The sequence below is a fragment of the Prochlorococcus marinus str. MIT 9515 genome, assembly GCF_000015665.1.
GTDB classification, from domain to species: domain Bacteria; phylum Cyanobacteriota; class Cyanobacteriia; order PCC-6307; family Cyanobiaceae; genus Prochlorococcus_A; species Prochlorococcus_A marinus_P.
On sequence record NC_008817.1, the window covers coordinates 1546892 to 1604562 of the forward strand.

Sequence of the window (57671 nt, forward strand, 5' to 3'; positions counted from 1 at the left end):
CACAATTTACTAAAAGTCTATTTACATCCTTAGCAATAGGAAATTGAGAAGAACTAATAAAATAGCCCTCTGGGAGTATTAGTTTTTTAGTAGAAAAATATTGCAATGATTATCCTGTATTTCTCATCCCTGCCGCGATTCCGTTAATTGTTAAAAGTGCGCCCCTTAAAAGTTCACTACGACTATAAGCTCTTTCAGATTCATTTCTTTCATTTAAAAACTCACTAATTGGAGGTTGTCTTGTTTGATCTCTCAGTCTTCTTAAAAGTGAAACCTGCAAAAATCCCAAAGGAATTATCGTTTTATTTCTTAAGTTTACAGATAATCGCAAGTCTCTATCAGATTCCAAAAGCTTATTTTTACCTGTTATTTCGAGAACTAAAGATTTAGTAAGATTATATTCTTTAGAGATAACATCAAAAATATCACCAAATGACTTTGCATTTTCTTTACTTCCAAGTGTATCTACATAATATTTCGCGACTTCTAGATCAACTTTAGATAATGTCATTTCTACTTTAGAAATAAGCATCCTAAAAAAAGGCCATCTTTGATGAAGTACTCTTAGTAATTCAATTTGTTCAGGATCTGATTTTAATTCAACTGATAACGCAGTACCCACTCCAAACCAACTTGGCAAAAGAAATCTACTCTGTGTCCATCCAAAAACCCATGGTATTGCTCTTAAACTTGATAAATCCTTTGCACCTTTTTTTCTTCTTGCAGGTCTACTGGATATCTGCAATTTACTAATTTCTTCGATGGGAGTTACCTCTTGAAAAAAAGTGAGTAAGTTAGGATTCTCATGCACTAATTTTCTATATTGAATTCTCGAAGTTTCTGCCAACCTAGTCATTAAATCGTTCCATTCTGGCGTTGCATCAAGTCTATTAATGACTAAGCTATTTTGAATAACTGCTGTTGTGACTGTTTCCAAATTATATAAAGCCAATTCAGGAAGACTATATTTAGACGCTAAAACTTCTCCTTGTTCTGTAATTTTTATTCTGCCTTTGAGCGTACCGCTAGGCTGGGCTAATATCGCTTGATAAGCAGGACCTCCCCCTCTTCCTACTGAACCTCCTCTGCCATGAAATAGCCTTAAAAGTATATTGTTTTTGCTTGAAAGATTTTGAAGGGCAATTTGAGCTCTATGTATTTCCCAATTACTAGATAAGAAACCTGAATCTTTATTACTATCAGAATAACCCAACATTAACTCTTGAATCGGTTTAAACCTTTCTCCAACTTTTGGTAATAATGATCTATAAAAATCTAATTGAAATAATTGCTCCATTACTTCAGGAGCTCTTTTCAGATCCTCAACAGTTTCAAAAAGAGGGACAACAAGCAATTTCGACTTTTGGGAACTTTGATCGATAAGTCCCATTTCCTTTGCTAAAAGAAGTACTTCAAGCAAATCAGATGCACTATGACTCATTGAAATGACATATGAATGACAAATACGGCTACCAAATTCTTCCTGCAATCTTTTAACCATTTTAAAAACTGAGAAAGTTTCTTCAGTACTTTTTGTCCAGCTAACTTCAGCTGGAATTAAAGGCCGTTTTGTATTTAATTCATCTTTGAGCCATTCTATTCTCTCTATTTCAGGCATTTGATCATATTTTTTAGGCAACTCAAGATAATTAGTTAATTCTTGTATTGCATCACTATGTCTAGTACTCTCCTGACGTATATCCAAACTTGCTAAAGAAAAACCAAAAATATGTACTTGAGTTAATAATTTACTTACTGCTTCACATGTTAAATCAGTACTATTAAGACTATTTTTAATTAATTCCAAATCATAAGTAAATTCGTCAACAGATCTGTAATGTAATTTTTCAACTAATTCAATATTTTTATTATCTGATTCTCGTTCTAAAGAAAATTTCCAACCGGCTTCTGCAAGTAAATTATTCCTTTCTTTAGTTAATCTTAATTTTTCTAAAATATAACTCAATTTCAATCTATATGGCTCTGATCTATATCTTGTAGCCCTTGCTTCATAAATTTCCGGAAACTGCACTCTATCTGTCTCTAAAGATTCAAGAAGGGATGAGCTGACTTGGCTCCATTGCATTGAAACACTTAATTGATCTCTAAGATTAGAGGTTGCGCTAATATATCTTTCCAACATTAATTTTCTTTGGTAACAAGCAGTCCTCCAAGTTATTTCTGGAGTAACTGATGGATTCCCATCCCTATCAGAACCAACCCATGATCCAAATGTACAAAAAGATTCAGTTGGCATCTGTACGTCTGGGTAATTTTCAGTAAGAGCTGAAGAAATTCTCCCTCTTAACTGAGGCATCGCATTAAAGAGAACTTGTTGAAAATAATGTAAAGCATAATCAACTTCATCTATTACAGATGGTTTGAACTGATGCAACTCATCAGTTCTCCACCATAATCTAATCTCTTCTTTTAATTGTATTTTGAGTGATTTAATATCTTCAACGGTTAAAAATTTTTCAACCTGTATTTTTTGAAGCAAATTAGCTACTCTAGTTTGCTTATGCCTAATTGTATGTCTAACTATCTCTGTAGGATGAGCCGTAAAAACTAAGCGAATATCCATTTCTTGCAATAGTTCCTCTAATTTGCCTGGTGGAACATTTAATTTTCTAAGCCTGTAGAATAACTCCCTAAATGTTACTGGAGCATTTTGCCTAGCTAAAGCAGGTGCGAAAGGATCCAGATTATCATGGGATTTTTGATTGTTTTTATTAGTAAAGCTTTGAATATATCTATCTTCCTCAACTCTTTGTTCCAAAATATTAACTAGCTGGAAATATAATGAAAAAGCTCTTGCGGCTGAAATCGATTCAGCTAAATCCATGGAGTTCACAATATCAACTATTTCGTTCTTAAAAGTTCTGGAAATATCTTCTTCCACTTGATTACAATAACTTAATTCTTTAAGCTTCATTAAGCGATTTGCTTGATCATTTGGGCATTCTTCCCTTAATACAGACTCCCACAAATCCTCTATCAATAAACGATTTTTATCTAAAGGATCATTATTACTTATCAGATCCACATTATGATTTTTTAATTGTTTCATAGATTCCATATAGTTATTATGTCATAGGTGAATATCTTGGGATCAAATATTTCTTTCAAAGTTTAAATACTTTTTTGTTCAGTTTTTATCATTTCTCTAATAGTATATTTCATAATATCCTCAATAGATAATCCTTCTCTATATTGCTTAATCCAATTCATAGATTGATTTCCTTCATCAAGAACTTTATAGATAGGTTTCAAAAGATGAACCATATCAAATTTTTCTGCAGTTAGAGATAACTCCACTAATAAATCTCTTATCCATTCTCTACAAATCACTTTCTTCCCATCTCTCCAATGAATTAATTCAGCGTCTAAACTGTTTTGTGCAGCTTTTATTTCATTTTGATCGCATATTTTTGTTAATTGATCCATAGAAAACTGACTAGTAATTAACGGATCTAAAGTCGTCATATTTTCAAATAGATGAATAACTCTAAGTTCAAGTAAGGCCGTTATTGCCAACAATAAATCAATATCTGAAACATAATCACAAATCCTTAATTCCAAACGGTCTAAAACATGGGGTCTTTGAGGACCATTTGGGCGAATAGAAGACCAAAAATGTCTAATATTATGCATTTTTCCCTTCTTAATATTTTCATCAATCCATTGTATATAGTTTTCATGATTATTAAAAAATGGCACTTTGTTTGGTGTTTTAGGGAATTGGATCCATCTCTGTGAATGATTATTAGTAATTTTATTATTCAAAAAAGGAGAGCTTGCACTTATTGATAAATACAAAGAAGCCTCACACCTAACAAGTCTAATAGCAGCAAAAAGTTTATCTAAATTATCAATACCTAAATTTATATGAACACTTGAAGTAGCAATTGATATGCCATAGTTATCTTGAATAAATTGATGATAAACATTATTTTTATCAGAACGTTGAAACTTACTATCATGTTTAAAACACAATGTAGATGAAGGAATTATGGTCAAATCTCTATTACTTAACCATTGCCTTAAATGCTTTCTAGGCTCTAATAAGTTTTGATAACTGACTTTATAATCTTTTTCTGGATTTGTAATATATTCGACATTTCTGTTATCCGGCTCTTTGACAAAATTCGAAAATGTTTTTTCTATCTCATCAGAAACTCCAATATGATTATTTTTAGAACCAGTAAAGAGTTCGACTTCAAAGCCTTTATACAAATTATAATTATGCATTTATCTATCCAAACAAGCCAATGACATCAATATTCCTTTAGCTTTATTGATGGTCTCTTGATATTCGTTCACAGGAGATGAATCTGCGACTATCCCAGCGCCAGCTTGAACAGAAACTGTATATTCCCCTTCATTCGAGGGTTTAACAATCATTGTTCTTATCGTTATTGCAGTATTTAGTGCACCATTTATATCTATAGATCCATAAACACCAGCATATGGCCCTCTAGCATCTTTTTCAAAATTCTTAATTAGCTGCATAGCTCTTATTTTTGGTGCCCCAGTTACTGTACCAGCAGGAAAACATGCTTTAAACAAATCCCAAACTCCTTTATTCTTTTTCAAAACACCCTCAACTTCGCTTACTATGTGCATAACATGTGAATACTTTTCGATTATCATCAAATCTTTAACCTCTACCGTACCCGTTTCGCATACTCTTCCTAAATCATTTCTTCCAAGATCAATAAGCATTACATGTTCAGATATCTCTTTTGGATCACTTAATAACTCTTCCTCAAACTTCAGATCTTGTTCTGCATCTTTACCTTTTGGTCTAGTCCCAGCTATAGGTCGAAGGCTAGCAACAATTTGATTGTTTTTATTCTTCTCTGCTTTAACCATTACTTCAGGACTAGAACCTATGAGATACCATGTTCCAAAATCAAAGAATGCCATATAAGGAGAAGGATTAACCATCCTTAAACTCCTATATAGATTGAAGGGATCACTTTTAACCTTCGCTTGAAATTTTTGACTTATAACAATCTGAAAAATATCACCTTTTTTAATATATTCTTTTGCAGAAACGACTGCATCTTCAAATTCTTTTTTATTCCAATTACTTGAAATTTCAATATTCAAGTCTCTACTTTCATTCCAATTTAGAACCTCTGTTTCTTTAAGTGGAAGTCTCATTAAATCCCGAATTGTATCAATTTTTAAAATAGAATCTTTATAAATTCTCTCAATATTAGATGCAGATGCGCTAGCGGTATCAGCATAGACTACTGCAGTTATACATCTTTTCATTTGATCAAATATTACTAATTGATCAAAAAACATCCAAGAACCATAGGGTATTTCTTTCTCCTCTAACTCATTAATAGGAACATTAGGTTCTACATAATTAATTAATTCATAGCCCCAAGAACCATATAACTGTCCAATGTAAGGTAAATTTTCTAAACTATAAGACTTATATTCTTCTGTCCAAGTTTTTAATAAATCAAAAGGATCTTCATTGTATATTGTACTTTTTCCACAACTCCAAGTTTTAATAGTTTTTTTACCATGACAAACAGCTTCCCACAGAGGATTAACAGCTACGATGCTCCATCTGCCAACATTTTCTCCACCTTCAACCGATTCAAGAAAGACACCATGTGAATTTTCATTTGAAAGTTTCAGCCATGTTGATAATGGGGTCTCTAAATCTGCAGGCCAAGTTTTGATAAGAGGTATAAAATTTTTACCTTCTTTATAAGCCTTATAAAAAATATCTTTTTGAGAACTGCTCATACTAATAATTTCAGCCCAAATTATAATTATATTTGTCTTTCATATCAACTTTCGAAAATTTATTCAAAAGTTTTTTTAGTTGTAAATTTTAAACCTGCAGGATTTGGATTCTCTCCTATTCTTCTTGGATTATGGCCAACTTTTTCTCTGCCCTCATTAACTTTTTCGGGGAATACTCCATCTTTTGGATGTAAGAATTCAATATCTCCCCCAGGGAAAATTCTATAAATCTTAAATGCTTCAATCCTAGGTTTAAAACCCCTCAATTGAGTACCTAGAGCTAAACATTGTTCCTTTCTGGCAAAGTACATTAAATTATCTCCCTCATGCATAACAGCAGCCCCACCAGTTGGTAATTCAAATGCTTGTTCCTTTGAGCTATTCCACGAAATTGCATATTTCTCCTCAGTTTCGGCAGAGTTTAGTAACCCGCCAGTACTGCCAATATGCTTTGGAAATTGACCAACTAAAGTTTCAGTCATCCTAGTTTTGAAGTTATTTCTTATAAGAAACTAGCATTCATATTTTACAAATTTCTTAATTATTAAAAAAGTTTCTACATTATTTAATAAATGAAAAAAGATATGATCAGTTATAAATCACTTGAATCCGAAGTAGGAAAAAATACTGTCAGCCCAGTGTCCCTTCTCTGAGTAACATGGCCTCCTAGACTCGCCAGTAATTTTTGTGTGGCAATCTGACTTAATTGTAAACTTCCTGTCTGAGGATTCCAATTTAGTACTGGACCGATATCTGAACTTATTTCTTTATTATCAATTTGGTTAATACCTATATCAAATTTTTTTACTTTTAATTGAAGCTTTAATTTTTGTCCCGCTGGGCGTAACTCTAAGATTAAACTGCTACCTTCTCTTAATCCTCTTGTGTTTCTGTCGATTAGTCCTCTTAACATTAATTCTAGTTTTTCTGAATCACTCAAAATTTCAGGAAGTTGTTTAGGTATGTCAATTTCCAGTGAAATTCCTCGTCGTTTCAATTGTTTACTCCAAACAGGTACCAATTTATATAAGATTTCCCCTAAATTTATTCTTGCCAATTGATTTGGGAGGGATTCATTATTACTGACAAGTTCCGCAGCATTGAAAATAAGACCAAATCTATCAATTTGCTCATTACACTCATTATCAATTTGAATTAAACGGTTTCTCATTGATTCGTCCATATTATATTTTCTAAGAGTAGAGCTTATTAAAGTCCTTATTGTTGCTAAAGGAGTTCTGACTTCATGAGAAATAACTTGTAATAACTTTGCCTCTGTTAATTGATGCTTTTCATCATCATTTTTAACTGCACTCTGAACACTTAATTTAGGAATTAGGTTTGCCAACTTAGAAGATAAATTAGGCCAAAAATTTTTTTCAAATTCATCATTGATATTAAGATGTCCTAAATTTTTAATTTCATTACGAAAATTAAGCGCCTCCTCAAAATTTTCTTGATTCAATTTCGCATCAATCAACTCAATTACAGTTTTGAGACTCTTTTCATCACATCTCATAAGTAAATTTCTTTTGTTTTTTTCTCCTGCAATTGTTAAAAGACATTGAAAATTTTTTGTAAGAATTATTAAAAAAGGCTCGAAACCATCCTTTTCATTTAAAGTTAGGACTTTGTAATTACGATTAAATTTACTGCTATCTTCTTTGACTTTTCTAGAATGATCTAATGGCAAAAACCCGGCATTATCCATTTGAAAATATGGAAAACCCTCGGGAGACCATAACCAGCCTTTCATTTTACTTAGGCATTTTTTTTCTGTTAGAGCTGGCAAAGGAGAGGCTACCCAAATCCCTCCTTCTTGAGCTGAATGAGAAAGGAAGTTTTCTTGAATAACCGCTAAAGAGGCCCACCAAATCCGCCTAGAAGTCTCATCATCAACATATGTAGTATGTAATCCTTGCAAAAGTAAATCTTGAATTTTCTTTATAGTTATTTGAGATTTCATTTATTTCGTAGTGATCTAGAGCGATTTAATGTAGATAATGCCAAGCCAATGCATATAAAATTAATCAATAAAGAAGTCCTACCATAACTCATGAAAGGTAGCGGTATTCCTGTTACTGGGCCTAATCCAATAGTCATGAATAAGTTAATAATAATTTGAAATAAGAATGTTGAAGCTATACCAATAACTATTAATGACTCAAAATTAGTTCTCGCATTTTTTGATATCTTTACGAGTTGACTAATCAAAATAAAAAATAAAAAAAGAACCAGTATGCACCCTAAAAAGCCTAATTCCTCTCCTAAAGCACTAAATATAAAATCGGTATGTTGTTCAGGTATAAATTGTAAATTTGTCAGTTTACCATTTAATAAACCAGTACCAAAAAGTCCTCCGGAACCAATTGCTATTTTACTTTGTATTAAATGATATCCCCCACCTAATGGATCCCTATTGGGATCTAAGAACAAAATTAATCTATCTTTTTGATAATCTTTTAAGCCGAATTCCCACATAATAGGTGTCAACTTAACAACTAATGAATGTAGGGCTAATGTAAAAATAGAGAAGCTAATTTTATTTTGAGAAGACCTATAAGCTAAATAACCCATAAAAGGAATCCAAAAAATAAGCAAGTTTGGAGAAACGAAATAGAATACTGATGTTAAAAGACAAAATCCTAAAATGAGTATCCACTCTATGGGCATCTTGGACCAATAAAGCATTACAAAAGTCAATACTATTAAAACCAAAGAAGTTCCTAAATCAGGTTGAAAAAATATTAACAACCAAGGAACAACCACTATAAAAAAAGGAAATAGTAGATCTTTTATAGAAGAAATAGATTTTTTTTCTAGCACTAAAGCAAGAATTAAAATCGTACTCAATTTAGCGACTTCCGATGGTTGAAAAGAAAAAATGCCTAAGCTAAGCCATCTTTGAGCTCCATAAATTGAGAGCCCAAAAAAATAAATCAAAAGTAATGAAATTAAAGAACAAAAATAAAACGGGATCAAATATTTTCTAATTCTTTCAATTGGTATGTATGAAATCAAAATCGCTAAAAAATAGCCAAATAAGCCTGTGAAAAGATGATTTAAAAAATCTGATTGTAAAAATTCTATTTGTACACTTTTTATTAAAATACTTGAAATGAAAACCAATACTAAAGGTATTAGAACTAAAGGTGAAAAAAAATTTTTTCGATCAAATTTATCTTTCTTTTGAAAAAATCTCTTATTCTGTAGCAAAGAAATTTCGTTGATCATTTATTGCTAATTAATAAATGTTTTTTTAATTAATAGAGCCAACTCTTTAAATCTAATAGAACTTTCTTTATCTGGTTCACTGATTGAAATTGGAATCCCTTTATTACTCTCATTAACAAGTGTTATTTCAATAGGAATTTGAGCAAGTAATGGCAAATTATTTTCTCCAGCTAAGATTTTTCCACCTCCTTTACCAAAAATTTCATATTTTTTATTGGGCATATCAGGAGGAATAAATACAGACATATTTTCTACAACACCCAATAATGGGACGCCAAGTTGCTTAAACATTGCTAAACCTCTTCTTGCATCTTGCAAAGATACTTGTTGAGGCGTTGTCACAACAATTGCGCCTGAAATAGGGACAGACTGAGATAGAGATATCTGAGCATCTCCTGTCCCTGGAGGTAAATCAATCACCAAAAAGTCAAGATTACTCCATTCAACTTGATAAAGGAATTGTTTTATTATGCTATTTAACATTGGTCCTCGCCATATCACTGGTTGTCCTTCTTCTATCAAAAACCCCATTGAGACTAATGAAATTCCAAACTTATTAATGGGTATTAATCTTGAATCATTACCGCTACCATCTGTCACTGTTGGATTTTCTTCAGTAACTCCAAGCATTGCAGGAGTATTAGGCCCATAAATATCAGCATCTAACAAACCTGTTTTAAGTCCTAATTTAGCTAATGAGCATGCAATATTAACTGCTATCGTACTTTTCCCAACACCTCCTTTACCGCTACTAATAGCAATAATATGTTTTATTCCTTTTATGTTCTTTAACTCAGGAACATTACTTTCACTTTTGGAATTTGATTGAGAAAGGTTGTTATCTATTTCTATTTGTACGTCATTAATATCCTCGAATTGAAGAAGATTATTTCTTACTTCTTTTACTATTCTATCTCTCTGTGAATTTGCGAAGGAGGGTAATGATAGAGTGATTATTATTCTAGGTATAACTACTCTAACGTTTTTAATCCAAGCTAATTCAATGAGATTTTTCTTCGATCCAGAATCCAGAATCTTTGATAAAGCATTATTCGCATCTTCGACTGTAGTCATCAAAATTTTTAAATGATTTTATAGGTTAGTCGACTTGTTAAAAGATTAAGAACTATGTCGAACTATCAAATAATAAGAAATTACTCCCCCTTAAAGGAAATTATAAAGGGAAACGACTAATTAACCAAAAATTTAATTCTTCAATCTCAAGTTAAATAAATGTCTAAAGAACCCCCTAATAATTCAAGAGAAAAGACTAAGAATCTCTTACTAAAATTACAAGATAATATTTGCAAAAACCTGGAAAATATTGATGGGAAAGCAAAATTCACTGAGGAATCTTGGCTTAGAGAAGAAGGTGGAGGAGGGAGATCTAGAGTTTTAAAAAATGGCTCGATTTTTGAGCAGGCTGGAGTCAATTTCTCAGAGGTATATGGTAAAGAGCTTCCTCAGTCAATCATCTCACAAAGACCAGAAGCTAAAGGTCACGAATGGTTTGCCACCGGCACATCAATGGTATTGCATCCTAAAAATCCTTTCATACCCACAGTTCATCTTAATTATCGTTATTTCGAGGCAGGACCAGTTTGGTGGTTTGGTGGAGGTGCCGATCTGACTCCATATTACCCTTATTTATCTGATGTGAGACATTTTCATAAAGAGCATAGTAATGCCTGTGAAAAAGTTAATAAAAAACTTCACCTGGTATTCAAGCCATGGTGTGATGAATATTTCTTTTTGAAACACAGAAATGAATCAAGAGGAATTGGAGGTATCTTTTATGACTATCAAGATGGTTCCGGTAATATCTATAAAGGCAGCAACAAAGATGGCAATGCCTACAAAGAATCTAATAATATTGGCGAGTTAAACTTAAATTGGAATAATTTATTTGCATTAGCAGAAAATTGTGGAGAAGCATTTTTAAGTTCATATCAACCGATAATTGAAAAAAGAGTCAGCCAAAACTACACAAAAGAAGAGAGAGAATTTCAACTTTATAGAAGAGGACGATACGTTGAATTTAATTTAGTTTGGGACAGAGGAACAATTTTTGGATTACAAACAAATGGTAGAACTGAATCTATATTAATGTCATTGCCACCCCTAGCTAGATGGGAATATGGTTATAAAGCCAAGCAAGGATCTAGAGAAGATTTACTCACTAAAATTTTTACAAGGCCTCAAGATTGGCAAAATGATAAGGTTTTAGAAGAATTTTGTTTAGAAAATAATATTTTTGATTAAATATTCTCAAAATTCTGAAGTAATTTTTACTAGATAGGTGTTTTAAACAAAGAACCATCACTTTTTAATTTGAGCCTATCACTCAGTTCATTTTCAAGAGATATTAATTCATCTCTATGAGCTCTTAATCTCATTGAGGTCATATCTTCATTGTTATCATTACTTATTAATCTTAATTCAAATTTTTCTTCCCTAGCTGACTTCTTAAAGTAGATCATTCCTGATAAAGGGCCTCCAATAAAACCTAATAGGATAGGCCACCATCCTAAAGTTGGGAAGATTTGAATAATTACTAACCCTAGAGCACAAGATCCAAAGCCACCAAGCAAACTTAAAAAGATTGCCAATAATTTACTAGATACAACCTGTCCCTTAAAGATTAAAATTCTTTGTTCAAAATTTCCACCAGACTGTTTCCAGCCTCTTAAATTAAGCCATTCATACATTACTTTTAACACTTCTAATGGTTTTTGAGATGAAGTTATTTCAACTACTGTTGTTCTATCTTTACTAGAGGCTCTTAGAAAAAAAAATAAACCTATCCCAAGAAGAATCGTAAGTAATAATGTTGAATTAAGAGAATAAGTCATTAATAAATTTCTTATTATTAGGCTCAAATTGTTTATATAGTTCAACATCATAATATAAATTATGATTTACTACGATTAAACATGAATTAAATTCCAGATAAATAATTGAATCACAAATTTATAAAAATAATGTAAAGTAATAATTAAGGTAAATTTGCGTTAATAATTATGAATAATACTCAAAAAAATGAAAAAATAACTCTCTACAATAATGACATAACCCAAAACTTATATAATATCTATAAGGATTCCTCTTATTTAGCTGTAGATACTGAGGCAATGGGATTAATACATGGAAGAGATCGGCTATGTTTAATTCAAATATCTAATGAATTTCATTTAACTTCATGCATAAAGATAGAACTTAATAACTCAGATTCACCCCACATAAAAAAATTATTTGAAGATAATAAAATAATGAAAATATTTCATTACGCAAGATTTGATGTGGCAGCTCTAAAATGTAACTTAAACATCAATACAAACAATATTTTTTGTACAAAAATAGCTAGTAAATTGGCTAGGACATATACACATAAACATGGCTTAAAAGAGTTAATCCATGAATTAATAGGAATAGAATTAGATAAAAGTTCGCAAAGTAGTGATTGGGGTAGTTGCGAGGATTTATCTGACAAACAAATTGATTATGCTGCGAATGACGTTAAATATCTGATAGAAGCAATGCGCAAATTAAGAATCATTCTTGAGAGAGAAGGAAGATATGACTTGGCTCAGAAATGTTTTCAAACTATTCCGGTTCATTCTGAATTAGATATATTAAAGTTTTCTAATATATTTGAGCATTAATTAATCTTCAGTCATAAAATTGTCTTCATTCTCTAGAGTCGACATAAGTTTATCTAGTATCTTTGAAGAACTTAGCTTTTTCCCATTATCCTTTTCACTTAATTTCAATAAATCTTTCGCAACTTGTCTTTTTTCTTCAATAGTTTTAGAACCTTTTTTTGCAATTTGAATTTCTACCTTTTTCTTCGCTGATGACAAACTTATACTAAGTAAATTAGCTATTTTGGAGCATATTGCTAGATATTCACGATCATTTATAGGATACATTAAAAACTTACAAAACCTTTTTTGATATTACCTTATTAAGCTAACAAACTTAAATTTATGTACTCCACAATTTTTTTACTGGCACCGCTTTTCCCCATTCGTTTCATACCAATTTTCACTTGTTTTAATCTGTGGTGTTTTTTATTAATTAATATCTCTAAATTATCTACAAGAGTTTTTTTATTATCACAGACTAATACGCTACCTCCTAATAATCGAGACTGTCTTTTTGCAAATGATTTTGTAAATTGAGGACCCGCCCCTGGAAGAGAAACTGAGGGTACTCCAAGACCAGTAATTTGTTCTGTAGCTGTACCTGCATTTGATAACCCAACAGAAGCCATATTAGCCCATTTATGAAAAGTACTTTTACCTAACAAAATATATTTATCCTTATTTTTCCAAACTGAATTTTCACCAACCATAAATTGATTATTTCGTTGTTTCGAATAACCATTATTTATTAAATGTTTCTTGATAGTTATAACATTAGCATTAGTACTTAAAGGCAAAAGAATAATCAAATCAGTTGATAATTTTAAATCTTCTAGACAATCTAAAAAAACATCAAGATTATGTAAGGCTTCAGGAAATCTACTACCTATTAATAAAATAATCCTTTTATCTTTAACAAGATTTGTATTTTTTTCATTTTTTTTATCTACAAAATCCATCATTGGATTACCAAAGTATTTCGCACTAATCTTTTTTTTATTTAAATTATTTGCTGTAATTTCATCTCTCATTATTAAACTTTTACATTTAGTAGATCTCATTAGATACATTTCCCAAGGATCCCATTCAGAACCTTTGAATTTATGATAAAAATCACTCAAAGACCATCCCGGGCCACTACTCCATGTATGGTCACTTTTGGGAGTACCAATAAAACTAAATTCACATTTTGAACTCCATGCAAAAAATAAAGGCAACAAATCCCCTACAGCAATAATTTTGTAATGATCTTTTGCCTTTCCTCTTATAATTAAAAAATTTTTTAAATTATGTATCAAAAAACCTGCAAATAAATCAAGAATAAAACCCTTAACACTCTGATTACTAAAACCTCCGCTTGGTAATTCTGCAAGATGACCAATTTTACTAAAATTTTTTGACTGAATTGAGTCAAACACTTTACCATTTCCAACCAATGGCATAACTTCAATTGTTTTAATTTTTATTTTTTTTAAAAATCTTTTTATTATTTCTAATGCGATTACATCTTCACCATGCCCATTACATATAATTAATAGAGATTGAGACGGGTTACTGGTAGGATCATTAGGTGATTCAACAAAATCTCTATCGGCGGCATGGCCAAGTGGTAAGGCAGAGGATTGCAAATCCTTTATCCCCAGTTCGAATCTGGGTGCCGCCTTTTTAAATTTTTTAATAAATTTAGCTATAGTTCTTTCCAGAACGGTAAGTTTATCAAATCGTTTGTTCATCAAATATCTTAAGTGAGCTTACAAAAGCTAATTAGCAATTTTATAAATATTAAAATACATAATATTATTATCCTATTTAATTAGGAGAAAACAAAATCTATTTTTCATTTTTTCTAAAGTTAATCTTTCTAATAGTCATTATCAGCAACACATATACCCAAACAACGTATTCCATTGGAAGCAGTCCTTTGACAGTGATCACATAAAATCTTATTTTTATCTAAAGAAATTCTAGTTTGTTTTTTATTACTGGTTTTATCACTTTTCGAATCAATATTTAGCTCATAAACTTGCATCGTTATTATTCTTGCTTGATTCGATACTAACAACAAGAGAGGGATTAGTGTTAGAAGAGGGTATATCCATAATCTTTACAGTTTCTTTTGGTTCAGCAATAACTTCACTTTTTTTAGGATTATCATCTACCGAACATGCTTCTAAAGCTTCTCTCAGAAGAGAATCAAAAGTAGCCCCAGGTAATCTATGTCTTGCAACCTCAAGAAAAGTTCTTGGTAATGATTCAGAAGCTGCATCTCTTAAAGCAGGATTATTCTTTCTATGATCTTGTTCTTCTTCTATTGATTTTATAAATCTTAGCGTAACATCTCTTTTAGTAGAAGCTTTTATCAAAGTATCATTTTCAGGATTTGTAGAATTTGGTTCATTCTCAAGATCGCATAACCTTTTCTCAAGGCTATCTAAAACCTCATTAGCCTCTTTACTTATATGAGCTAGTTGTCCATCAGATAAATTTGGTAAATCAGCAACAAAAACCTTTCCATGATCTCGCAAAGTTAAAAAAGTTGGCCTAGGTCCTTGATTTTGGCGCCCATTAAAATCTGAATTACCTAATGGTCTTTTTGGAGGTGTAGGTCCTGCTGAACTACGTCTACGTGTAATTCTTTGATTATTTTCAAAGGGCATTGAATTAAAGTTAAATCTACTTACTTAAATCTCCGATATAACTCGGCGGTAGTCCTATTATATTACACCTAACTTTTTCATTTGTGTAGTTAAATTTAATTTGTAATTTCTCAATAAAAGTTAATACGAGAGATCTAAATTAATATTTCAGGTAAAAATTCATTCTCTTTTGAATTATCTTTCTTAAGAACCTTCCCTAAGACCCAACTTTTCACATCATTATCTTCACAAATATTTAAAATCTCATCCTTAAATTTCTTATCAATTATTAAACAAAATCCAACCCCTAGATTAAATGTATTCCAAAAATCCTTTTCAGGAATCTGACCAACATCCTTTAAATATTTAAATAAAACCGGAATATCCCAAGACTTCGTATCTATGTAAGGAATAAAATCGGCAGACATACATCTTGGTAAATTTTCAGGAATTCCTCCTCCAGTTATATGAGACATGCCCTTAATTTCAATATTCTGAGATAAAATTTGATTTATGAGCTTAAAGTAAATTTTCGTGGGCTGTAGTAATTGACTATAAAAATCTAAGTGATACATTTTTTCAAATTTCTTATGAATTTGATCATTATTTTCAATAATTTTTCTGACTAAACTAAATCCATTACTATGAATACCATTACTTTGTAATGCAATTATCAAATCATTTTCACCTATTTTTTTACCATTAATTAATTTTTCCTCATCAACTATTCCCACACAAAATCCTGCTAAATCATACTTATTCTTTGAATAAAATCCAGGCATTTCTGCAGTTTCTCCTCCAAGTAAAGAGCAGTTATTTTCTAAGCAACTATAAGAAATACCTTTAACAACTTCTAATAATTGATTTTTTTCAAGCTTCCCTGTAGCAATATAATCAAGAAAAAATAGCGGTTTTGCACCAGTTGTAATTATGTCGTTCATACACATTGCGACCAAATCAATACCTACTTCGAAATGAAAGTTCTTACTTTGTGCCAACTCTAGTTTTGTCCCAACACCATCAGTTCCTGAAACTAAAATAGGTTTTTTTAAACCCTCAAGAGGTATTTTGAATAGGCCGCCAAACCCGCCTATCCCTTCGATTACATTAGATGAATGAGTTGACTCAACAGCTTGTTTAATTTCTGAGACAAATTCTCTTCCAGCTTTTATGTCAACTCCTGATGTTTTGTAATCCATGAAGTAAAAATGATAGAATTGTCCTATATAGATGTTCCTCCGTAGATCGCTTTTGTCCAGTAATTATTTATTAAATAGATTTATTTTTTAAAAAAGTGAACAAGATAATAAGAAAAATAGAAGAACTTGAAGAATGGCGCCGCCACCTTAAAAGTGATATTAATTTTATACCAACTATGGGTAATCTGCATTATGGTCATCAAAAATTAATATCCACAGCAAAAAGTTCAAATTGCAATATTAACTTAGTAAGTATTTTTGTGAATCCACTTCAATTTGATAGTAAAAAAGATCTTAAAAGCTACCCAAAAACTGTTGATAAAGATATTGAAATTGCTTTTTCTACTGGCACAGATGTAATTTTTATTCCTAATACCATTGATATCTATCCCCCAAATAATAAAAGTATTAGTTATCTGAAAGCTTCTAAAGAACTATCTTCAGCATTATGTGGCATTACAAGAAAAGGTCATTTTGATGGAGTTTGTACTGTTATTTATAGATTACTAAAACTTATACAGCCAAAAAATCTTTATTTAGGAGAAAAAGACTGGCAGCAGCTATTAATCTTGAAAAACCTAGTATCAGAAAAAAAATTAAACATCAATATTTTATCTATTCCGACCCAAAGAGATTCTGATGGTATCCCATTTAGTTCACGTAACAATCTTTTATCTAAAAATGAAAAAACAATTGTAAAATTTTTTTCAAATGAACTAGTCCATTCACAAAAAGTTTTTAAAAAGGATAAAAAGATTGAATTAAATCAAATTATCAAAAAGCTACAATCTAAAAATATTTCTATTGAATATTTAGAACATCTAAACGCTTATAGCTTGAAAAAAGTACAAAAGGAAGATAATATTTCGATTTTAGCTGGTGCGATAAAATGTGGAAAAACAAGATTAATTGATCACGTTTTTCTTATGAAAAGAAATCCAATTATTGCGATTGATGGACCAGCAGGTTCAGGGAAAAGTACCATAACAAAATTAATTGCAAAGAAGTTAAAGTTTTTATATTTAGACACTGGAGCAATGTATAGAGCACTAAGTTGGCTTTTAATAAAAGAAAAGATTGACTATAATGAAAAATCTGAATTGAACAAAATCCTTAGTAATGTATCTATAATTTTCAAAACAAATTCTATTTCCCACCAGGATGTATTCATAAATAAATTTTGTGTAACTGAAGAAATTCGTTCGCAAAAAATAAGTTCTATTGTTTCTAAAATTTCATCAATAAAAGAAATTAGAGATTTTTTAGTGAAAGAACAAAGAAAAATTGGAGAATCAGGAGGATTAGTAGCTGAAGGAAGAGACATCGGATCAACAGTTTTTCCTGATGCAGAAATTAAAATATACTTAACTGCTAGTATTGAGGAAAGAGCGAAAAGAAGAAAGTCTGAACTAGATATCAGAGGTTCAAAAGAGATTGACTTTAATCAATTAAAAGAACTTATAAGGAAAAGAGATTTGGATGATTCTACTAGAGAAATTTCCCCACTCACTAAAGCAAAGGGCGCAATTGAACTGATCACTGACGGATATTCTATAAATGAAGTCGTAGAAAAAATTATTAATATTTACAATTTCAAAATTCCTAAAGAGATTCAAATTGAATAACTCAACAAATCGTATTCAAGAAGCCACTTACAGAGTCTTCTAAGATATCAAGGACGTGATCAAATCCATCATCGCCGCCAAAATAAGGATCAGGCACTTCTGTTTCTTCAAAAACAGATCTAAAATTTTGTATCTTGTTTATTGATGAAAAATCAGATAATGATTTTCTAGATTTAAGGGCGCTAATATTTTCAAAATTAGAGTCATCCATTGCAACTATATAGTTAAATATCTCAAAATCTTTAGAATTAATTTGTCTAGCTCTACTTAAAATTTCCAAACCTCTTTTATGTGCCGCTTTTCTCATTCTATTATCAGCTTTCTTACCTATGTGCCAACCACCAGTTCCGGCTGAATCAACTATAAAATTATTATTAAATCCTTTTTTATTAATTAAATTAATAAAAATTGCTTCAGCAGCTGGAGACCTGCAGATATTACCTAAACATACAAAAAGGACAGATTGTTTTTTCATCTAATTTCAAAACTTAATTATAAACTTTATTAGTGGAAAATAATACTTTATTAATTAAGGATTCAGTAAAATCTTTGCCAAATAAACTTGATAACATTGGTCTGGCGGGGTCTTTATTTCTTCTATAGTTCAAATAATTATTTTGACCATTAATTATTTCTTGCTGCAAACCTTGATCAACTTCTTCACTTGTAAAGAGAGTGTTTAGATACAATACCAAATATTCTTTAAATGAATGATAAAGTTGATTTTCTATCAAATAATCACTATTTTTATGTTTTGGTAATCTTGACCAGATTAATCCTGGAGAAAAAAATCTTGAGACTTCTTCAGACATCTTTTCTGCGATAGGAAGGGATTTATGACACGATTTTTTGAGTTTTACAAGTTGGTCGAGTAATTCAGAGTTAAACTGATTTTCTACTTTTAATGATGGCTGAAAATCTAAAACTAATAAATGATTTTTAGGTAATGAGACAAAATCCACTCCTAAGAATGGTATGTTAAATCTGGTACTTGGAATAATCAAAAAATTCAAAACAGAATAACTTGGACTATTAATACATACAGCTCTTGCAAAATTAATTCTTTCCCTATGCGTTGCACCCCAAGTAAACAGACTTACATTATTTTGTGATTTTGATGAACCATAGGTTGACTCTTTGTAAGAGAACGCAGAAGGTATTTCATGTTCCAAGCAGTGATATTTTGCTAATTGAGAAATTAAGAGTTTTATGAAATTAGACCATCTCCATTCCTTTTTATAAAAAATAGTATTTTGAATTAGCATTTAATCTTTAGAATAATTATTTAAGGTAAAGAGAAAATTATTAATAAAATTGCAAGTCCAATTTTCACCAAAAAAACTTTTAAATAACTTATCTGCAGGATCTTTTTCAGCACTATATTTATCATAATCTATTTGTTTATTTTTGATTTGCTCATAATTTAAAAACTGATTATTTTGATTCAATTTATTAATCCTTAAATAATCACTAACAAACAAATAAAAAATACTATTTAAATCTCTATCAAGATTTAATTTATTACCTCTACAAATCATTACCCATGGCGAAAAATATTTTTTTGAATCATATATATTTTTCATTTTATTATTATCAAATACGGAATATTTTTTTTTAATAAAATCTAAACTTGAGCAATATTGATAGAGATATTTTTTTTCTTGAATTAAAGGTTGATAATCAAAAATCGCTAATAACTTTTGAGAAGTACCAAACCACAAAATATCAGCACCTAAGATAGGAGATTCACTTTTGAAGTTTGGATAAGCCACAGTATTAAAAACTTGGAGTTTATCACCCCCATCTAATTTGGTAACTCTCCACTTTCTATATTGAGGAGATTCAAAAAGCCAATTTTTTATAATATATTTTGAGTCTTTATTATGATATTCTTGAAATTCCTTTGATATTTCTAATTCTTTACCATCTAAATCTTCAATACTTTTTTTTAAAAAATTTTTTAATGAGTCAAACATAAATATTAAGTTTCTGTACTTCCCTTCCTCACTTTCTTTGTGAGGTAATTAAAAACAATTTTACCTAATACACCAATCAAGTTTCCCTCTAGCTCCTTAAACATTTTCATATTATAAGTAAAGGCTTTATTGGCTTCATCGATAATTTCATCAGCAATAGTTTGATTTATTGGGAGTTGATTTAAAGTCTTAGAATATTCTTCTTTAAATTTTTTTTCGTCACCAATATTTTTAAATTCATAAAAATTCAAACCATTATTTCCATCCAAATTTAAAGCTTTTTTTGCTATTTTTTTTAAAATTTGACCGCCAGATAGATCTCCTATATATCGTGTATAGTGATGGCCAACCAATAATTCTGGCGATGTTTGTGCCACAAGATGTATTCGTTTAACATATTCTTCTGCCGATTTAGAAATATTAATTTCATTTTTCCAATCATCTCCAAAATAAAATTTCAGATCATTCTCAAGTGTTTCTGTTCTAAATAATGATTTAAATCCAATAGGTTTTATTACAGGATGTTCCTCCTTAACCAATCTTTCTATTTCTTCTTCCATCGCTTGATAAACAAAATATAAATCACTTATTAGTTTTCTATATGATTTTTTTTCAACAACGCCTTTTAAAAAACAAGCTACGAAGCCAGTATTTTCAGCCATTGTGTGGGACTTTTTTGTCCCTTCTCTTAATTGTCCTGCAAGAGCAACTGCCATTTATGTATTTTTTGATTTGTACATATATGTAATGTACAAGGAAAATAGATAAAACAACTAATTTTTGTTACCAGTGGATGTTGTAGAGAATAAATTGTAAAGTTCTTTACACACTAAAAAAAGATTATCTTTTTGTTCCTTCTGAGGTAAGTGTGTTCCTGTCATCTCCCACTCGCCGATAGTTGCCACTCTCCACCTTTCAGCAGGAATTATCATTCCACGCATTATTATTCCTAATAACTTGGGTACTTCATTTTCACAATTATTTTCAATTCTCAACTGAAGCAAAACTGCTCTACATTCAATACTTGGGCTCCAGCCTGGGAAATGAAAAGAAAAGTCAAGAGTATCTATCCAATCTTTATCGTTTGAATTATCCCAAGGACTAAAATTGACACTCGCATCCGGAAAATATTTACGAAATAAAGCAGCCGTAGTGGCTACTTTATTAGCTATTTCAAAATTGCTAACATTTGAACTTGCATTCATGAATAGACATAGCATTTGATTGAAAATGACATAATTTGTTTAGGCTTGCTTATTAAATTCTTTTTCTTTTAACAAAAATGTTGAAATGCTGATCAATAAACTATTCTTTATTCACATTTGAATAATTCATTTCTAACTTACAAAAAATATTCTAAATTTCAATTTAAGATATCTAGTAATCTAATTTATTAATTTTATTTCTATTAATTCAAGAGCTATGCCTAAATTTGAAAAATTAAATTTACCTTCAGAAGGGGAGTTAATTACTTTTAATCACGGCAAGCCTAATGTTCCCAATAATCCCATCGTTCCATATATAAGAGGAGACGGAACTGGGGTAGATATATGGCCAGCTAGCCGACTAGTTCTTGATGAAGCAATAAAAAAAAGCTATGGAGATGAAAGAAAAATTAATTGGTTCAAAGTATATGCAGGTGATGAAGCGTGTGAAATATATGGAACTTATAACTATTTACCCCAAGATACTATTGAAGCTATAAAACACTTTGGAGTTGCAATCAAAGGCCCATTAACAACTCCCGTTGGAGGGGGGATTAGATCTTTAAATGTTGCACTAAGACAAATTTTTGATTTATATAGTTGTGTCAGACCATGCAAATACTATTCAGGCACTCCTAGTCCTCATAAAAATCCGCAAAATTTGGACGTAATTGTTTATAGAGAAAATACAGAGGATATTTATATGGGTATTGAGTGGGAATCTGATGATGATACTTGCGTTGATTTAATAAATCACTTAAATAATGTGGTCATTCCTAGTAGCAAAAATCTAAAAAACAGATCAATACCCAACGGTTCAAGCATTGGGATCAAACCTGTTAGTAAACTTGGCAGCCAAAGGCATATCAGAAAGGCTATAGAACATGCAAAAAGATTGTCAGGTGACAAAAAGCATGTAACTCTTGTTCATAAGGGCAATATCATGAAATATACCGAAGGCGCCTTTAGAGATTGGGGATATGAATTAGCAGTAAATGAATTCCGATCTGATTGTATTACCGAAAGAGAAAGCTGGATTTTAGACAATATTCAAAAATTTCCAGAAATTACAATTGAAAATAATGCCAGAATGATTGAACCTGGCTACGACAAACTAACAAGTAATAAACAATTTTTTATTTGCGAAGAAATAAAGGAAGTAATAGCCTCTATTTCCAATACTCATGGAGATAATAAATGGAAAAAACTCGTCATGGTTGATGATCGTATAGCTGATAGCATTTTCCAGCAAATCCAAACCCGACCTCAAGAATATTCAATTCTCGCGACCTTGAACTTAAACGGAGATTATATTTCTGATGCCGCAGCTGCAATAGTAGGTGGCTTAGGTATGGCCCCCGGAGCAAATATTGGTGATCATGCCGCGATTTTTGAAGCAACACATGGAACCGCTCCTAAGCATGCCGGATTAAACAAAATTAATCCGGGCTCAGTAATTCTTAGTGGAGTAATGATGCTTGAATATTTTGGATGGGAAGAGGCAGCGAATCTAATAACTTCTGGGATTAGTAGAGCTATTGAAGAAAAAAAAGTTACCTATGATCTGGCCCGATTAATGGAACCAAAGGTAGAACCACTCTCATGCAGTGGTTTTGCTGAAGCAATTATCTCAAATTTTTAATTATAAGAGTTTTTTATTTTCTAAAATTTTCCATACGGTTACCAATGACTCTTGGCTGCCAATATTTCCTGGAAAGGTAACTATTGGAAGATTCTCTTCATTTTCAAGTTTTAAAGTAACTAGAGAAATCCCTGTAATTATTTGTCCTTGCAAATAAACATAATTGGCTTTTAGTCCATTGCTAAGAATAACATTTGAAGTTATTCCGCCTTTAGATACTAAATAACCTATTTCATTTTTCAAATCTGCAACCAATTCAGAAATGAAATTGGCGAGAGAATTATATAAATTTATTTGCTGATGATTATCATCAAGAGAAACTTCTTTTCTCGACGTAAAGATAACTGGAGTTTTTCCTTTCTTTAAGATACATCTGATTTTATCTATAAATTTATTTTTAAACAAAATTAATTTAGCTGACTCTTGTTTAGATGCAAAAATTTTATAAAATTCAAAAACATCCAATTCTATTAATTCACAATCACTAATATCTAAAAATTGTTTTAATTGTATTGTTGAAAGTTCTACATAAGATCCTACAATAATCATTCCTGGAAGAAACTTCTTTTCTCTATTTCTTCTTCTGAGGTTAGAGTAAAAAAATGGTTGTTGGCAATTATTTTTTATTCCAGAAATTGAACTAATAAAACTTGCAGCAGTTCTAAAAAGAAATTTCTTTTCTTTTATTAATTTATTTATCGCTAGAGAAAACTTTTTAAGTTGAGAATAATTCTCTACATCTACAATTACATGAGAATTTTTTTTCAAATTCTTTAATTTTTTATAAACAATATTATTCTCATTGGTTTCGAGAATATTTAACTCTTGTGATTTTAAATTTTGGATATCATTTAAATTTATTTGCAATTTACTTTTCTGAAATAATAAATTTTTAATATTACTTGTCTTAAATCCAAAAATTTTATCTTTTGCAAAAATTGTCTGACTTACAGGAATATTATCAACGAAATGAAGTCCATCAATTGTAAACCTTTTGCCTTCAATAAATGCTGGGATATGAAAAGTAGCATCAAAAGGCCCCAAACAATCATTTATTACATCAGGCTCTAAAAAATTATGTCCTCGAAGAGTAGAATCCCCTCTACTCACAATAATAATTTTTTCTTTGTACCTTTCGGAGCAGATAACACTTTTAATAGCATTACAAATATCTTCTAATCTTAATTTCGCATCTTTTTCTGATAAGGATCTCGTATTTGCCAAAATAAAAAATAAATTAGATTTACTTTTAAATCCTTTGATTAAAGTATTACGATCCCACTTCAATAGCAACAAACAATTATTTACAGTTTGCGAACCTGTTGGATCATCATCAATAACAATTATCTTCATAAGTATCCTTAATTACGTAAAACTATTTATTTGTATTGAAGCATGCAGGGCTTGGCTAAAATCAGGAGGAATCAAAATTTTTCTAAATCCATCTATTAAAGAATTGCGTGGACTTGTCCATGGCTCGAGACATACCATTTTTCTAGGCGGATCACTCCAAATCACGCACAAATCAAAGGGGGAAGGGTTTATTAAAGTAATTTTTCTTTTGAAAAAATTATCTCGAAAAGAACTTCTCCCTGAGGAATGCATTAGTAAATCAATTCCATTTTGAATATTTTGTAACTCATCAAAAGTATTTCTTAAACAATTATTTTGTTGATTCTGACAATTTAAAGAGAAATCCAAAAAGTCTAAGTTTTTAAAATCGGAGATATTAAAATAAGGATGCAATCCAAAATTTATTGGCATCTCTTTTATTGAGTTATTTTTGATAGTAACTTCAAATTTTAGGCAATTAATCTTTAACGAAACCTCAATTATCAGATCAAAATTATAGGGATAATACAATTTTGTTATTTCATTATCTTTTAACTTTAAACACAGGGCCTCTTTTTTATCATTGAAGCAATATTCCCATTGCAAGTCCCTCGCAAAACCGTGTTGCATCAATTGCATATAATTTTTACCAAAGAAAGAAGTTGGAATATCAAGATTGCCGCAAATCGGAAATAAAATGGGGATTCCACCTCTTATGCTCTTTGTTTTATCAGTAAACCTTTTTTCATCAAAGTATAATATTTCATTTGCATCAGAAACCCAGTTAGTTATTATCCCACCCCTCTTAGGACAAAATTTAATATAATTTTTTTCATCTAATTGAAAAATATAAATACTTTCTTTTTTATTGACTAAACTAATTTCCACAGGAAGAATTTAAATAGAATCAACCCAATCAAGTATATGCTTATTGACTTGATCAGGTATTTCATCATGAGGGCAATGTCCAGCATCTAAAATAATTTCAGTGGTATTTTTTGGGGTGAAATTTTTATATAAGTCTCTTTTTCTTGGAGTATTCATCCATGGATCTTTACTTCCCCACAGCAATAATAATGGTGACTCAAGTTTTGAGAATAACTTATCTAAAGGTTCTCCTTGAGGACCTGAAGGGTTAAATACACTTCTAAAAACATTAAAAGCTCCATAGTCTAAAGATGGATTTCTTATTGAATTAACTAAGAATTCATCAACATTTTTTTTATCGACATAAACTTGATTCAGAGTTTTTTTGATATTTTTTGGATTTCTCATATTTTCGAAAATTAAACGTTGCAAAACAATATTTTTCAAGAAAATTCCAGCAACAGTCTCAAGTGAGGTCTGAAACATATTTTTTTTAATTGTTTTTTCTTCGCTGAAATAGCCAGCAGCATTTAATAATATGACTCCTGCAGAAAGCTCGTTTAATTCTGCTGCAGCTGCTAATGCCGCATAACCCCCTAATGAATTACCAACAATAATTGTAGGTTTATTAATTTTTTCTTTTACATAGGCAATAACTTGATCTTTCCATAAGGAGCCAGAATAATCTACATCTTCAGGCTTTGGGCTTTTTCCAAAACCTAAAAGATCAATTGCATGGACTTCATATTGATTACTCAAAACGGGAATATTAAATCGCCAATGATCTGTGGAAGCTCCGAAACCATGTATTAATAAAATCGCACACTTATTTGATTCAATATTTTCCTTGGGTTTTGCAGAAACTGTATATATAGGATAATTTAAAAAATTCCAAGAAAAATTAACTTGATTTTCTATTAATAAAGAGTTGTCCATTTATACAGTTATTAATTTCTTATAATTCTAATAAAATTATTCCTTAAAGAAGACCTACTGGATCAGCTGCAACATCATCTGAAATTTTATTATCACCACCGGGGGGCTTATCTTTTAAAACAATTCTTAAAAGAACCGGAGCTAGGAATGTAGTTCCAATAACCATCAATAAAATTGCCGCTTCAAGAGAGGGGGTCAATAGGCCAGCACTGGTACCTAAACCAAGAAAAATTAACCCGACTTCTCCTCTTGGCATCATTCCTAAACCTACTACTAATCTATTTGTAGGCTTATCACTTGAGAAAACCCATCCAGCAGCAATTTTTCCAATAATTGCTACAACTAATAAAAACCCTGCAACTATAAGCGCGGATCTACTTGCTGGATCTAGTGGATTGATTACTGATAAATCCATACCAGCCCCAACTAATACAAAAAAGATAGTCGCAAATAATGAAACCAACGGCAAAACTGATTGTTGAATTGCATGATTATTTTTAGAACTACTAAGAATCAAACCAGCTGCGAATGCACCCAAAGCAGCTTCAAGTCCTATCGCTGTAGCGACAAAACAACATAACACAAGTATCACAAAAGATGCCACAACTACTGCTCCTGGTGCTTTCAACCTATCGAGAAGCCAATCAAAGCCAGGAGCTGCTGTTCGACTTAATGCAATAGCTGCGATTACAAATACAACAGCCGCAGCAACTAATTTAACTATTGGAGCGATTTCTAGAGAACCTCCAGCAGCAAGAGCTACAACTACAGCCAAAATAACAATACCTAAAATATCATCTAATACTGCGGCTCCAATAACAATTTGGCCCTCCCTGGTTTTCAAATATCCTAATTCACCAAAAACACTTGCTGTAATACCTATACTTGTAGCCGTCATCGATGCTCCTGCAAAAACTGCAGGTATCAGATCTACCTGAAAAATAAACATTAATCCAAAAGTACCAAAAGCAAAAGGTAATATAACCCCCGCCATAGCAACAGTAAAAGCTTGAGCTCCAACTGCAACTAATTCTTCTAATTCGCTTTCTAAGCCTGTCAAGAAAAGTAACGCATATAATCCAAGTGTTGCAACCGCTTGAAGAGAGGGAAAACTCTCGAAATAAACGTCAGGAACAACCTCAGGGGGTATTGACGCTAACGAACTTATTACATTGACTAACCCTTGATTTAATTCAGTATGAGCAGAGGGTGGTATAAGTAAATGAAAACCAGATGCTCCTATAACAACCCCTGCCAATAGCTCACCCACAATTGTAGGTAAACTTAGTCTTACTAACACTTCGGCTAATGCTCTTGCAGCTAAAAAGATTAATAGAAATCTAATAACTCCTATAAGCGTCTCAGCAACTTCTAAATCATGTGCACTTAATTCAGCAAGTAAAGAATACATTTTAAATGCGAGAAAAATTGAACTATCTAATTGGAAGATAGTTTATGATGGGCCCACTTTACGAAGTCTGTAAAAAAAAGAAAAAATACTCAACAAGTGTGGATCTGAAGTTACAACAAAGAATTTGTAAAAAAAATGGCTAACGTCATATATATGTTAAAACCCATGAATTCCAACGAACCCTTTGATCTACGCTTGCCTACCCCAGGCTGCTATCTAGATCCTGAGAAAGCTGGCATGGATTCGGATGCGCTCTTCAAAGGAATGACAGCGCACTTGTTCTTTACTCTTGGTAAATTAGCGACCTCGGCAAGCCCTCATGACTTGTATATGGCTTTGAGTTATGCAGTGAAGGATAGATTGATGACAAGATATTTAGCTAGTCAAGAAGTAATACGTAAGAAACCTCAAAAAACGGTTGCATACTTATCAGCAGAATTTTTAATCGGTCCACAATTAAGCAACAATTTATTAAATCTTGGCATTACTCAAGAAGCAGAAGACGCCTTAAAAAGGTTTGGGATAGAATCATTATCAACAATTCTTGAAGTCGAAGAAGAACCAGGTTTAGGTAATGGCGGATTGGGAAGACTTGCAGCATGTTATATGGAATCTTTAGCATCCTTACAAGTTCCTGCTGTAGGTTATGGAATTAGATATGAATTTGGCATATTTAATCAGTTAATACGAGATGGTTGGCAAGTTGAGGTTACTGATAAATGGCTTAAAGGTGGCTGGCCATGGGAGTTACCTCAACCTGATGAATCTTGTTTTGTTGGATTTGGAGGAAGAACTGAAAGTTATAGAGACGATAAAGGAAACTACAGATCAAGATGGGTTCCTTCTGAACATGCAATTGGGGTTCCTCATGATGTTCCCGTATTAGGTTATAGAGTAAATACTTGTGACAGATTAAGATTATGGAGAGCTGATGCGACAGAAAGTTTTGATTTTTATGCTTTCAATATTGGTGACTACTATGGTGCTGTTGAAGAAAAAGTTGCTTCTGAAACTTTATCAAAAGTTCTTTACCCAAATGATGGAACAGATGAAGGGAGAAGATTAAGACTCAAACAACAACATTTCTTTGTTAGTTGTTCTCTCCAAGATATGTTGAGAAGTCTGGAAAAAAGATCTATCCCAATAACAGAATTTGCTCAACATTGGACTGTTCAGTTAAATGACACTCATCCTGCTATTGCCGTTGCTGAATTAATGCGACTATTAATAGATCAGTATCAAGTAGGATGGGATAAGGCATGGAATATAACAACTTCTTCAGTAGCTTATACAAATCATACATTACTTCCAGAAGCATTAGAAAAATGGGATTTAAGCCTTTTTAGTGATTTACTTCCTCGCCACCTAGAAATTATTTACGAAGTTAATTGGAGATTTTTGCAGCAATTAAGACTTCGTTATCCAGGTGATGACAAGATTTTACAAAAGCTATCAATAATTGACGAAGAAGGTTCAAAGTCTGTGAGAATGGCTCATTTAGCAACCATTGGAGCTCATCATATTAATGGGGTTGCTGCGCTTCACTCAGATCTCATCAAAAGGCAACTTCTTCCAGAATTTGCAGAACTTTGGCCAGAAAAGTTTACAAATGTAACTAATGGAGTAACTCCTAGAAGATGGGTCGCATTAGCCAATCCATCCTTATCAAATTTATTAGAAAAAGAGGTAGGTCCAAATTGGATTACCAATATGGAACTTTTGAAGAAATTGGAAAAGAAAAAAGATGATGCAAATTTCTTACAAAAATTTGAAGAAACTAAATTAATAGGAAAACGTAAACTTGCTAGTTTTATCCATTCTAAGACAGGAATTCTTGTTGATCCTTCAAGTATGTTTGATGTTCAGGTAAAACGAATTCATCAATATAAAAGACAACATTTAAATGCTTTGCAGATCATTGCTCAATATTTAAGAATTAAAAATGGGGCAAGTAACTATAAAGCTCCCCGAACAGTAATTTTTGGTGGTAAAGCTGCTCCTGGTTACTTTATGGCTAAATTGATGATCCGCTTTATTAATGGTATCGCCGATGTCGTTAATTCAGACCCAGACATGGATGGTCTTTTAAGAGTAGTTTTCTTACCCGATTATAATGTGAAGCTTGGGGAAATAGTTTATCCTGCAACAGATCTATCTGAACAAATTTCAACTGCAGGGAAAGAAGCTTCAGGTACAGGAAATATGAAATTTGCTATGAATGGAGCTTTGACTATAGGAACGCTTGATGGAGCAAATGTAGAATTGAGGGATCTAGTAAAGAAAGAAAATTTCTTCCTTTTCGGAAAGACTGAAAGTGAAATAATGAATTTAAAAAACAATGGCTATTCTCCTAAGTCTTTCATTAATAATAGTCCTGAGTTAAAAGAAGTAATTCGTTTAATAGAAATAGGGCATTTTAGTAACGGAGATAAGGAATTATTCAAACCTTTATTGAATAGTTTGACCGGGAATGATCCATTTTTCGTAATGGCTGATTTCGAAGACTATTTAAATAAACAAGATGAAGTGAGCAATTGCTGGAATAATAAAAAAGCATGGAATAAAATGGCTCTATTAAATACTGCAAGATCTGGATATTTTTCTTCAGATAGATCAATTAGAGAATATTGTGATTCTATTTGGAAAGTTTCACCTATGCCAGTTGAAATTACATGTGATATTGAAGAAGTGACTAATTAGAATTATTCTTATCAGGTAAATCTGGTGTTTGATGAAATAATCTATTTAATATTAATCTATCAATATTTAGTGGATCCGGAGCCAACTTCTTCGATATTTCTTGAAATTTGGCTTCAATATTTTCAGAAACTTTAATATCAAAAATGCGCTCCATTAAAGCTTCAATCGAATACAAATAAGCATTAACATTTTCTAATTCATCTATTGCATTTGTAATTTCTGTTTCAGAGAGATGTTTATCATCTTTGACAAGATTATCTTCAACACTTTTGTCAGATTGTTGCCTTTGTAATTCTTCAGTTACTCTGCTACAAAGAGTTCTAAAAGATTGTATGGATGCCCAATTTAATTCCTGTTGCTGTTTGAAAGTAGGAAATTCTCGTAGTAAACGATCATGTTCTTTATAGAATTTCTGACAATCAGGACATTGACATGGTTCTTCTTTCAAAAGAATAAATAACTCTTTTTATATCATTGCACTATTTAGGCAATATTGTAGGTCCATCCAATAATTCGTCATTTTCATCAAGAGAATCTGGACTATCAGGTAAAGGGATTTCAATACTAGTAACTAAAGTAATAACATCTCTTAATCTCATTGAATCTGCAAACCATCCCATTGCCTGTTCAGCGTCTCCTCTCTTTTCTGCGTCATTTGCTTGATCTTCATGAGCTTCTGCTAATAAAGAAAGCCAACACAAACATCTTGCTTGAACTATTGAAAGGTCTAGATCATTTGGTTGAGATTTAGAAATACGTTCATGCTCTTGTTGTATTAAGAGTTTTAGACGCATATCGTGAAGCTTAGCCATAAAAGCTTTATTACTAAATACACGCTAGCTAGAGAGTTGTAAATTTGCACACATACTACATATAGTTTATTAACTTTAACGGGACTGGAGGGAGTCGAACCCACGACCTACGGTTTAGGAAACCGTTGCTCTATCCTACTGAGCTACAGCCCCAAGAGATGTTTTTTGGTGTAATAGGCATTATGCTAAAGGAAAGCAGGAGAGGCAATCGCAAAAAAGTTTTATTTCGTTTTGAAAATAAAACTTTTTTGAGGAAAGTCCGGGCTCCCATATGGTCAGGCTTGCTGGGTAATTCCCAGTGCGGGCAACCGTGAGGATAGTGCCACAGAAACATACCGCCTAATACTTTCTTAGTATGGCAAGGGTGCAAGGGTGCGGTAAGAGCGCACCAGCAACATTGAGAAGTGTTGGCTAGGTAAACCCCGGCTGGGAGCAAGGCTTAGTGGATTTATGACCATTAGAAAATCTACTTATGAGCGCCGCTTGAGGCTGTGAAGTAATTCCAGTCCTAGATAGATGATTGCCCATCTTAATTACGATGAACAGAACCCGGCTTATGACCTGCTTTCTAATTAATGAAAACATCTAATCTATATGAATAACGTTATTGAAAAAAAAAGGACTGAACAAATTATTCAGTTTTTGAATTCGCTAGATATTGACTCAAAAAGATTTTTTGAAATTATAAACAAAAAAGATCAATTGATAATTTGTACTTTCAATGAAGCATTAACCCACTCTTCAGCAGATAAAATAGTTAATTATGAAAAATTAGAATTCTTTGGCGATGCTGTTCTCAGATTATCGGCATCAGATTTCATAGAAAGAAAATATAAAAACATGAGTGTTGGAAATAGATCAGAACTCAGATCTCAGCTAGTAAGTGATGAATGGTTAACTGAATTAGGTAAAAAAATCTTTATCGAAAAAGTTATAGTTAAAGGTCCAAAAGCAATTGGTGACGAAAATTCAAAAGACACTATAATCGCAGAAACTAGCGAAGCATTAATAGGAGCAATATATAAATGTTTTAACTCAATACATGAAGTCAATATTTGGTTAGACAATTTTTGGGAAAAAGATGCAGAATTATATTTAAAAGCCCCACATAAATATAATGCCAAGTCAGCGTTACAAGAATGGTGTCAAAAGCATGGGTTTGATTTACCTATTTATAAGATATATGAGGTGTCATCAAGTCACGGGGATCCAAAAAGATTTTCTTGTGACATATATCTTAATGGATCTAAAGAAGCCAGTAGTTTCGGTAATTCTCACAAAAAGGCTGAAAAAAATGCCGCAACTATTTTAATAGAAAAAATTTTTCAGAAAGAACAAAACTAATTCCTCAAACTAGTTCTAAATTATTTAATTTAAATGTTACGAGCTTATCCCAATTTCCTCCTTCAAAAAGAACTGCAGCTTTTTTTTTGGTTACTCTCTGTACAAATCCTTTATATCCTCTATAAATAGAGTTAACATCTTTAACAATTACTATAGAACCTGGAAGTATTGGTTTATTCGATAATTCCATAGAAATAATTTACCTACATACTATGATAAATCATGATGAATGGTTGATTGTTGGATTAATAACATCTCCTCAAGGAATAAATGGGAAAATTAAAGTTAAGTCTCTTAGTGATTTTGAAGAAAGATTTACAAAACCTGGTATTAGATGGATACAAAAAGAAACCGAGTCTCCTAAGAAATTACAACTTATATCTGGTTTCCAAAAACCTGGCAAAGAATCTTTCGTAATTACATTTAAAGAAATAAAAAATAGAAATGAAGCAGAAAAATTAAAAGGATATAAGTTACTTGTAAAAGTTGATGAAATTCCTAAGTTAAATAAAAATGAATTTCACTTGACCGAACTAATGAATTTAAAAGTGAAAATTTTAGAAAATAACAAATTAAAAATTATAGGTAAAGTTGTAAATTTAGAAAACGAAAAAAATAATTTACTTGTAATTAAACTTCTAACAAATGATAAAGAGGTTCTTGTCCCATTTGTTAAGGAAATTATTCCAGAAATTGATATAAAGAATAAATTTTTAATAATTACTCCTCCGCCAGGCCTTTTAGAATTATGAAACTTCATGGGAAATTCATTTTAATGAATCCCACCCAAGAGCTATTCCACTGTTACACTTTTAGCTAAATTTCTTGGTTGATCTACATCGAGGCCTCGATGAGCAGCTATGTGGTAACTCAATAATTGGAGAGGGACTATAGCAAGCAATGGTGAAATCCACTCATTTGTTGAAGGGATGGCCATTAAATAATCAAAGATTTCAGTTCCCTTACATTTGGGGGCAACACCAATTAAATATGCATCTCTCGCTTTAGCTTCTTGCGCATTACTGATGACCTTATCAAATACTTCTCCAGGAAAAGCTATTGAAATTACAGGTACTTTTTTATCTAATAAAGCTATTGGTCCATGCTTCATTTCACCAGCAGGATATCCTGCAGCATGAATATAACTAATTTCCTTTAACTTTAAAGCCCCCTCAAGTGCAATAGGATAATTTATTCCTCTTCCCAAAAAAATAACATCTTTAATATTAAAAAACTCATGCGCAAGTTTTTCTGAAGATTGATTATGTTTTTCTAAAAGTTCTTCAACTAATGGGGGTAGTTTAGTTAATTCTGAGATTAATTGACTAATAGTTTCATTACTTTGACTTTGTTTAATTTGAGCAAATTTAATAGCTAAGCCATAAAAAGAAAGTAGTTGCGCAAAGAAAGTTTTTGTAGCAGCAACTCCAATTTCAATTCCAGCACCGATATCAATTATATTTGATATCTGTCTACCAATTGAACTTTCAATTCTATTTGTAATCGCAACTAAATTTGGTTTGTAACTTTCATCTCCCATTGAGGCTCTTCTTTGAATTTCCATCTTTATAGCGGCGATAGTATCAGCTGTTTCTCCTGACTGAGTTACTCCGATCGTTAAAGTATTAGGAAGTAATGGTGGTGGTGAATATCTAAATTCACTTGCAAAAAAAACATTTGTAGGTATACCTGAAAATTGCTCTAACAAAAATTTACCAACCATCGCAGCATGCTTACTAGTACCACAAGCAACAATTTCAATCCTTTCAATTGATTCAAAAAACTTTGTATCAAAGGGGTATTTTATTTGAAATTTACTAGTCTTTAAATCTTTAATTAAATATTTTTCTAACCAATATTTTGCAATTTCAGGCTGATCGTAGATTTCTTTTAACATGTAATGTCTGAAATTGTTTTTATCAATTACCTGCTCTGCAATTTGTAAAGAAATCGGATTTCGATATTGTCTTTCATTATTTGAATCATAAATTTCTATTCCTAAAGGTGTTAAAAGAGCTATTTCCCCATCTTCCAAAGGTAAAATAATCTTTGTGAAACTTGCTATAGCTGGGGTATCACTTGCGCATATAAATTCTCCTTCTCCTAAACCAATTATTAAAGGCGCCTGCCTCCTAGCAACTACTAATGAATCTGGGGCGCCAGACCAAATTACCGCTAAAGCATAAGACCCTTCCAAATCAGAAATTACATTTCTTACAGCTACTAGCAAAGTTGAGCCGTTATTTTCAAGATTGAGTTGACTTAAAGCAATTAATTCTTTTTGAATTAAGTGTGGAATAACTTCTGTGTCAGTATCAGAATCAAAAGAAATTCCTTCTTTTTCTAACTTACTTTTTAATTCCTGATAATTTTCTATTATCCCATTTTGTACAACTGCAACTTTTCCTAAGCTATCAAGATGTGGATGTGCATTTTTGACCTCCGGTTTTCCGTGAGTCGCCCAACGAGTATGACCTATTCCTACAGTTCCTGGTATTTCGGCATTTTTTAAATTATTTTTTAAATTATTAAGTTTTCCCTCTGCCTTATTACAAACTATATTTTTTGTTTCAGAGCTTATTACAGCTATTCCTGCAGAATCGTAACCTCTGTATTCAAGTTTTTCTAAACCATTTATTAATAACGGTAACGCTTTTTTATAACCAGTAACAGCAACTATTCCACACATATATCTAATTTTTTCCAATAATAATTGAAATAAATTAAGTATTCAACAAAATATGGACTGTCTTAAAACTGCACTATAAAATTAATAAGCTAAACCCATACTTCTTGATGTCTCATCTCCTAAGTAGACTCTAATACTTAAAAAATCTGTTGGGCATGCCGTTTCACACCTTTTACAGCCTACACAATCCTCTGTTCTTGGAGATGAGGCTATTTGTCCGGCTTTGCAGCCGTCCCAAGGAACCATTTCCAAAACATCTAGTGGGCAAGCCCTTACACATTGGGTACATCCAATGCATGTGTCATAAATTTTAACTGCGTGTGACATGTAAAAATTGTCTTTGAGAACCTCGTAATATAATACTATTACCTTACAAAGAAATTAAAAAAATTAAGATATGCTTCACTCTTGTTAACTCTAGGGCATAAAATCTTATAGATAATTAGTAAATTCCATAAACTTATGTCACAAGAAGAAATCCTTCAAAAAGTTTGCTCTATTGTTTCTGAGCAATTAAGTGTTGAATCTGGAGAAGTCAAATCTGATTCCAATTTTCAAAACGACTTGGGTGCAGACTCCCTAGATACTGTGGAGCTAGTAATGGCACTCGAAGAGGCATTTGATATCGAGATACCTGACGAAGCAGCTGAAGGTATAGCAACAGTAGGTGATGCTGTTAAATTCATCGAAGCAAAAAAAGGTTAATTAAGGATGCCAAATTTCCATCGAGTAGTTGTTACTGGTATTGGAGCAGTAACTCCAATCGGTAACAACATTGATGAATATTTACTCGGCCTTCAAACAGGGACAAATGGAGTTTCAGGTATCACTCTTTTTAATCCTGAAGAACATCCCTGCAAATTTGCAGCAGAAGTTAAAAATCTTCAACTCGAAAAATTCATTGAACCAAAAGAATCAAAAAGATGGGATCGCTTTTCTCAATTTGGGGTCGTAGCGGCAAAACAAGCCTTCAATGATTCTGGACTTGAAATAAATGAATCAAATGCATCAAGGGTTGGTGTAATTATTGGCTCAGGGGTAGGGGGCTTATTAACAATGGAAAGTCAAGCTCAAATATTGAGTCATAAAGGGCCTAGAAGAGTAAGTCCATTTACAGTTCCAATGATGATTCCCAATATGGCAACGGGCTTAGCTGCTATTGCTCTTGGAGCAAAAGGTCCCAGTTCTGCTGTGTCTACAGCCTGTGCTGCAGGATCCAATGCCATTGGAGATTCTTATAGATTATTACAACTCGGAAAAGCAGATGTAATGATTTGCGGAGGAGCAGAGGCAAGTATCACTCCACTTGGCGTAGCAGGCTTTGCGAGCGCAAAAGCTCTATCTTTCAGAAATGATAGTCCCAAAACTGCAAGTAGACCTTTTGATGCTGAAAGAGATGGATTTGTGATAGGGGAAGGTTCTGGAATACTTGTTTTGGAAACTTTAGAAAATGCAAAGAAAAGAAAAGCAAAAATCTACGCAGAAATTATTGGATATGGAACTACTTGTGATGCCCATCACATCACCTCACCTTCTCCGGGTGGGACTGGTGGAGCAGCAGCAATCAAGCTTGCCCTTGATGATGGTTCAATCACTCTTGATCAAGTTGATTACATAAATGCTCATGGAACTAGTACCGCAGCAAATGACAAAAATGAAACTTCTGCAATTAAATCCATATTTAAAGACAGATCTTACCTTATTCCTGTAAGCTCTACTAAGTCGATGACTGGTCATCTGTTAGGGGGGTCAGGAGGTATAGAAGCGGTAGCTTGTATTCTTTCTTTGACACATAATTTTATCCCTCCTACAATTAATTATGTTAATCCTGATCCAGATTGTGATCTGGATTATGTACCAAATCACGCCAGAGATGCTCAAATAAGAGTCGCTCTTTCAAATTCATTCGGCTTTGGTGGTCACAATGTTTGTTTAGCTTTTAGCAAGCTTAATTGATGAAAACCAATTCTACATTCCCAAATTATCTCATTTAAAACAATGGTCGCTGCATCTGTTTCATTAGAATCTTTATGTGTCAATAGTATAAGAATGTTAGCTGTAGATGCAGTAAATAAATCTAATAGTGGGCATCCCGGTTTACCGATGGGTTGCGCTCCTATGGGTTATGCATTATGGCAAAATATTCTTAATCACAATCCCAATAATCCAAAGTGGTTCAATAGAGATCGGTTTGTATTATCTGCGGGACATGGATGTATGTTGCTTTATTCCCTATTGCATCTAACTGGGTATAAATCAGTTTCCATTGAAGATATCAAGGAATTTAGACAATGGGGGTCTAAAACACCCGGGCATCCAGAAACATTTGAGACTGAGGGGGTTGAAGTAACAGCAGGACCATTAGGTGCGGGGATTTCTAATGCAGTTGGTTTAGCAATTGCTGAAACCCACTTAGCCGCAAAATTTAACAAGCCAGACTGTGAAATTGTTGATCATTACACTTACGTCATAATGGGCGACGGATGTAATCAGGAGGGTATTGCATCAGAAGCATGTTCACTTGCTGGACATCTTAAGCTTGGCAAATTAATTGCTTTGTATGATGATAATCAAATCACAATTGATGGACGTACAGATGTTTCATTTACAGAAGATGTTTTAAAAAGATATGAAGCGTATGGATGGCATGTTCAACATGTTGAAGATGGCAATCATGATGTACAAGGAATTACCAAAGCGATTGAAAGTGCTAAATCTGTAAAAGATAAACCTTCTCTAATCAAAATTTCTACAACGATAGGTTATGGGTCTCCAAATAAATCTGATACTGCAGGTATTCATGGCGCTGCTGTAGGCGAAGAAGAAGCTTCTTTGACTAGAGAGTTTTTAAATTGGGAATACCCTCCTTTTGAAATCCCTGATGAAGTTTATACCCAATTCAGACAAGCTATTACAAAAGGTGAAGAATCTGAGAAAGAATGGAATTTAAAATTCAAGGGTTATCAAAATTCATATCCTTCTGAAGGTAATGAATTAAAAAGAATGATACAAGGTGATTTACCAGAGAATTGGGACTCAGACCTGCCTTCATATACTCCGGACGATAAGGGTTTAGCAACAAGAAAACATTCTCAAATATGCTTGGGAGCTCTTGGCCCTAATCTACCTGAATTAATTGGAGGGTCTGCTGATTTAACACACTCAAATTACACAGACATAAAAGGAGAAACAGGCTCATTTCAGGCACATTCTCCAGAAAAGAGATATTTACATTTTGGTGTAAGAGAGCATGCCATGGCAGCAATATTAAATGGAATTGCTTATCACGACAGTGGACTAATACCTTATGGAGGTACTTTTCTCGTTTTTGCAGATTACATGAGAGGTTCAATGAGACTTTCTGCTCTCAGTGAACTTGGTGTTATTTATGTACTTACTCATGATTCAATTGGAGTAGGCGAAGATGGTCCAACACATCAACCTGTCGAAACCATTCCTTCTCTTAGAGCAATGCCAAATATGCTAGTTTTTAGACCAGGAGATGGTAATGAAACTAGTGGTGCTTATAAGATTGCTATTAAAAACAGAAAAAGGCCTTCAGCACTCTGCTTAAGTAGACAAGCCATGCCTAATCAAGAGAACACCTCTATTGAAAAAGTTGCATTAGGTGGATACATAGTTTCCGATTGTGAAGGGACTCCTGAAGTAATATTTATCGGTACTGGTAGTGAACTAAATTTGTGCATTGAGGCAAGTAAAGAAATCTCAAAATCAGGGACAAAAACAAGAGTTATTTCAATGCCATGCGTAGAGCTATTTGAAGAGCAGGATCCCTCTTACAAAGAAAGTATTTTACCTAGCAGTGTCAAAAAAAGAGTTGTAGTTGAAGCAGCACATTCATTCGGATGGCATAAATATACTGGACTTGATGGCATTTGTATAACTATGGATAGATTTGGTGCCTCTGCTCCTGGCGGAAAATGTATGACCAGTTTCGGATTTACAGTTGAAAATGTTATAAATAAAACTAGAGAAATTTTATAGGCGCCAACTAAACTTTAATGTCACATTTTGCGAGTTTATTATTCAATTGATCAAGTGTTTCATCAGAAATTTTTGAATTCATGGGGCAATGCTTAGGACCACACATTGAACAGAACTCAGCTTTTTTAAATATTTCTTCTGGTAAAGTTTCATCATGATATTGTTTAGCCCTTTCAGGATCTAAAGAAAGTTCAAACTGTTTATTCCAGTCAAAAGTATATCTTGCGTGACTTAGCTCATCATCTCTATCACGAGCCCCCGCTCTATGCCTAGCGATATCTGCTGCATGTGCAGCGATTTTATAGGCTATTAACCCCTCTCTTACATCTTCAGCATTTGGGAGACCCAAATGCTCTTTAGGAGTGACATAACATAACATCGCAGTTCCGTACCATCCTGCCATTGCAGCGCCGATAGCACTTGAAATATGATCATAGCCAGGAGAGATATCAGTTACTAATGGTCCTAGGACATAAAAAGGAGCTTCTGAACATTCTTCCATCTGTTTTCGAACATTAAACTCAATTTGATCCATAGGGACATGCCCTGGACCTTCCACCATAACCTGAACATTATGAGCCCAAGCTCTTCTTGTAAGCTCACCCAATGTTTTCAATTCAGCTAATTGAGCATCATCTGATGCATCATGTAAACATCCCGGTCTAAGTGAATCTCCTAAAGAGAAAGTACAATCATATTTTTTGAAAATTTCACAAATATCATCAAATCTTGTATACAAGGGGTTTTGCTTAAAATGATGCAACATCCATTGAGCAAGAATTCCTCCACCTCGACTAACGATGCCAGTAATTCTTCCTTTTACTTTAGGTAAATGTTCTATTAATAAACCAGCATGAATCGTTTGATAATCAACTCCTTGCTGACAATGTTTTTCAATAATATGTAAGAAATCGTCTTCTGTTAATCTGTCTATAGATCCATGAACACTTTCTAAAGCTTGATAAACTGGAACAGTACCAATAGGGACAGAAGATTCTTTGATAATTGCTTGTCTCACCTCATCAAGATTTACTCCACCCGTAGATAAATCCATAACTGTATCAGCACCATATTTGACCGCTAACCTAAGCTTCTCAACTTCTTCATTTATATCACTTGCATTGGGGGAAGCACCAATATTTGCATTTACTTTGCATTTAGAAGCAATACCAATCGCCATTGGTTCAAGATTTACATGATTTATATTAGCTGGAATTATTAATCTGCCCCTTGCAACTTCTTCCATAATTAATGAAGATGGAAGGTTCTCTTTTTGAGCAACATAGTTCATTTCTTCAGTTATAATTCCATTTTTAGCAAAATTCATCTGAGTAATATTTTTTTGTCCAAGGCGAGGCTTTATCCAAGAATTTCTCATAACTTTTTAAATTTAAATTGTTTATTACTAGAGTTCGATCAAATTGATACTTCCCTTCGTCAGGTTTAACTGTTTCAGGTTCGAAGGGTATGATCTCAGCCAAGTTTTATACTTAGCACCCCTAGCTTTAATTTTAAAATAGCTCTTTTTTAAAAATAGTCATCTTATGTTTCTGAAAAATACAGAAAAATCATTATTTGATGTTTTTATAAGATTTGATTTTATTTAAAATTCTTTTTCTCTTAAGTCCTCTACTGATTTCTTTCTCCGAAATTATAAAAATTCCCATCAACCCTATTGGCACATAGAATATATTTTTGCCATCTTTTCTGAATAAGAATCCTATTATTGATAAAAAAATCATTAAAGGTCCTACAAATGAAAAGATATAAGATTTTTCAAATTTCATAAATATAACTTTACCAAATTAATTATTTAATTTTAATATGGTTCCTGCTATTACTTTGATTCCTATACTGATAGCTCTTTCATCCGGATCAAATTCTGAGCTATGAAGTGGAGCACAACCTGTATCACGAGCAACACCCAACCTAAACATTGATCCAGGTACTTCATTTAAAAATTCAGCAAAATCCTCAGCTCCTAAGGACGGTTTTTGCAATTCGATAACATTTTCCTGACCTAATATTTCAATTGAAGAATTCCTTAAAAGTTTATTTATTCCTAAATCATTATTTACTGGTGGGACAATCTCTCTAAACTTTACTTTAACTTCAGCTCCACAACTATTTGCAATAGAAGAAATATTAAAATTAAGCCAATCCCCCATCTCCCTAAATAATTGCAAGTTTGTACATCTAATTGTTCCAGTTAAATTAACCTTTTCACACAAAATATTATATGCATTACCCCCGTTGATTTTTCCAAAAGTAATGACAACAGGATCTAGAGGATCTAATTTTCTGGTTATTGCTTCTTGAATACCAGAAATAACTTTTGATGCAGCCCAAATAGCATCTACACCTTCATGAGGTCTCGCACCATGTCCTGATTTTCCTATTATCTCAATTGAAAGTTCCCCGGCCGCTGCTGTTAGACTTCCTTCCTTAATCCCAACAGTACCGACCAATAATTCAGGAAAAACATGTACGCCCAAAATTTGTTTTAAACCATCAGTTACTCCATCCTCAATCATCCACCTGGCACCACTCGCAATTTCTTCAGCAGGTTGAAAAATTAGTCTTATTCCAAATTTTAGTTTTAAATCCTTAATAATTTTTGCCACCCCCAACCCAATACATGTATGTATATCATGCCCACAAGCATGCATAACCCCATCAATTTTTGAAGAAAAACTTAAATTAGTATTCTCAGAAATCGGGAGAGCATCCATATCAACTCTCAAACCTACAAAACCTTTATCTTTGGGACCAAAATCGGCTACAACTCCTGTTCTTCCTACAGATTCTGTCACTCTCCAGCCAATATTTTTCAAATAACCGCTGATTAAAATTGCCGTTTGATTTTCTAATCCACTTAATTCTGGATGAGCATGAATATGCCGTCTAATACTAATAAGTTCATCGTTGAATGAATCAATTTTTTTTAACAATTTATGTGTATCCATCTATTATTTAAGAGCTATAAATCTCATCAAATCTTTAGTTGGTTTTTGAGGCCATCTTCGAACTTTGATTAACCATTCCTCATCAGCATATCTTGAGTCTAATTCCATAACTGCTATCCAGTTACTTTCAGCTTCACCAGAAATCCCTTTTGACCATTCCAAGGCTGTTAATGCTGCTCTCGCATCGGCAAAAGTTGGATAACGCCTAATCAATTTTTTTAATTCTTTTTCACTCTCTTCCATTTTTCCTAATTGATAGTCGGCCAAAGCCATACTTGATCGTGCCATAGCGAAACCAGTATTTGATTCTGAAGCTTGAGAAAACAAATCCCTTGCACTCTGCCAATCTGACAAAGAACCTTCAACATTAGCAAGATTATATAAAGCAGAAAAATTATTTTTATCTTTCGAAATCACATATAGATAATCATTTTTTGCCTGTAACCAAAGACCTAGAGATTCTTTTACTATACCTCTATTAATATAGGGATCTAACTCATTAGGATCTAAAGCAATGGCCTTATCTTGATCCTCTATTGCGCCTTCGGGATCACCAATAACAAGTTTTATATTTCCTCTGTTACTTAAAGCAGCTGCATCATCAGGAAATAATTCCAAATAATTATTCCATTGTTTTAATGCGAGATTAAATTCTCCGCTGGAACTTAAATTTAAAGCATTTTTAAAAAAATTTTCCTTTGAACTTAACGAAAAACTTGGCGAAACACATAAGATATTAATCAAAAAACAAATCAATAAAAAATAAGGCTTAATCTTTTTAGTACTTTTCATTGTTGGAACTAATATACTTTTTCCCTAAAGATGTAAGTTTTCTTCCTCGAGGAGTTCTCATAATAAACCCAATTTGAATTAAATATGGCTCAACTACAAACTCTAACATTGAAGATTCCTCGCCCATACCTGCAGCAATTGAATCTAAGCCAATCGGATTATTATTATTAAGTTTCAAAAAAGACAAGAATTTCCTATCTACATTATCCAATCCTCTATTATCAATTTTTTGAGAATCTAAAGCTTTTTCGATAATCTCAATGGAAATTTTATTAGTCTTTTTCATAACCTGAGCATAATCTCTAACTCTTTTTAATAATCGCAATGCAATTCTTGGAGTTCCTCTTGAGATCTTGGCTAGCGAGCAGCACGCATCACTGTCCAACTGAAGGTTTATCAAATTAGAAAAATTAAAAATTATTTGTTTCAATTCATCATTTGAATAAAATTCAATTTTATGACATAGTCCAAATCTATCTCTGAGTGGAGCACTAATTGATGCGAGTTTTGTTGTGGCCCCGATCAAAGTAAATTTCGGTAGATTTATTGTTCTGCAGCGAGCCCCTCTATTAGCTCCCATTGTTAAATCCAGCCTAAAATCTTCCATTGCAGAATATAAAAGCTCTTCAGTTAATTTGTTTAAACGATGTATTTCATCAATGAATAAAATCTCTCCTTCTTTTAATCCAAGAAGTAATCCCACAATATCCCTTGGTCTTTCAATTGAAGGTGCGCTTGCCACTCTACATTTTGAATTCATTTCATAAGAAATCAATAACGCTAAAGTAGTTTTTCCTAACCCTGGTTGACCATATAAAAGTGTATGTTCTAGTGCTTCTTTCCTATATTTAGAAGCATCTATAGCTATTTTTAATGAAGATTTAATTTGCTCTTGTCCAATAAATTCTTTAAAAGAAGTTGGCCGAACTATATTTAAATTCTTATTTATTTTTTCATCAGCAATTATCTTTGAATCAACTAACCTCAACTCTTTTCTTGAGCGAGGAATATTAGATTCATCTAAACTTGAAGAAATTATTGCCATAATTAAAGATTAATGGCAATTGTTCTTTGGGGAAAGATTTTTTACAACTATGATTGCAAAAGTTTCAAACAAATCAAATAAAAGCAACAAAAAAGAAGCCGTTTTTAAACGTCTTGCAGAAAATCGATATGCAAAATTTCAGTATGAAATCAGTGAAACAATCGAAGCTGGAATTGAACTTTTAGGGACTGAAGTGAAATCTATAAGAAACGGGAATGTAAATTTAAGAGATGGGTATTGTTCATTTAGAGATGGTGAAATACTTTTATTAAATGTCCACATTTCCCCACATAAAAATGTTGGCTCTTTTTTTAATCACGATCCACTACGAAATAGAAAATTATTGTTACATAAAAAAGAAATCTTTAAGCTTAAATCCAATACTGAGAAAAAGGGGTTAACCATTATTCCCTTATCTATTTATTTAAAAGGGTCATGGATAAAATTAACAATTGGTATAGGTAAAGGTAAAAAATTACATGATAAAAGACAAGCCGATAAACAAAAAGATATTAAAAGAGAAATAAAAACTGCTCTTAAGAGATAATTAAGGAACGACTTCTTTCAAATATTATTAATCAGAGTCTAAACTTACTGAATTGGGAGGAGGAGAAGGGTCCGGGTCAGCAATTAACATGTGCTGTAAAACAGTTTCAGGTCTTTCGCTATCTCTCCAGCGAATTCTATAAGCGGGCATTTTAGTCCCTCTACTCGTAGTTTGTTCAACTGGTTCCATAACCCAGCCTCTTCTTGATCGGCCTTGAGGATTTCTTTTCACTACTGCATCTGCGTGCTTGAAGCGGAAACCAACACGTTCACCACTCATTTAAAAAATTTCGTATTGGATCAATCTTTATTTTACTTCATTCGAGGTTGATTTTTCAGATTTATTAGAAGTTAGTTCTGGTTTTAACAATGGGAAGGGTATAACATCTCTTATTGAGGAACTATTTGTGAGTAACATAACAAGCCTGTCAATTCCAATTCCTAAACCTCCAGTGGGTGGCATACCTATTTCCAAAGCTTGTAAAAAATCTTCATCAATACAATGAGCCTCAAGATCACCTGCATCTCGCAAAGATTGCTGTAATTGCATTCTTTGTCTTTGATCAACTGGATCTATTAATTCACTGAATGCGTTAGCAAGTTCACGACCCGCAATAAACAACTCAAATCTTTGTACCATCTCTTTATTTTTAGGATGGCGTCTTGCTAGAGGGGATATTTCGATTGGATAATCAGTCACAAAAGTTGGTTCTATGAGTTGAGATTCAACCTTTTGTTCAAAAACTTCATTTAGAAGTCTACCTAAGGTATTTATTTTAGGCGATATTTCAATATTAATTTCCTCGGAAAACTTTTTAGCTTTATTCAAATCACCATCAAAAGAGTCAAAATCAATCCCGGTATATTCCTTAACAACATTTTTCATAGATATTCTTTTCCAAGGTTTTGAAAAATCAATTACTTTATCTTGATAATTAATAACTAAGGAATCACAGCAACTTAACACAATATTTTTGATCAAATCTTCAGTTAAATTCATCATATCTATGTAATTAGAGAAAGCCTGATAAATTTCCACTGAAGTGAATTCAGGATTATGTTTTGTACTTACGCCTTCATTACGAAAAATACGTCCTAACTCATATACTTTCTCAAACCCTCCTACGACCATTCTTTTTAAATGCAATTCCGTAGCTATTCTTAAATAAAGAGGTATGTCTAGAGTATTATGATGTGTAATAAATGGCCTGGCTTCAGCGCCTCCAGCCTCAGATTGAAGTATTGGTGTCTCTATCTCTAAAAAATTTTTTTCATCTAACCATCTTCTTATCAGACTAATACACTTTGCTCTTGTTTTAAATACAGTTTTTGATAAAGGATTAACTATTAGATCTAAATATCTTTGCCTATATCTTTTTTCTATATCTGTTAAACCATGCCATTTATCAGGCAATGGCTGTAATGATTTTGATAACATTTCCCATTTGGAGACTTTGATTGAAAGTTCACCTTTATTAGTTTTCTTAATAGTTCCAAAAACACCTATCCAATCTCCAATATCTACAATTTCCTTTAGATCTTCAAAAGAAAGCAGTTTTGCATTGATTTCATAATCGTCAATAATTCTTTTTTCTAAATACAGCTGAATCTTACCTTCTTGATCAGTAATGGTAAAAAAAGCAATTTTCCCCATCACTCTTTTTGCTAAAACTCTTCCTGCAAGAGAAACGTTTAGGTCAAACTCTTGACCATTATCTAAATAGCCGAATTTCTCATTAAGGAATCTAGTAGAATGAGATATCTTAAAAGTTTCTGCGTAAGGTTCAAATCCTTTATTAATTAGTGAATTAGCTTTTAATAAGCGAGCTTCTCTTATTTCAGACAAAATTTAACTCAATATTTATGTTTTATTTAATCAAACTATCAGACTTAGGATCAACTTGCCAAAGATGTTGCTGTTTCTCCAACTCTTTGAGAAGCATAACCTATTCCTCTAACAGTAAGAATTAACTCTGGATTTCTGGGATCAGGCTCTAGCTTTCCTCTAAGTCTAGCTACATAAACATCTACAACTCTTAAATCAGCTGCGCGTCGAGGAGGATATCCCCAAAGTTGCTCAAGTATTTCAGCTCTTGGAACTACCTTACCTGGTTCATCAAATAAAAGTTCAAGAAGACTAAATTCAGTATAAGTTAAGCTAATTCTTTCTCCAGCTCTAGAAACTTGTCTTCTATTAGTATCAACTACAAGATTTCCGAATTTCATCACACCTTTACCAGAAGGGACCTCTTTAGTTTCAGTAACTGTAATACTGGGACCCATCCGCCTCAAGATTGTGGCTATTCTGGCTTCTAATTCCTTAGGACTAAATGGTTTTGACAAATAATCGTCAGCTCCTAAATCTAAACCAGCTACCCTTTCAGAAATAGCCTCTAAAGCAGTTAAAAATATTATAGGTACTACCGATTCAGCTCTGATTCTTCTGCAAACTGCAAATCCATCCATTTTGGGAAGCATCACATCAAGAACTATTAAATCTGGAGATTCTCTATGAAAAGCTTCAAGAGCTTCTTCTCCATTAGTAGCTTGGTGAACTTGATATCCAGCCAATTGAAGTCTAGTAACTAATACTTTCAATACAGCTGGTTCATCATCAACAACTAAAATGCTTGCTTTTGACATCGAAAAAAAAATTTTTGCAAATAATTCAAAGCAAATTTATTTTGCAATGAACATCCTGTAAATATAATCTAACAATTAAAAATATAACATTATGCCCCCTAAAAGATAAATTACTTAAATTTACAAAATTATTTTATTATTGAAAAATGACTTTCTGACAATTTATAAAATTATTTAATTTTTTTAAGATTAATTATTTTGTATCTTCCTTTTGATCCTATAAAGAGACGTAAGAGTAATGAGCAAAATAATGGGGCGAATAAACCAGTGACAAAAACACTAGCAAAAATATTGCTTATGCTAGGAAAATACAAAAAAATACTACTTTGAGATGCATTTTTTATCAAGATTTGAGAAAAATATAACGAACCACATACAAAACTAGCAATTAAACAGATAAGTCCATGTCTGAAGTGACTAATTATTTTGTTACTAGAAACACTTAATTTTCCAAACCATATTCCACATAAAATCAAGCCTGGTATTTGTGTAAAACCATTATTAGGACTTATAGAATCTAAAACAAGTCCTAAACACAACCCAACTATTAGACCATCAATTGATCCATAGATCATAGACCAAGGCAATAACCAAAATAAGGGCCAATAAGGTTGAACCCCAAAAAATCCCATCCAATTCGGATCCCAAAAGTAAACTATTGGAAGAAATAAAAAAGAAATTAAAGGAAAATGTTTAATTAAGTATTTTTCCATTTAAATTTTAACTTTTACGATTTGAACCCAATCTATTGCTTGAGGTTTTCCTAAAAGCAAAAGATTTGCAGTTTTTTGTGCTTTGAATTCCGCATCAACAGATTGAATAATACCTATAGGAATATTTGGAGGCAATAAAGTGCTGGCGGGGGATGATAAAACAAAATCGCCCACTTCAATATCAACCTCCTTATTATAAAAAATTACTTTTGGATGATCATTTCCTAAGCCCACTAGTAACCCATGGCTCTGAATTCTTTCAACCCAAATCCCCACTTTACTCTCAGGAGAAGTTAATAATGTGACAGACGAAGTAAATAAAGAAGTATTATTCACTCTTCCTAATAATCCTCCAGGGCCAACAACAAAACTCCCAACTTCTACTCCGTCTTTGGAACCTTTATTTAAAATAATTTGCCTCCACCAGCTCCCTGTTTTTCTTGAAATAACAGTTGCTGAAATAGTTTCAGAGTCAGATAATCTTTGTAGTGATAAAATTTCACGTAATCTTTTATTATCTTTCTCTAGCTGTTTTAACCTTACAAAAGACTCTTGTTCAACACTTTTAGTTAAAACCTCTCTTTGAAATTGGCCTGGCCAAAACGGTTTTGAAATTAAAAAATAAAGGTCTTTATATAGAGATCCTCTGGATATTCTCACAAAAATCAAAAACAATAAAAATATAAATAAAACCCAATTCTTCTTTTTATGCCACCAACGATTAGTTGATATTCTTCGAATATCTACCATTCAATCAATCTCTGATCGCATTCCTTATAAAATCAGGAGTATCAACAACTCTTTTGAGTTTTTTGAAATCGTCTAGTACCAATCCACAACCGTTAACAACGCAAAGTAATGGATTTTCTGCTATGTGCGTAAAAATCCCAGTTTCATGACTTAGTAAATCACTAACACCTCTTACAAGGGCTCCACCTCCAGCAAGCATAATTCCTCTATCAACTATATCTGCAGCTAATTCAGGAGGGGTTCGCTCCAAAGTTCTTTTTACAGCTTCAACAATCTTACTAAGAGGTTCAGACATTGCCTCTCGAATTTCTCCTGAGGTTAAGGTGATAGATCTTGGTAACCCAGATAAAAGATGTAAACCTCTTACTTCTATAGAGGTAGTATCAAATTCGTCATCTGGAAATGCTGATCCAATTTTTATTTTTATATCTTCAGCAGTTCTCTCTCCGACGACTAAGTTATGTACTTTTTTAAGATAAATTGCTATTGATTCATTAAGTTCATCACCAGCTATTCTTACAGATTCGCTTAAAACCGTTCCACCTAGACTTAGAACTGCTACTTCAGTAGTTCCCCCTCCTATATCAACAATCATAGTCCCAATAGGTTCCGTTACTGGTAATGAAGCTCCTATTGCAGCAGCTACTGGTTCATCAATCAAATGTACCTCCCTAGCTCCAGCCAAGCCAGCTTCTCTAACTGCTCTTCGTTCGACACTAGTAACTCCACTAGGGATACCAATGACTATTCTTGGAGCTAAAAGCCCCCTCCCTTCATTGCATTTTTGAATAAAAGTTTTTATCATTTGTTCCGCCGCATCAAAATCTGCGATAACTCCATCTCTTAAAGGTCTCACGGCTCTTATATTTCCTGGTGTTCTTCCGAGCATTAATTTTGCTTCTTCACCTACTGCCAGAGGAACTCCCTCTTCAAGATCCATCGCTACAACTGAAGGTTCTTGTAAAACGACACCCTTACCTGATACATGAATAAGAGTATTAGCAGTACCCAAATCAATACCGATATCCCTAGAAAATTTAAATCTGTTAAAAATCACAATAAAAAATCTATTAAATAAATAATATATCTATTCTGTCACTACCTCTCAAAAATCTATCATTTAGTTATGAATAGCTTGCAAAACTTTAAGCAAAAACAAAAAAAATGAGTAATATAGAAAAAAATTAAATTATGGAAATTAACACTATAAATTTGGTTGGCAGAGCCGGAAGAGAACCAGATGTAAGATATTTTGAGTCAGGGAGCACAGTAGCTAACTTCACCCTAGCAGTTAACAGATTAAGTAAAGGTGATGAACCTGACTGGTTCAATCTAGAAATATGGGGTAAACAAGCACAAATAGCTGCTGACTATGTAAAAAAAGGTTCCTTGATTGGTATTACAGGAAGTTTTAAAATTGATAGTTGGAAAGATAAAAATTCAGGTGAAGATAGATTTAAACCTGTAGTAAGGGTGGATAGATTAAATTTATTAAGTTCTAGGAAAGAGACAGATAATAGTAATTTTACAAATAATAATAACTCTGGAGATATTCCTTTTTAAGATATATTTTTTTTATAAAGTCTCATAAAAAATTTTATTAACAAATAAACAATTATCAGAATTAGGATAGGTTTTAAAATATATTTAATTTGATCTAAATAAGTTTCAATAATTTGATAATTTTCACCAAATACAAATCCTGCATAAGTTAATAATGCAACCCATATCAAACTTCCTAAGCTCGTCCAAATTAAGAATTTTCTAAGAGGCATCAGTTCCATTCCAGCAGGAACTGAAATTAATGTTCTTATCCCGGGAATCAATCTACCCCAAAAAACTAATGAAACTCCATATTTATCAAACCATTTTTTACTTTTAATAAGATCATTAGATGTTATTCCTAAATATTTTCCTCTTTTATCTAAAAAGTTTGAAATTCTCTTTTCATTTGCTAATTTACCCAAATAATACCAAGGGATAGAACCTAATATCGTCCCTAATAAGCCCCAAAAAACCAAAAGATAAAAATTTAATTTTTGTTGGAAAACAAAAAATCCACCTAAAGGCATTATTATTTCCGAGGGAATCGGAGGAATGATATTCTCCAAAAACATCGCTAAACCTATCGTAAGGTAAGCAATTAATGAGTTTGTTTCTACAGCCTTACTGATATATTCAGGAATGGAAGTGAGTAAATTAATAAAAATTAAACTCAACTTTAGTATCTATATAGTTCTGGTTTATAAGGTCCTTCAACAGAAACATTGATATAGTCAGCTTGCTCCTTAGTTAATTTTGTTAACTTGGCACCAATTTTATCTAAATGTAATCTAGCAACCATTTCGTCTAAATGTTTTGGCAATACATAGACTTCTTTTGAATATTCTTCTGACTTATTGAAGAGTTCGATTTGAGCCAATACTTGATTAGTAAAAGAATTACTCATAACGAAACTTGGATGGCCTGTTGCACAACCTAAATTAACAAGTCTTCCCTCCGCTAAAAGAATAATTTTATTCCCACTTGGCAAAGTAATATGATCGACTTGAGGCTTAATATTTTCCCATGGGTAATCTTTTAAGGAAGCAACATCAATTTCGTTATCAAAATGTCCAATATTGCAAACTATCGCCTCATCCTTCATCCTTACGAGATTATCGTTAGTTATAACTTGATAATTACCAGTAGCAGTAACAAATATATCTATATCTTCAACAACATCCTCTAATGTTACAACGCTAAATCCCTCCATAGCTGCTTGAAGAGCACATATTGGGTCTACCTCCGCAACTTTAACTATTGCTCCAAGTCCTCTTAATGATTGAGCAGAACCTTTTCCAACATCACCAAAACCAATGACTAAAGCAACTTTTCCTGCAATCATTACATCTGTAGCACGCTTTATGCTGTCAACTAGAGATTCTCTACAGCCATATAAATTATCAAATTTACTCTTAGTAACTGAATCATTTACGTTTATAGCTGGAAATGGTAATGCATTTTGTTTTTGCAATTGATACAATCTTGCAACACCTGTCGTAGTTTCTTCAGTTACCCCAATAATATTTCCCTTAATACGAGAATAAAAATTACTATCCTCTAGCAATTTAGCCTTGATTGATTTAAACAAAGCTATTTCCTCTTCATTACTAGGATTATCTAAAACTGACAAATCTTTTTCTGCTTTGCTACCTAGTATTAATAAACCTGTTGCATCTCCACCATCATCCAAGATCATGTTGGGAGAATCTGTACCCCAATCTAAAATGTAGTGTGTGTATTGCCAATATTCATCTAAGCTCTCACCTTTTTTTGCATAAACGGCAATTCCTTGTTCTGCAATAGCTGCAGCAGCATGATCTTGGGTTGAAAAAATATTACATGAGGCCCATTTGACTTGTGCACCAAGTTCAACAAGCGTCTCAATCAAAACAGCAGTTTGAATAGTCATATGCAAACTACCTGCTATTTTTGCACCTTTGAGAGGCTTATCAGAATGATGCTTCTCTCTTAGTGCCATTAATCCAGGCATTTCAGTTTCAGCAATTTTAATCTCTTTACGTCCGAAATCAGATAGAGAAATATCTGTAATAACGTAGTTTGGTATAGATGTTTTAATCGAGTTAGCAATAACCATTTCTAAAAAAATTCTTATCATTTAAACTATAAATGATTTTTATGTAATTTTGTGTTTATTGGGAATTTAATAGAGACAATTCAATTAGGAAAAAAATTCGCTCAAGAATTAAATCCAAAATCAATTATTTTATTACAAGGTCCTCTTGGAGCAGGAAAAACTTCTTTTGTCCAAGGTATCGCAGATGGGCTTTGCATTAAGGAGGATATTACAAGTCCAACCTTTGCTTTATCGCATCATTATAACTCGGGAATAACTCCACTAATTCACTTAGATTTATATAGGCTAGAAAATAAATTTATGGCAAAAGAATTATTTATATCCGAAGAAGAAGAGGCTATACAAAATGAAGCAATAATGGTTATTGAATGGCCAGAGTTGATAGAGCCAGTTCTGGATAATTTCTGGAAAATAGAAATAAGTTACGCTCCAAATTTTGGGAGAAATTATAAAATCTGGGATCCTAAAAATTCATTAACCTTTGAATAATCTGGTTGCTGCTCAATCGCGCCCTCACCAAGACAAGTTATTAACCCACAAACACCTGCAAACCTAACACAATTTTGTATTTCTGATTCATTTGAGGGGTAATCAAACGAAAGTAATTGTGAAATTAATCCAGCTAAAAAAGCATCGCCTGCTCCGGTTGTATCAATAATTTTTGATGAATTAATTACTTTAGTATTCCCTTGCATACTGTTAATAAACCATTTAATGGGATTTGCTCCATCCGTAATTATCACATCAGGATGGTTTAACATTGTTTTAGATATTTCCAAAGGATTATCAGTTTTAAAAAATAAAATTGCTTCCTCTTTTGCCAACTTTAAAATATGAGCATGATTTAAAAAATTCCTAATTAAGTAAACTCTCTCCTTTTTACTAGTTTCTGATGAATCACTTGCAAAATCCCAAAAAACTTCTCGCCAGTTCAAATCAATTACTATTTTCACATGAAATTTATTAGCTAGATTTAATAGAAACTGAATAGACTCTGTTGATATTAAGGAAGATAATATAATCGTTCCACAAACAATATATTTTGTTTCTAAAAAGAGTTTTTCTAAACTTTCAACATCTTTCTTAATTTCATTAATGGCAAGCGCTTCATCAGCAAAAACTGTATTTAAACTTGTATCAAAACCAGAAAAGTATCGATCTCCATTACTATCTCTGTTTACCTTGACAATACGCGTAGGTAAATTATTATCCAATTGCAAAAAATTGGTATTGACTTCTAATTCTTTAAATTTTTCAATAAATTTTTTACCAAATTCATCATTTCCTATACGTCCAATAAATGCTGAGTTTATTTGTAATTTTCTTAATGCGCAAACAACATTTGCAGGGGCTCCTCCCAAAAAATCTGTAAATTCTTGATTTGAATTATTCTTGATTCTGTCTATTAAAGCCTCTCCAATGCAAACAACCTTTGTTTTTTTCATATTCTAAAAATTTACCTAAAATAAGAATAATTAACAAAAAACAAATATTTTTTTTTTGAATTAAAGTTTAATTAATATTTCTTCTTTTAATGGCTTTTAAATCATCCGAAACTTGGAAATGGAAGAACTGGGATATATCATGGGCCTCATCAAAACCTTCATCTAGTAATAATTTAAATATTGTATTAATCCATGGTTTTGGAGCATCAAAATGGCATTGGAGACATAATCAAAATTTCCTCGGAAATATTTATAATTGCTATTCAATTGATCTATTAGGTTTTGGAGAAAGTAGCCAACCTAGGGCCTTATTAGATTATGAATCTTATAAGGAAAATCATATTAAATATTCTTTTGACCTATGGGGTAGTCAGATAGCTACCTTTTGTAATGAGGTAATAAAATCTCCGGTTTATTTAGTAGGAAACTCAATCGGTGGCATTGTGTCTTTAAAAGCTGCCGAAATTCTGAAAGAAAATTGTATCGGCCTTGTTTTAATTGATTGTGCCCAAAGAACAATGGACGATAAAAGACTTAAAAGAAGCGATGTATTAATGAACTTATTACGTCCGGTAATAAAAACATTAGTGAGTAAAAGAATTATAAGTAACACCCTTTTTGATAGAGCTGCCAATCCAGCAGTAATTAAACAAATCCTTAAAAAAGCGTATCCCTCCGGAAAAAATATAGATGAAGAATTAATAGAAATTTTATATCACCCTTCTCAAAGAAAAAATTCAAAAGAAGCATTTCGTGGATTTATTAATTTATTTGATGATTATCTTGCAACAGACCTATTTGAAAAAGTTTATGCTCCCATTCAGTTGATTTGGGGTGAAAAAGATCCATGGGAATCCTTAAATGAAGCAAAATCTTGGAAAGATAAATATAAAAATATTAAGAGACTTGATGTTATTAAGGAAGTCGGACATTGTCCACATGATGAAAATCCTGAGGAAACTAACAATTTAATAAATCAATTTATTCAAGAAACGAAATAGGCTTCAACATTCTCACTGAGTCTACGTAAACCTCTCAAACCATCTCTTTCTAAATTTCTTACTCTATCTCTACTGATACCTAAAACACGTCCAATACCAGTTAGAGACATTGGTTCATCTCCATCCATTCCATATCTCATTCTTAAAACTCTACATTGAAGATCAGGCAGCTGATGAAGTAGAGAATGAAGATCACCTCTCATACAATCCATCTCAATTTGTTCGTCAGGCAAATCCTCTCCTCCAGCTAGTAAATCTAGTAATACTGTATCTTCGCCATCACCAACCTTAGTTTCGAGACTCACTGGCTGGCCCGCTTTGCACATTAAATCCTTAACATCATCTTCAGGTAATTCAACATATTTCGCAAGTTCGCTAATTGTAGGCGTTCTTGACATTTCTTGACTCAATTCTCGTTGCCCTTTTTTTAACTTATTAAGCATTTCGGTGATATGAATAGGTAATCTAATAGCTCTACTTTTTTCCGCAATTGCTCTAGTAATTCCTTGCCTAATCCACCAATAGGCATAAGTTGAAAATTTATATCCTCTTGCAGGATCGAATTTTTCTACCCCCCTTACCAATCCAATTGTTCCTTCTTGAATTAAATCAAGTAGTTCCATATTTCTCTTAGTATATTTTTTGGCAACACTAACAACAAGTCTTAGATTTGCAGCAACCATTCTTTCTTTCGCACGTTGACCAGCTCTGAGTCTTTTTTTAATTTGTGATGAAGATAAATTTAATTTTGCGGCTAATTCTTCAACTGAGGGTTTATTATCTGTCAATTCTATGATTTCAAGCTCAGCCCTCTCAACTTGCATGTATTCTTGAACTTGTCTCCCTAGAGTTATTTCTTGCTCATGTGATAGTAGTGGAACTCTTCCAATATCTCTCAAATATGACCTTACCAAATCTACATCGTTGCTAGATTTGAGAGAAGATATATTAGCTAATTTATTCTCAACTAATGTTTCGGATGACATAAAAGTTAATCTTGTTTTGTAAACAATACCATTAAGAAATGTAAAGTTAAACAAAAAAATCCACAAATTTACAAAAATGAGAATAAATACCTAGTGGTTTTTATAAAATAGAGGCATTCAGAAGCCAATTTGCCGTACTAAGGTAAATAAACACTCCAGCTATATCTGTCACTGTCGTAATAAATGGGGACGACATTAGAGCAGGATCTAATCCCATTCTGTCAAAAAGCAAAGGAAGAATAGCTCCCGCAGTTGCCGCTAAAGTAGTTATTGATATTAAGCTTATTCCTACTGCTGAGGCAATTAAAGGCCCCTCACCTTGCCACCAAGCGAAAGGGAAAACTACTAACATCATTAAAATTCCTAATAAAGCTCCAGTTATAGACTCCTTTATTACAGCTTTAACTGCACCTAATGATTTTAATTTTTGTGTGCTTAAGCCTCTTATAACAACCGTTGAACTTTGAGCTCCAACATTACCTCCAGTACCAATCAGCAACGGAATAAAAGCAGCTAACAAAACTATTTCTTTTAGAATTTGATCATTCATCGCAATGACTTTTGTGGTTAATCCGTTAGCAAAAACTAAAATCAAAAGCCACAGTATTCTCCTTCGAGCAATTGTAAATAAACCACTTTGAAAATAATCATCTTCATCACCAGGCTGAACGGCGCCTGCAGCATAAATATCTCGAGTGGCTTCTTGTTCAATAACATCGATCAAGTCATCAACAGTAACAATTCCCACAAGTCTTTTTTCTTTATCTACAACTGGAAGAGCTAAAAAATCATATCTTTGAATAGCTCTAGCGACCTCTTCCTGATTAGTATTAGTAGAAATATTGACGACATCTTTTGTCATCACATCACCAATAGGCCGACTAGGTTCCGCTGTAACTAAATCTCTTAAAGATAAAATCCCAGTCAAGTGTCTTTCTTTATCCGTAACATACAAGCTGTAAATTGTTTCGGTAAATGCAGCCCTTTTCCTTACTAACGACAATGCCTCCTCAGCCGTTTGCATTTCTTTTAAGTCTATGAATTCAGTAGTCATTAATCTACCCGCAGTCTCGGGCTCATATCCTAATAATTCTGCTGTTACTTTTCTTTCGCCGGGACTTAATGCAGATAAAAATTTTCTTACAACTTTTGCAGGTAACTCATCGAAAAGTTGAACCCTATCATCAGGAGACATTTTTTCAACGATTTCCAAAACTTCTCCTGATCGAAGTCTATCAAGTAGTGTTTGCTGAACAATTGGATCTAAGTATTCATAAACCTCAATTGCTTCATTTTTTTTTAATAGTCTAAATGCAAGTGCCTGCAGTATCAAAGGAAGACTTCCAATTGCATCTGCGATATCAACAGGTTGGGAAGGCTCGAGTAATAATTTTGCTTCATCATAATTTCCTGCAACAAGTAATTCTTCAAGTTGAACTGTAATCTTTCCACGAGTAGTTAAATCTGCCGATAAAGAAGTAATCACCTCGAGATTATTATTGTCTTCCATAATATTGCTCTAAATCGGGGTAACACTAGCATTATATAAAAATTAAGTCACTTTTCTACCTAGTAAAAAACCTGCGTACATTATTATTAAATTCAGTACTATTATTATATTTAAATAAAAAAATAATTTTAGAAAGTAACCTTGAATAGAAATCTCATATAAAAAAAGTACGAAACCACTAAACGAAGTAAAACAAGAACAAAAACCTGTTAATAAAATTTCTTTTTTTAACTTACTAACTCTTCTTGAAATCACAAAGCCATATACAAAAGAACCGATAACTCCTACTAGTAAATTATTATTTAAAAAGAACCTTAAAAATGAAGCTAGGTATGCAAATAATAGTATTTTAAAAAAAAAGATTTTGTTCAATTTTTAAGAATTAAGATTATAAAATATCCTAAAGAAAAAAATAAAAATGATAAAACAAAAACTTCAATATAATAAAAGATTAAATTTAAATATTTTCTTTTTTGAATTAAATTAAATAATTGGTATATAAAAGATGAAAAAGTACTTAAACAACCTAAAAAACCAACAGAAAATAATAATAAAAAATTATTATTAGTTGGACTTAATGCTACGCAAATACCCAAAAATAACGA

58 protein-coding genes, 2 tRNA genes, 1 other RNA gene and 1 riboswitch (2 of these 62 running past the window's edge) are annotated in these 57671 nt (G+C 32.4%); of the genes, 16 read left to right on the top strand and 45 right to left on the bottom strand.

Annotated elements, in window-relative coordinates; translation table 11 throughout:
- The 8 genes from P9515_RS08435 to P9515_RS08470 form a co-directional block, all read right to left on the bottom strand.
- Positions 1-106 carry the start of a hypothetical protein gene (locus P9515_RS08435; RefSeq protein WP_011821054.1) on the bottom strand. Its footprint begins 341 nt before the window's first position, so the window shows 106 of its 447 coding nt (coding positions 1-106); the start codon lies at positions 104-106; its stop codon lies off the left edge, out of view.
- 3 nt (positions 107-109) lie between these two features.
- Positions 110-3079 carry a phosphoenolpyruvate carboxylase gene (gene ppc, locus P9515_RS08440; protein ID WP_011821055.1) on the bottom strand — a complete coding sequence of 990 codons (2970 nt, stop codon included), beginning with the start codon at positions 3077-3079 and terminating at the stop codon, positions 110-112.
- A 53-nt stretch (positions 3080-3132) separates the two neighbouring features.
- Entirely contained in the window at positions 3133-4251 is a 1119-nt protein-coding gene (gshA, locus tag P9515_RS08445) for a glutamate--cysteine ligase (RefSeq protein ID WP_011821056.1), read from the bottom strand.
- Positions 4252-5772, bottom strand: coding sequence for an anthranilate synthase component I family protein (locus P9515_RS08450; RefSeq protein WP_011821057.1), 1521 nt, complete (start codon positions 5770-5772; stop codon positions 4252-4254). It lies immediately after the preceding gene.
- A gap of 59 nt (positions 5773-5831) precedes the next feature.
- Positions 5832-6254: a photosystem I reaction center subunit II PsaD gene (gene psaD, locus P9515_RS08455; RefSeq protein ID WP_011821058.1), complete on the bottom strand. Its 423-nt coding sequence runs from the start codon at positions 6252-6254 to the stop codon at positions 5832-5834.
- A gap of 110 nt (positions 6255-6364) precedes the next feature.
- Positions 6365-7738 carry a sensor histidine kinase gene (locus tag P9515_RS08460; protein ID WP_011821059.1) on the bottom strand — a complete coding sequence of 458 codons (1374 nt, stop codon included), beginning with the start codon at positions 7736-7738 and terminating at the stop codon, positions 6365-6367.
- A complete protein-coding gene (gene rodA, locus P9515_RS08465; RefSeq protein ID WP_011821060.1) occupies positions 7735-9006 on the bottom strand; it encodes a rod shape-determining protein RodA in 1272 nt (423 codons plus the stop codon). Before rodA ends, P9515_RS08460 begins: the two co-directional genes overlap by 4 nt.
- A 6-nt stretch (positions 9007-9012) precedes the next feature.
- Positions 9013-10080, bottom strand: a complete 1068-nt coding sequence (locus P9515_RS08470) for an Mrp/NBP35 family ATP-binding protein (RefSeq protein WP_011821061.1) — start codon at positions 10078-10080, stop codon at positions 9013-9015.
- Between the two features lie 159 nt (positions 10081-10239).
- Here P9515_RS08470 and hemF point away from each other — a divergent pair, with 159 nt between their 5' ends.
- A complete protein-coding gene (gene hemF / locus P9515_RS08475; RefSeq protein WP_011821062.1) occupies positions 10240-11268 on the top strand; it encodes an oxygen-dependent coproporphyrinogen oxidase in 1029 nt (342 codons plus the stop codon).
- A 29-nt stretch (positions 11269-11297) separates the two neighbouring features.
- Here the strand turns inward: hemF and P9515_RS08480 are convergent, their stop codons facing one another.
- Positions 11298-11858 carry a cofactor assembly of complex C subunit B gene (locus tag P9515_RS08480; protein WP_041710660.1) on the bottom strand — a complete coding sequence of 187 codons (561 nt, stop codon included), beginning with the start codon at positions 11856-11858 and terminating at the stop codon, positions 11298-11300.
- Positions 11859-12026: 168 nt separating this feature from the next.
- Here P9515_RS08480 and P9515_RS08485 point away from each other — a divergent pair, with 168 nt between their 5' ends.
- Positions 12027-12668 (top strand): ribonuclease D, encoded by a 642-nt coding sequence (locus P9515_RS08485; RefSeq protein ID WP_011821064.1) that lies wholly within the window; start codon positions 12027-12029, stop codon positions 12666-12668.
- On the opposite strand, the gene P9515_RS08490 is transcribed toward P9515_RS08485, so the two are convergent.
- Both P9515_RS08490 and P9515_RS09400 read right to left on the bottom strand, forming a co-directional pair.
- The gene (locus P9515_RS08490) at positions 12669-12935 is read right to left on the bottom strand and encodes a hypothetical protein (RefSeq protein WP_011821065.1); all 267 of its coding nucleotides are present in this window, start codon (positions 12933-12935) and stop codon (positions 12669-12671) included. It lies immediately after the preceding gene.
- A gap of 35 nt (positions 12936-12970) precedes the next feature.
- Positions 12971-14278, bottom strand: a complete 1308-nt coding sequence (locus P9515_RS09400; protein ID WP_011821066.1) for a lipid-A-disaccharide synthase-related protein — start codon at positions 14276-14278, stop codon at positions 12971-12973.
- On the opposite strand from P9515_RS09400, the gene P9515_RS08500 reads away from it, so the two are divergent.
- Positions 14243-14313 (top strand) — tRNA-Cys (locus P9515_RS08500). The two genes, P9515_RS09400 and P9515_RS08500, sit on opposite strands and share 36 nt — an antisense overlap.
- A 352-nt stretch (positions 14314-14665) precedes the next feature.
- Here the strand turns inward: P9515_RS08500 and P9515_RS08505 are convergent.
- Together P9515_RS08505 and purM are read right to left on the bottom strand one after the other, a co-directional pair.
- Positions 14666-15307, bottom strand: coding sequence for a hypothetical protein (locus P9515_RS08505; RefSeq protein WP_011821068.1), 642 nt, complete (start codon positions 15305-15307; stop codon positions 14666-14668).
- A gap of 134 nt (positions 15308-15441) precedes the next feature.
- A complete protein-coding gene (gene purM, locus P9515_RS08510) occupies positions 15442-16485 on the bottom strand; it encodes a phosphoribosylformylglycinamidine cyclo-ligase (RefSeq protein WP_011821069.1) in 1044 nt (347 codons plus the stop codon).
- Positions 16486-16580: 95 nt separating this feature from the next.
- Here purM and P9515_RS08515 point away from each other — a divergent pair, with 95 nt between their 5' ends.
- Entirely contained in the window at positions 16581-18110 is a 1530-nt protein-coding gene (locus P9515_RS08515) for a bifunctional pantoate--beta-alanine ligase/(d)CMP kinase (protein WP_011821070.1), read from the top strand.
- 1 nt (position 18111) lies between these two features.
- Here the strand turns inward: P9515_RS08515 and P9515_RS08520 are convergent, their stop codons facing one another.
- Genes P9515_RS08520 through P9515_RS08540 form a run of 5 tightly spaced genes read right to left on the bottom strand, consistent with a single transcriptional unit; the run spans position 18112 to position 21291 of the window.
- On the bottom strand, positions 18112-18585 hold the full coding sequence (locus tag P9515_RS08520) for a low molecular weight protein-tyrosine-phosphatase (RefSeq protein ID WP_011821071.1): 474 nt from the start codon (positions 18583-18585) through the stop codon (positions 18112-18114).
- A gap of 13 nt (positions 18586-18598) precedes the next feature.
- Positions 18599-19375 (bottom strand): phycoerythrobilin:ferredoxin oxidoreductase, encoded by a 777-nt coding sequence (locus P9515_RS08525; protein ID WP_011821072.1) that lies wholly within the window; start codon positions 19373-19375, stop codon positions 18599-18601.
- Positions 19376-20086, bottom strand: coding sequence for a 15,16-dihydrobiliverdin:ferredoxin oxidoreductase (locus P9515_RS08530; RefSeq protein WP_011821073.1), 711 nt, complete (start codon positions 20084-20086; stop codon positions 19376-19378).
- A 5-nt stretch (positions 20087-20091) separates the two neighbouring features.
- Entirely contained in the window at positions 20092-20802 is a 711-nt protein-coding gene (locus P9515_RS08535; RefSeq protein WP_011821074.1) for a biliverdin-producing heme oxygenase, read from the bottom strand.
- A gap of 57 nt (positions 20803-20859) precedes the next feature.
- Positions 20860-21291, bottom strand: a complete 432-nt coding sequence (locus P9515_RS08540) for a hypothetical protein (protein ID WP_041710662.1) — start codon at positions 21289-21291, stop codon at positions 20860-20862.
- A 217-nt stretch (positions 21292-21508) separates the two neighbouring features.
- On the opposite strand from P9515_RS08540, the gene P9515_RS08545 reads away from it, so the two are divergent.
- Positions 21509-22933 carry an NADP-dependent isocitrate dehydrogenase gene (locus tag P9515_RS08545; protein ID WP_011821076.1) on the top strand — a complete coding sequence of 475 codons (1425 nt, stop codon included), beginning with the start codon at positions 21509-21511 and terminating at the stop codon, positions 22931-22933.
- Here P9515_RS08545 and P9515_RS08550 read toward each other — a convergent pair whose 3' ends face one another.
- From P9515_RS08550 to P9515_RS08565, 4 genes are read right to left on the bottom strand one after another with little or no spacing between them, the layout of a single operon-like run.
- Positions 22934-24286 (bottom strand): four-carbon acid sugar kinase family protein, encoded by a 1353-nt coding sequence (locus tag P9515_RS08550; protein WP_011821077.1) that lies wholly within the window; start codon positions 24284-24286, stop codon positions 22934-22936.
- Between the two features lie 12 nt (positions 24287-24298).
- Positions 24299-25153: an aldose epimerase family protein gene (locus P9515_RS08555; RefSeq protein WP_011821078.1), complete on the bottom strand. Its 855-nt coding sequence runs from the start codon at positions 25151-25153 to the stop codon at positions 24299-24301.
- A 9-nt stretch (positions 25154-25162) separates the two neighbouring features.
- The gene (locus P9515_RS08560) at positions 25163-26068 is read right to left on the bottom strand and encodes an alpha/beta fold hydrolase (protein ID WP_011821079.1); all 906 of its coding nucleotides are present in this window, start codon (positions 26066-26068) and stop codon (positions 25163-25165) included.
- Between the two features lie 43 nt (positions 26069-26111).
- On the bottom strand, positions 26112-27479 hold the full coding sequence (locus tag P9515_RS08565; RefSeq protein WP_011821080.1) for a cation:proton antiporter: 1368 nt from the start codon (positions 27477-27479) through the stop codon (positions 26112-26114).
- Positions 27480-27632: 153 nt separating this feature from the next.
- Between P9515_RS08565 and P9515_RS08570 the strand changes: the two genes are divergently transcribed.
- Entirely contained in the window at positions 27633-30179 is a 2547-nt protein-coding gene (locus P9515_RS08570) for a glycogen/starch/alpha-glucan phosphorylase (RefSeq protein ID WP_080513417.1), read from the top strand.
- Here P9515_RS08570 and P9515_RS08575 read toward each other — a convergent pair.
- The 3 genes from P9515_RS08575 to P9515_RS08585 all read right to left on the bottom strand — a co-directional run bounded on the left by P9515_RS08575 (position 30172) and on the right by P9515_RS08585 (position 31144).
- Positions 30172-30627 (bottom strand): hypothetical protein, encoded by a 456-nt coding sequence (locus P9515_RS08575; RefSeq protein ID WP_011821082.1) that lies wholly within the window; start codon positions 30625-30627, stop codon positions 30172-30174. The two genes, P9515_RS08570 and P9515_RS08575, sit on opposite strands and share 8 nt — an antisense overlap.
- A gap of 31 nt (positions 30628-30658) precedes the next feature.
- On the bottom strand, positions 30659-30991 hold the full coding sequence (locus P9515_RS08580; protein ID WP_011821083.1) for a hypothetical protein: 333 nt from the start codon (positions 30989-30991) through the stop codon (positions 30659-30661).
- A 79-nt stretch (positions 30992-31070) separates the two neighbouring features.
- Positions 31071-31144: transfer RNA gene (locus P9515_RS08585), tRNA-Arg, on the bottom strand.
- A gap of 38 nt (positions 31145-31182) precedes the next feature.
- Here P9515_RS08585 and rnpB point away from each other — a divergent pair.
- Both rnpB and P9515_RS08590 read left to right on the top strand, forming a co-directional pair.
- An RNA gene (gene rnpB, locus P9515_RS09240) (RNase P RNA component class A) lies at positions 31183-31564 on the top strand.
- 21 nt (positions 31565-31585) lie between these two features.
- Positions 31586-32335 carry a ribonuclease III family protein gene (locus P9515_RS08590; RefSeq protein WP_011821084.1) on the top strand — a complete coding sequence of 250 codons (750 nt, stop codon included), beginning with the start codon at positions 31586-31588 and terminating at the stop codon, positions 32333-32335.
- 4 nt (positions 32336-32339) lie between these two features.
- On the opposite strand, the gene P9515_RS08595 is transcribed toward P9515_RS08590, so the two are convergent.
- Positions 32340-32525, bottom strand: a complete 186-nt coding sequence (locus tag P9515_RS08595; RefSeq protein WP_011821085.1) for an NAD(P)H dehydrogenase subunit NdhS — start codon at positions 32523-32525, stop codon at positions 32340-32342.
- Between the two features lie 22 nt (positions 32526-32547).
- Between P9515_RS08595 and rimM the strand changes: the two genes are divergently transcribed.
- The gene (rimM, locus tag P9515_RS08600; RefSeq protein WP_011821086.1) at positions 32548-33087 is read left to right on the top strand and encodes a ribosome maturation factor RimM; all 540 of its coding nucleotides are present in this window, start codon (positions 32548-32550) and stop codon (positions 33085-33087) included.
- Between the two features lie 41 nt (positions 33088-33128).
- Here rimM and glmS read toward each other — a convergent pair whose 3' ends face one another.
- Both glmS and psaC read right to left on the bottom strand, forming a co-directional pair.
- Positions 33129-35024, bottom strand: coding sequence for a glutamine--fructose-6-phosphate transaminase (isomerizing) (gene glmS / locus P9515_RS08605; protein ID WP_011821087.1), 1896 nt, complete (start codon positions 35022-35024; stop codon positions 33129-33131).
- An 81-nt stretch (positions 35025-35105) separates the two neighbouring features.
- A complete protein-coding gene (gene psaC / locus P9515_RS08610; RefSeq protein WP_007099573.1) occupies positions 35106-35351 on the bottom strand; it encodes a photosystem I iron-sulfur center protein PsaC in 246 nt (81 codons plus the stop codon).
- A 135-nt stretch (positions 35352-35486) separates the two neighbouring features.
- Here psaC and acpP point away from each other — a divergent pair, with 135 nt between their 5' ends.
- Genes acpP through tkt form a run of 3 tightly spaced genes read left to right on the top strand, consistent with a single transcriptional unit; the run spans position 35487 to position 39029 of the window.
- Positions 35487-35729, top strand: a complete 243-nt coding sequence (acpP, locus tag P9515_RS08615; RefSeq protein ID WP_011821088.1) for an acyl carrier protein — start codon at positions 35487-35489, stop codon at positions 35727-35729.
- A 6-nt stretch (positions 35730-35735) separates the two neighbouring features.
- Entirely contained in the window at positions 35736-36980 is a 1245-nt protein-coding gene (gene fabF / locus P9515_RS08620; RefSeq protein ID WP_011821089.1) for a beta-ketoacyl-ACP synthase II, read from the top strand.
- 42 nt (positions 36981-37022) lie between these two features.
- Complete coding sequence (tkt, locus tag P9515_RS08625; RefSeq protein ID WP_011821090.1) at positions 37023-39029, top strand: transketolase; 2007 nt, start codon at positions 37023-37025, stop codon at positions 39027-39029.
- Positions 39030-39036: 7 nt separating this feature from the next.
- Here the strand turns inward: tkt and thiC are convergent, their stop codons facing one another.
- The 4 genes from thiC to ruvB form a co-directional block, all read right to left on the bottom strand.
- Positions 39037-40407, bottom strand: coding sequence for a phosphomethylpyrimidine synthase ThiC (gene thiC / locus P9515_RS08630; protein WP_011821091.1), 1371 nt, complete (start codon positions 40405-40407; stop codon positions 39037-39039).
- Between the two features lie 34 nt (positions 40408-40441).
- A riboswitch (TPP riboswitch) is annotated at positions 40442-40540 on the bottom strand.
- Between the two features lie 294 nt (positions 40541-40834).
- A complete protein-coding gene (locus P9515_RS08640) occupies positions 40835-41995 on the bottom strand; it encodes an amidohydrolase (protein WP_011821094.1) in 1161 nt (386 codons plus the stop codon).
- Positions 41996-41998: 3 nt separating this feature from the next.
- On the bottom strand, positions 41999-42787 hold the full coding sequence (locus tag P9515_RS08645; protein ID WP_011821095.1) for a tetratricopeptide repeat protein: 789 nt from the start codon (positions 42785-42787) through the stop codon (positions 41999-42001).
- Positions 42774-43832, bottom strand: a complete 1059-nt coding sequence (gene ruvB / locus P9515_RS08650) for a Holliday junction branch migration DNA helicase RuvB (RefSeq protein WP_011821096.1) — start codon at positions 43830-43832, stop codon at positions 42774-42776. Before ruvB ends, P9515_RS08645 begins: the two co-directional genes overlap by 14 nt.
- Positions 43833-43884: 52 nt before the next feature.
- Here ruvB and smpB point away from each other — a divergent pair, with 52 nt between their 5' ends.
- Positions 43885-44379 carry an SsrA-binding protein SmpB gene (gene smpB / locus P9515_RS08655; protein ID WP_041710797.1) on the top strand — a complete coding sequence of 165 codons (495 nt, stop codon included), beginning with the start codon at positions 43885-43887 and terminating at the stop codon, positions 44377-44379.
- 27 nt (positions 44380-44406) lie between these two features.
- On the opposite strand, the gene P9515_RS08660 is transcribed toward smpB, so the two are convergent.
- From P9515_RS08660 to P9515_RS08685, 6 genes are all read right to left on the bottom strand, one after another.
- Positions 44407-44658: a hypothetical protein gene (locus P9515_RS08660; RefSeq protein ID WP_011821098.1), complete on the bottom strand. Its 252-nt coding sequence runs from the start codon at positions 44656-44658 to the stop codon at positions 44407-44409.
- Between the two features lie 27 nt (positions 44659-44685).
- Positions 44686-46224: a lysine--tRNA ligase gene (gene lysS, locus P9515_RS08665; RefSeq protein ID WP_011821099.1), complete on the bottom strand. Its 1539-nt coding sequence runs from the start codon at positions 46222-46224 to the stop codon at positions 44686-44688.
- A gap of 50 nt (positions 46225-46274) precedes the next feature.
- Complete coding sequence (gene rpaB, locus P9515_RS08670) at positions 46275-47021, bottom strand: response regulator transcription factor RpaB (protein ID WP_011821100.1); 747 nt, start codon at positions 47019-47021, stop codon at positions 46275-46277.
- A gap of 170 nt (positions 47022-47191) precedes the next feature.
- Positions 47192-47734: a hypothetical protein gene (locus P9515_RS08675; RefSeq protein WP_041710663.1), complete on the bottom strand. Its 543-nt coding sequence runs from the start codon at positions 47732-47734 to the stop codon at positions 47192-47194.
- Positions 47735-48484 carry a rod shape-determining protein MreC gene (gene mreC / locus P9515_RS08680; RefSeq protein WP_011821102.1) on the bottom strand — a complete coding sequence of 250 codons (750 nt, stop codon included), beginning with the start codon at positions 48482-48484 and terminating at the stop codon, positions 47735-47737.
- Between the two features lie 4 nt (positions 48485-48488).
- Positions 48489-49541: a rod shape-determining protein gene (locus tag P9515_RS08685; protein WP_011821103.1), complete on the bottom strand. Its 1053-nt coding sequence runs from the start codon at positions 49539-49541 to the stop codon at positions 48489-48491.
- A 134-nt stretch (positions 49542-49675) separates the two neighbouring features.
- Here P9515_RS08685 and P9515_RS08690 point away from each other — a divergent pair, with 134 nt between their 5' ends.
- Positions 49676-50047, top strand: a complete 372-nt coding sequence (locus P9515_RS08690) for a single-stranded DNA-binding protein (protein WP_011821104.1) — start codon at positions 49676-49678, stop codon at positions 50045-50047.
- On the opposite strand, the gene P9515_RS08695 is transcribed toward P9515_RS08690, so the two are convergent.
- Together P9515_RS08695 and ahcY are read right to left on the bottom strand one after the other, a co-directional pair.
- Positions 50044-50703 (bottom strand): DedA family protein, encoded by a 660-nt coding sequence (locus tag P9515_RS08695; protein ID WP_011821105.1) that lies wholly within the window; start codon positions 50701-50703, stop codon positions 50044-50046. The two genes, P9515_RS08690 and P9515_RS08695, sit on opposite strands and share 4 nt — an antisense overlap.
- A gap of 2 nt (positions 50704-50705) precedes the next feature.
- On the bottom strand, positions 50706-52124 hold the full coding sequence (gene ahcY / locus P9515_RS08700; protein WP_041710798.1) for an adenosylhomocysteinase: 1419 nt from the start codon (positions 52122-52124) through the stop codon (positions 50706-50708).
- A 51-nt stretch (positions 52125-52175) separates the two neighbouring features.
- On the opposite strand from ahcY, the gene tsaE reads away from it, so the two are divergent.
- Positions 52176-52613 (top strand): tRNA (adenosine(37)-N6)-threonylcarbamoyltransferase complex ATPase subunit type 1 TsaE, encoded by a 438-nt coding sequence (gene tsaE / locus P9515_RS08705; RefSeq protein WP_011821107.1) that lies wholly within the window; start codon positions 52176-52178, stop codon positions 52611-52613.
- Here the strand turns inward: tsaE and P9515_RS08710 are convergent.
- A complete protein-coding gene (locus P9515_RS08710; protein ID WP_011821108.1) occupies positions 52571-53569 on the bottom strand; it encodes a carbohydrate kinase family protein in 999 nt (332 codons plus the stop codon). The genes tsaE and P9515_RS08710 overlap by 43 nt on opposite strands.
- Positions 53570-53658: 89 nt before the next feature.
- Here P9515_RS08710 and P9515_RS08715 point away from each other — a divergent pair, with 89 nt between their 5' ends.
- Complete coding sequence (locus tag P9515_RS08715; RefSeq protein ID WP_011821109.1) at positions 53659-54570, top strand: alpha/beta fold hydrolase; 912 nt, start codon at positions 53659-53661, stop codon at positions 54568-54570.
- Here the strand turns inward: P9515_RS08715 and P9515_RS08720 are convergent.
- From P9515_RS08720 to P9515_RS08735, 4 genes are all read right to left on the bottom strand, one after another.
- The gene (locus P9515_RS08720) at positions 54555-55556 is read right to left on the bottom strand and encodes an RpoD/SigA family RNA polymerase sigma factor (protein WP_011821110.1); all 1002 of its coding nucleotides are present in this window, start codon (positions 55554-55556) and stop codon (positions 54555-54557) included. The two genes, P9515_RS08715 and P9515_RS08720, sit on opposite strands and share 16 nt — an antisense overlap.
- 100 nt (positions 55557-55656) lie before the next feature.
- Positions 55657-57066: a magnesium transporter gene (gene mgtE / locus P9515_RS08725; RefSeq protein ID WP_011821111.1), complete on the bottom strand. Its 1410-nt coding sequence runs from the start codon at positions 57064-57066 to the stop codon at positions 55657-55659.
- Positions 57067-57108: 42 nt separating this feature from the next.
- Positions 57109-57438: a CrcB family protein gene (locus P9515_RS08730; RefSeq protein ID WP_011821112.1), complete on the bottom strand. Its 330-nt coding sequence runs from the start codon at positions 57436-57438 to the stop codon at positions 57109-57111.
- Positions 57435-57671: the 3' portion of a FluC/FEX family fluoride channel gene (locus P9515_RS08735; RefSeq protein WP_041710664.1), read on the bottom strand. Its footprint extends 135 nt past the window's final position; 237 of the gene's 372 nt are visible here — the last part of the coding sequence; its start codon lies off the right edge, out of view — the gene reads right to left on this strand; its stop codon occupies positions 57435-57437. Before P9515_RS08735 ends, P9515_RS08730 begins: the two co-directional genes overlap by 4 nt.

Coding starts and splice junctions, on each gene's coding strand:
- ppc (WP_011821055.1), bottom strand. CDS start 3,079: ATGGAATCTATGAAACAATTAAAAAATCATAATGTGGATCTGATAAGT.
- gshA (WP_011821056.1), bottom strand. CDS start 4,251: ATGCATAATTATAATTTGTATAAAGGCTTTGAAGTCGAACTCTTTACT.
- P9515_RS08450 (WP_011821057.1), bottom strand. CDS start 5,772: ATGAGCAGTTCTCAAAAAGATATTTTTTATAAGGCTTATAAAGAAGGT.
- psaD (WP_011821058.1), bottom strand. CDS start 6,254: ATGACTGAAACTTTAGTTGGTCAATTTCCAAAGCATATTGGCAGTACT.
- P9515_RS08460 (WP_011821059.1), bottom strand. CDS start 7,738: ATGAAATCTCAAATAACTATAAAGAAAATTCAAGATTTACTTTTGCAA.
- rodA (WP_011821060.1), bottom strand. CDS start 9,006: ATGATCAACGAAATTTCTTTGCTACAGAATAAGAGATTTTTTCAAAAG.
- P9515_RS08470 (WP_011821061.1), bottom strand. CDS start 10,080: ATGACTACAGTCGAAGATGCGAATAATGCTTTATCAAAGATTCTGGAT.
- hemF (WP_011821062.1), top strand. CDS start 10,240: ATGTCTAAAGAACCCCCTAATAATTCAAGAGAAAAGACTAAGAATCTC.
- P9515_RS08480 (WP_041710660.1), bottom strand. CDS start 11,858: ATGACTTATTCTCTTAATTCAACATTATTACTTACGATTCTTCTTGGG.
- P9515_RS08485 (WP_011821064.1), top strand. CDS start 12,027: ATGAATAATACTCAAAAAAATGAAAAAATAACTCTCTACAATAATGAC.
- P9515_RS08490 (WP_011821065.1), bottom strand. CDS start 12,935: ATGTATCCTATAAATGATCGTGAATATCTAGCAATATGCTCCAAAATA.
- P9515_RS08505 (WP_011821068.1), bottom strand. CDS start 15,307: ATGCCCTTTGAAAATAATCAAAGAATTACACGTAGACGTAGTTCAGCA.
- purM (WP_011821069.1), bottom strand. CDS start 16,485: ATGGATTACAAAACATCAGGAGTTGACATAAAAGCTGGAAGAGAATTT.
- P9515_RS08520 (WP_011821071.1), bottom strand. CDS start 18,585: ATGAAAAAACAATCTGTCCTTTTTGTATGTTTAGGTAATATCTGCAGG.
- P9515_RS08525 (WP_011821072.1), bottom strand. CDS start 19,375: ATGCTAATTCAAAATACTATTTTTTATAAAAAGGAATGGAGATGGTCT.
- P9515_RS08530 (WP_011821073.1), bottom strand. CDS start 20,086: ATGTTTGACTCATTAAAAAATTTTTTAAAAAAAAGTATTGAAGATTTA.
- P9515_RS08535 (WP_011821074.1), bottom strand. CDS start 20,802: ATGGCAGTTGCTCTTGCAGGACAATTAAGAGAAGGGACAAAAAAGTCC.
- P9515_RS08540 (WP_041710662.1), bottom strand. CDS start 21,291: ATGAATGCAAGTTCAAATGTTAGCAATTTTGAAATAGCTAATAAAGTA.
- P9515_RS08545 (WP_011821076.1), top strand. CDS start 21,509: ATGCCTAAATTTGAAAAATTAAATTTACCTTCAGAAGGGGAGTTAATT.
- P9515_RS08550 (WP_011821077.1), bottom strand. CDS start 24,286: ATGAAGATAATTGTTATTGATGATGATCCAACAGGTTCGCAAACTGTA.
- P9515_RS08560 (WP_011821079.1), bottom strand. CDS start 26,068: ATGGACAACTCTTTATTAATAGAAAATCAAGTTAATTTTTCTTGGAAT.
- P9515_RS08565 (WP_011821080.1), bottom strand. CDS start 27,479: ATGTATTCTTTACTTGCTGAATTAAGTGCACATGATTTAGAAGTTGCT.
- P9515_RS08570 (WP_080513417.1), top strand. CDS start 27,633: ATGTTAAAACCCATGAATTCCAACGAACCCTTTGATCTACGCTTGCCT.
- P9515_RS08580 (WP_011821083.1), bottom strand. CDS start 30,991: ATGGCTAAGCTTCACGATATGCGTCTAAAACTCTTAATACAACAAGAG.
- P9515_RS08590 (WP_011821084.1), top strand. CDS start 31,586: ATGAATAACGTTATTGAAAAAAAAAGGACTGAACAAATTATTCAGTTT.
- P9515_RS08595 (WP_011821085.1), bottom strand. CDS start 32,525: ATGGAATTATCGAATAAACCAATACTTCCAGGTTCTATAGTAATTGTT.
- rimM (WP_011821086.1), top strand. CDS start 32,548: ATGATAAATCATGATGAATGGTTGATTGTTGGATTAATAACATCTCCT.
- glmS (WP_011821087.1), bottom strand. CDS start 35,024: ATGTGTGGAATAGTTGCTGTTACTGGTTATAAAAAAGCGTTACCGTTA.
- psaC (WP_007099573.1), bottom strand. CDS start 35,351: ATGTCACACGCAGTTAAAATTTATGACACATGCATTGGATGTACCCAA.
- acpP (WP_011821088.1), top strand. CDS start 35,487: ATGTCACAAGAAGAAATCCTTCAAAAAGTTTGCTCTATTGTTTCTGAG.
- fabF (WP_011821089.1), top strand. CDS start 35,736: ATGCCAAATTTCCATCGAGTAGTTGTTACTGGTATTGGAGCAGTAACT.
- tkt (WP_011821090.1), top strand. CDS start 37,023: ATGGTCGCTGCATCTGTTTCATTAGAATCTTTATGTGTCAATAGTATA.
- thiC (WP_011821091.1), bottom strand. CDS start 40,407: ATGAGAAATTCTTGGATAAAGCCTCGCCTTGGACAAAAAAATATTACT.
- P9515_RS08640 (WP_011821094.1), bottom strand. CDS start 41,995: ATGGATACACATAAATTGTTAAAAAAAATTGATTCATTCAACGATGAA.
- P9515_RS08645 (WP_011821095.1), bottom strand. CDS start 42,787: ATGAAAAGTACTAAAAAGATTAAGCCTTATTTTTTATTGATTTGTTTT.
- ruvB (WP_011821096.1), bottom strand. CDS start 43,832: ATGGCAATAATTTCTTCAAGTTTAGATGAATCTAATATTCCTCGCTCA.
- P9515_RS08660 (WP_011821098.1), bottom strand. CDS start 44,658: ATGAGTGGTGAACGTGTTGGTTTCCGCTTCAAGCACGCAGATGCAGTA.
- rpaB (WP_011821100.1), bottom strand. CDS start 47,021: ATGTCAAAAGCAAGCATTTTAGTTGTTGATGATGAACCAGCTGTATTG.
- P9515_RS08675 (WP_041710663.1), bottom strand. CDS start 47,734: ATGGAAAAATACTTAATTAAACATTTTCCTTTAATTTCTTTTTTATTT.
- mreC (WP_011821102.1), bottom strand. CDS start 48,484: ATGGTAGATATTCGAAGAATATCAACTAATCGTTGGTGGCATAAAAAG.
- P9515_RS08690 (WP_011821104.1), top strand. CDS start 49,676: ATGGAAATTAACACTATAAATTTGGTTGGCAGAGCCGGAAGAGAACCA.
- ahcY (WP_041710798.1), bottom strand. CDS start 52,124: ATGGTTATTGCTAACTCGATTAAAACATCTATACCAAACTACGTTATT.
- P9515_RS08710 (WP_011821108.1), bottom strand. CDS start 53,569: ATGAAAAAAACAAAGGTTGTTTGCATTGGAGAGGCTTTAATAGACAGA.
- P9515_RS08715 (WP_011821109.1), top strand. CDS start 53,659: ATGGCTTTTAAATCATCCGAAACTTGGAAATGGAAGAACTGGGATATA.
- P9515_RS08720 (WP_011821110.1), bottom strand. CDS start 55,556: ATGTCATCCGAAACATTAGTTGAGAATAAATTAGCTAATATATCTTCT.
- mgtE (WP_011821111.1), bottom strand. CDS start 57,066: ATGGAAGACAATAATAATCTCGAGGTGATTACTTCTTTATCGGCAGAT.